56 protein-coding genes, 9 pseudogenes and 1 other annotated feature (1 of these 66 running past the window's edge) are annotated in these 56,066 nt (G+C 47.2%); of the genes and pseudogenes, 17 read left to right on the top strand and 48 right to left on the bottom strand.

Features of this window, described 5'->3' with window-relative positions; all coding sequences use genetic code 11:
- Both AC6I8M_RS22025 and AC6I8M_RS22020 read right to left on the bottom strand, forming a co-directional pair.
- A protein-coding gene (locus AC6I8M_RS22025) for a type IA DNA topoisomerase (RefSeq protein WP_498013902.1) crosses the window boundary here: on the bottom strand, positions 1-1,953 show its 5' portion. 204 nt of this gene lie to the left of the window's left edge; the window shows 1,953 of its 2,157 coding nt (coding positions 1-1,953); the start codon lies at positions 1,951-1,953; its stop codon lies off the left edge, out of view.
- A 4-nt stretch (positions 1,954-1,957) separates the two neighbouring features.
- Positions 1,958-2,269: a TrbM/KikA/MpfK family conjugal transfer protein gene (locus AC6I8M_RS22020; RefSeq protein ID WP_498013873.1), complete on the bottom strand. Its 312-nt coding sequence runs from the start codon at positions 2,267-2,269 to the stop codon at positions 1,958-1,960.
- A gap of 69 nt (positions 2,270-2,338) precedes the next feature.
- Here AC6I8M_RS22020 and AC6I8M_RS22015 point away from each other — a divergent pair, with 69 nt between their 5' ends.
- The gene (locus AC6I8M_RS22015) at positions 2,339-2,863 is read left to right on the top strand and encodes a lipocalin family protein (RefSeq protein WP_498013872.1); all 525 of its coding nucleotides are present in this window, start codon (positions 2,339-2,341) and stop codon (positions 2,861-2,863) included.
- A 26-nt stretch (positions 2,864-2,889) separates the two neighbouring features.
- Here AC6I8M_RS22015 and pilV (AC6I8M_RS22010) read toward each other — a convergent pair whose 3' ends face one another.
- The 6 genes and pseudogenes from pilV (AC6I8M_RS22010) to AC6I8M_RS21985 all read right to left on the bottom strand — a co-directional run bounded on the left by pilV (AC6I8M_RS22010) (position 2,890) and on the right by AC6I8M_RS21985 (position 7,049).
- Positions 2,890-3,678 (bottom strand): shufflon system plasmid conjugative transfer pilus tip adhesin PilV, encoded by a 789-nt coding sequence (gene pilV / locus AC6I8M_RS22010; protein ID WP_498013901.1) that lies wholly within the window; start codon positions 3,676-3,678, stop codon positions 2,890-2,892.
- A gap of 125 nt (positions 3,679-3,803) precedes the next feature.
- Positions 3,804-4,004: pseudogene (gene pilV / locus AC6I8M_RS22005) on the bottom strand (shufflon system plasmid conjugative transfer pilus tip adhesin PilV); the annotation flags it as partial.
- A gap of 83 nt (positions 4,005-4,087) precedes the next feature.
- Positions 4,088-4,768, bottom strand: a complete 681-nt coding sequence (locus tag AC6I8M_RS22000) for a prepilin peptidase (protein WP_498013871.1) — start codon at positions 4,766-4,768, stop codon at positions 4,088-4,090.
- Complete coding sequence (locus AC6I8M_RS21995; protein WP_498013870.1) at positions 4,765-5,235, bottom strand: lytic transglycosylase domain-containing protein; 471 nt, start codon at positions 5,233-5,235, stop codon at positions 4,765-4,767. Before AC6I8M_RS21995 ends, AC6I8M_RS22000 begins: the two co-directional genes overlap by 4 nt.
- A gap of 83 nt (positions 5,236-5,318) precedes the next feature.
- Positions 5,319-5,945 carry a type 4 pilus major pilin gene (locus AC6I8M_RS21990; protein WP_498013869.1) on the bottom strand — a complete coding sequence of 209 codons (627 nt, stop codon included), beginning with the start codon at positions 5,943-5,945 and terminating at the stop codon, positions 5,319-5,321.
- Positions 5,946-5,948: 3 nt separating this feature from the next.
- Complete coding sequence (locus AC6I8M_RS21985) at positions 5,949-7,049, bottom strand: type II secretion system F family protein (protein WP_498013868.1); 1,101 nt, start codon at positions 7,047-7,049, stop codon at positions 5,949-5,951.
- A 97-nt stretch (positions 7,050-7,146) separates the two neighbouring features.
- Here AC6I8M_RS21985 and AC6I8M_RS21980 point away from each other — a divergent pair, with 97 nt between their 5' ends.
- Positions 7,147-7,635: an Hsp20 family protein gene (locus AC6I8M_RS21980; protein ID WP_498013867.1), complete on the top strand. Its 489-nt coding sequence runs from the start codon at positions 7,147-7,149 to the stop codon at positions 7,633-7,635.
- A 67-nt stretch (positions 7,636-7,702) separates the two neighbouring features.
- On the opposite strand, the gene AC6I8M_RS21975 is transcribed toward AC6I8M_RS21980, so the two are convergent.
- The 26 genes and pseudogenes from AC6I8M_RS21975 to AC6I8M_RS21850 all read right to left on the bottom strand — a co-directional run.
- Positions 7,703-9,109, bottom strand: coding sequence for a hypothetical protein (locus tag AC6I8M_RS21975; protein WP_498013866.1), 1,407 nt, complete (start codon positions 9,107-9,109; stop codon positions 7,703-7,705).
- A 527-nt stretch (positions 9,110-9,636) separates the two neighbouring features.
- Positions 9,637-11,145: a GspE/PulE family protein gene (locus AC6I8M_RS21970; protein WP_498013865.1), complete on the bottom strand. Its 1,509-nt coding sequence runs from the start codon at positions 11,143-11,145 to the stop codon at positions 9,637-9,639.
- Positions 11,146-11,162: 17 nt separating this feature from the next.
- Positions 11,163-11,618 (bottom strand): type IV pilus biogenesis protein PilP, encoded by a 456-nt coding sequence (pilP, locus tag AC6I8M_RS21965; RefSeq protein WP_498013864.1) that lies wholly within the window; start codon positions 11,616-11,618, stop codon positions 11,163-11,165.
- Positions 11,605-12,900 (bottom strand): type 4b pilus protein PilO2, encoded by a 1,296-nt coding sequence (gene pilO2 / locus AC6I8M_RS21960; protein WP_498013863.1) that lies wholly within the window; start codon positions 12,898-12,900, stop codon positions 11,605-11,607. The genes pilP and pilO2 overlap by 14 nt, the downstream gene beginning before the upstream one ends.
- Positions 12,900-14,537 (bottom strand): PilN family type IVB pilus formation outer membrane protein, encoded by a 1,638-nt coding sequence (pilN, locus tag AC6I8M_RS21955; RefSeq protein WP_498013862.1) that lies wholly within the window; start codon positions 14,535-14,537, stop codon positions 12,900-12,902. The genes pilO2 and pilN overlap by 1 nt, the downstream gene beginning before the upstream one ends.
- A 509-nt stretch (positions 14,538-15,046) precedes the next feature.
- Positions 15,047-15,493: a type IV pilus biogenesis protein PilM gene (gene pilM, locus AC6I8M_RS21950; RefSeq protein WP_498013861.1), complete on the bottom strand. Its 447-nt coding sequence runs from the start codon at positions 15,491-15,493 to the stop codon at positions 15,047-15,049.
- Positions 15,493-16,446 (bottom strand): TcpQ domain-containing protein, encoded by a 954-nt coding sequence (locus AC6I8M_RS21945; protein WP_498013860.1) that lies wholly within the window; start codon positions 16,444-16,446, stop codon positions 15,493-15,495. The genes pilM and AC6I8M_RS21945 overlap by 1 nt, the downstream gene beginning before the upstream one ends.
- Before the next feature lie 42 nt (positions 16,447-16,488).
- Positions 16,489-18,342, bottom strand: a complete 1,854-nt coding sequence (locus AC6I8M_RS21940; protein WP_498013859.1) for a type IV secretory system conjugative DNA transfer family protein — start codon at positions 18,340-18,342, stop codon at positions 16,489-16,491.
- Positions 18,329-19,360 (bottom strand): P-type DNA transfer ATPase VirB11, encoded by a 1,032-nt coding sequence (gene virB11 / locus AC6I8M_RS21935; RefSeq protein ID WP_498013858.1) that lies wholly within the window; start codon positions 19,358-19,360, stop codon positions 18,329-18,331. Before virB11 ends, AC6I8M_RS21940 begins: the two co-directional genes overlap by 14 nt.
- Complete coding sequence (gene virB10, locus AC6I8M_RS21930; protein WP_498013857.1) at positions 19,357-20,730, bottom strand: VirB10/TraB/TrbI family type IV secretion system protein; 1,374 nt, start codon at positions 20,728-20,730, stop codon at positions 19,357-19,359. Before virB10 ends, virB11 begins: the two co-directional genes overlap by 4 nt.
- Positions 20,720-21,655 (bottom strand): P-type conjugative transfer protein VirB9, encoded by a 936-nt coding sequence (gene virB9 / locus AC6I8M_RS21925; protein WP_498013856.1) that lies wholly within the window; start codon positions 21,653-21,655, stop codon positions 20,720-20,722. The genes virB10 and virB9 overlap by 11 nt, the downstream gene beginning before the upstream one ends.
- 2 nt (positions 21,656-21,657) lie before the next feature.
- Positions 21,658-22,350, bottom strand: coding sequence for a VirB8 family type IV secretion system protein (locus AC6I8M_RS21920; RefSeq protein WP_498013855.1), 693 nt, complete (start codon positions 22,348-22,350; stop codon positions 21,658-21,660).
- Positions 22,351-22,538: 188 nt separating this feature from the next.
- Positions 22,539-23,729: a TrbL/VirB6 family protein gene (locus AC6I8M_RS21915; protein WP_498013854.1), complete on the bottom strand. Its 1,191-nt coding sequence runs from the start codon at positions 23,727-23,729 to the stop codon at positions 22,539-22,541.
- A gap of 61 nt (positions 23,730-23,790) precedes the next feature.
- Complete coding sequence (locus tag AC6I8M_RS21910; RefSeq protein ID WP_498013853.1) at positions 23,791-24,042, bottom strand: EexN family lipoprotein; 252 nt, start codon at positions 24,040-24,042, stop codon at positions 23,791-23,793.
- Complete coding sequence (locus AC6I8M_RS21905) at positions 24,039-24,788, bottom strand: TrbJ/VirB5 family protein (RefSeq protein WP_498013852.1); 750 nt, start codon at positions 24,786-24,788, stop codon at positions 24,039-24,041. Before AC6I8M_RS21905 ends, AC6I8M_RS21910 begins: the two co-directional genes overlap by 4 nt.
- A 10-nt stretch (positions 24,789-24,798) precedes the next feature.
- The gene (locus AC6I8M_RS21900) at positions 24,799-27,549 is read right to left on the bottom strand and encodes a VirB4 family type IV secretion/conjugal transfer ATPase (RefSeq protein ID WP_498013851.1); all 2,751 of its coding nucleotides are present in this window, start codon (positions 27,547-27,549) and stop codon (positions 24,799-24,801) included.
- A gap of 14 nt (positions 27,550-27,563) precedes the next feature.
- Positions 27,564-27,839, bottom strand: coding sequence for a TrbC/VirB2 family protein (locus AC6I8M_RS21895; protein WP_498013899.1), 276 nt, complete (start codon positions 27,837-27,839; stop codon positions 27,564-27,566).
- A gap of 20 nt (positions 27,840-27,859) precedes the next feature.
- Positions 27,860-28,453, bottom strand: a complete 594-nt coding sequence (locus tag AC6I8M_RS21890; RefSeq protein ID WP_498013898.1) for a lytic transglycosylase domain-containing protein — start codon at positions 28,451-28,453, stop codon at positions 27,860-27,862.
- 4 nt (positions 28,454-28,457) lie between these two features.
- Positions 28,458-28,688 carry a DUF3408 domain-containing protein gene (locus tag AC6I8M_RS21885; RefSeq protein WP_149591048.1) on the bottom strand — a complete coding sequence of 77 codons (231 nt, stop codon included), beginning with the start codon at positions 28,686-28,688 and terminating at the stop codon, positions 28,458-28,460.
- Between the two features lie 24 nt (positions 28,689-28,712).
- Positions 28,713-29,024 (bottom strand): hypothetical protein, encoded by a 312-nt coding sequence (locus tag AC6I8M_RS21880; RefSeq protein ID WP_498013897.1) that lies wholly within the window; start codon positions 29,022-29,024, stop codon positions 28,713-28,715.
- Between the two features lie 520 nt (positions 29,025-29,544).
- Entirely contained in the window at positions 29,545-29,811 is a 267-nt protein-coding gene (locus tag AC6I8M_RS21875) for a helix-turn-helix transcriptional regulator (protein ID WP_498013896.1), read from the bottom strand.
- Between the two features lie 60 nt (positions 29,812-29,871).
- Positions 29,872-30,492, bottom strand: coding sequence for a helix-turn-helix transcriptional regulator (locus AC6I8M_RS21870; RefSeq protein ID WP_498013895.1), 621 nt, complete (start codon positions 30,490-30,492; stop codon positions 29,872-29,874).
- 502 nt (positions 30,493-30,994) lie between these two features.
- The gene (locus AC6I8M_RS21865; protein WP_498013894.1) at positions 30,995-31,507 is read right to left on the bottom strand and encodes a DNA-3-methyladenine glycosylase; all 513 of its coding nucleotides are present in this window, start codon (positions 31,505-31,507) and stop codon (positions 30,995-30,997) included.
- A gap of 3 nt (positions 31,508-31,510) precedes the next feature.
- Positions 31,511-31,882, bottom strand: coding sequence for an Rpn/YhgA-type helix-turn-helix domain-containing protein (locus AC6I8M_RS21860; protein ID WP_498013893.1), 372 nt, complete (start codon positions 31,880-31,882; stop codon positions 31,511-31,513).
- A 196-nt stretch (positions 31,883-32,078) separates the two neighbouring features.
- Positions 32,079-32,639 (bottom strand): annotated as a pseudogene (locus AC6I8M_RS21855) (Rpn family recombination-promoting nuclease/putative transposase); the annotation flags it as partial.
- Positions 32,640-32,753: 114 nt separating this feature from the next.
- Positions 32,754-32,828: pseudogene (locus AC6I8M_RS21850) on the bottom strand (IS200/IS605 family transposase); the annotation flags it as partial.
- Between the two features lie 70 nt (positions 32,829-32,898).
- On the opposite strand from AC6I8M_RS21850, the pseudogene AC6I8M_RS21845 reads away from it, so the two are divergent.
- Positions 32,899-33,745, top strand: a pseudogene (locus tag AC6I8M_RS21845) (IS3 family transposase); the annotation flags it as partial.
- A gap of 38 nt (positions 33,746-33,783) precedes the next feature.
- On the opposite strand, the pseudogene AC6I8M_RS21840 reads toward AC6I8M_RS21845, so the two are convergent.
- A pseudogene (locus tag AC6I8M_RS21840) lies at positions 33,784-35,000 on the bottom strand (IS3 family transposase).
- Positions 34,606-34,722, bottom strand: a sequence feature (AL1L pseudoknot). Its footprint overlaps the pseudogene before it by 117 nt.
- 42 nt (positions 35,001-35,042) lie before the next feature.
- Between AC6I8M_RS21840 and AC6I8M_RS21835 the strand changes: the two are divergent.
- From AC6I8M_RS21835 to AC6I8M_RS21815, 5 genes are all read left to right on the top strand, one after another.
- Positions 35,043-35,609: a hypothetical protein gene (locus AC6I8M_RS21835; RefSeq protein WP_498013892.1), complete on the top strand. Its 567-nt coding sequence runs from the start codon at positions 35,043-35,045 to the stop codon at positions 35,607-35,609.
- Positions 35,610-35,761: 152 nt separating this feature from the next.
- Positions 35,762-36,394, top strand: a complete 633-nt coding sequence (locus AC6I8M_RS21830) for a helix-turn-helix transcriptional regulator (protein ID WP_498013891.1) — start codon at positions 35,762-35,764, stop codon at positions 36,392-36,394.
- Positions 36,395-36,493: 99 nt separating this feature from the next.
- Complete coding sequence (locus AC6I8M_RS21825) at positions 36,494-37,057, top strand: ProQ/FINO family protein (RefSeq protein WP_498013890.1); 564 nt, start codon at positions 36,494-36,496, stop codon at positions 37,055-37,057.
- Complete coding sequence (locus AC6I8M_RS21820; RefSeq protein ID WP_498013889.1) at positions 37,054-37,980, top strand: Rpn family recombination-promoting nuclease/putative transposase; 927 nt, start codon at positions 37,054-37,056, stop codon at positions 37,978-37,980. The genes AC6I8M_RS21825 and AC6I8M_RS21820 overlap by 4 nt, the downstream gene beginning before the upstream one ends.
- A gap of 210 nt (positions 37,981-38,190) precedes the next feature.
- Positions 38,191-39,402: an IS256 family transposase gene (locus AC6I8M_RS21815; RefSeq protein WP_498013888.1), complete on the top strand. Its 1,212-nt coding sequence runs from the start codon at positions 38,191-38,193 to the stop codon at positions 39,400-39,402.
- A gap of 13 nt (positions 39,403-39,415) precedes the next feature.
- On the opposite strand, the gene AC6I8M_RS21810 is transcribed toward AC6I8M_RS21815, so the two are convergent.
- Together AC6I8M_RS21810 and AC6I8M_RS21805 are read right to left on the bottom strand one after the other, a co-directional pair.
- The gene (locus AC6I8M_RS21810; protein WP_498013887.1) at positions 39,416-39,868 is read right to left on the bottom strand and encodes a DUF1640 domain-containing protein; all 453 of its coding nucleotides are present in this window, start codon (positions 39,866-39,868) and stop codon (positions 39,416-39,418) included.
- Between the two features lie 45 nt (positions 39,869-39,913).
- Positions 39,914-41,230, bottom strand: a complete 1,317-nt coding sequence (locus tag AC6I8M_RS21805) for a purine-cytosine permease family protein (RefSeq protein WP_498013886.1) — start codon at positions 41,228-41,230, stop codon at positions 39,914-39,916.
- A 101-nt stretch (positions 41,231-41,331) separates the two neighbouring features.
- Between AC6I8M_RS21805 and AC6I8M_RS21800 the strand changes: the two genes are divergently transcribed.
- The 6 genes and pseudogenes from AC6I8M_RS21800 (at position 41,332) to AC6I8M_RS21775 (ending at position 45,028) form a co-directional block, all read left to right on the top strand.
- A complete protein-coding gene (locus tag AC6I8M_RS21800; protein ID WP_498013885.1) occupies positions 41,332-42,042 on the top strand; it encodes a helix-turn-helix transcriptional regulator in 711 nt (236 codons plus the stop codon).
- Between the two features lie 580 nt (positions 42,043-42,622).
- Positions 42,623-42,781 (top strand): annotated as a pseudogene (locus tag AC6I8M_RS21795) (phage holin family protein); the annotation flags it as partial.
- Positions 42,778-42,927 (top strand): annotated as a pseudogene (locus AC6I8M_RS21790) (lysozyme); the annotation flags it as partial. The pseudogenes AC6I8M_RS21795 and AC6I8M_RS21790, both read left to right, overlap by 4 nt.
- A 71-nt stretch (positions 42,928-42,998) precedes the next feature.
- Positions 42,999-43,988 carry a recombinase family protein gene (locus AC6I8M_RS21785; RefSeq protein WP_498013884.1) on the top strand — a complete coding sequence of 330 codons (990 nt, stop codon included), beginning with the start codon at positions 42,999-43,001 and terminating at the stop codon, positions 43,986-43,988.
- Between the two features lie 152 nt (positions 43,989-44,140).
- On the top strand, positions 44,141-44,761 hold the full coding sequence (parA, locus tag AC6I8M_RS21780) for a ParA family partition ATPase (RefSeq protein ID WP_044715110.1): 621 nt from the start codon (positions 44,141-44,143) through the stop codon (positions 44,759-44,761).
- A gap of 39 nt (positions 44,762-44,800) precedes the next feature.
- Positions 44,801-45,028, top strand: coding sequence for a plasmid partition protein ParG (locus tag AC6I8M_RS21775; RefSeq protein ID WP_191919640.1), 228 nt, complete (start codon positions 44,801-44,803; stop codon positions 45,026-45,028).
- Positions 45,029-45,148: 120 nt separating this feature from the next.
- On the opposite strand, the gene AC6I8M_RS21770 is transcribed toward AC6I8M_RS21775, so the two are convergent.
- From AC6I8M_RS21770 to AC6I8M_RS21760, 3 genes and pseudogenes are all read right to left on the bottom strand, one after another.
- Positions 45,149-45,439 carry a type II toxin-antitoxin system RelE/ParE family toxin gene (locus AC6I8M_RS21770; protein ID WP_498013883.1) on the bottom strand — a complete coding sequence of 97 codons (291 nt, stop codon included), beginning with the start codon at positions 45,437-45,439 and terminating at the stop codon, positions 45,149-45,151.
- Positions 45,432-45,674, bottom strand: a complete 243-nt coding sequence (locus AC6I8M_RS21765; RefSeq protein ID WP_498013900.1) for a type II toxin-antitoxin system ParD family antitoxin — start codon at positions 45,672-45,674, stop codon at positions 45,432-45,434. The genes AC6I8M_RS21770 and AC6I8M_RS21765 overlap by 8 nt, the downstream gene beginning before the upstream one ends.
- Before the next feature lie 203 nt (positions 45,675-45,877).
- Positions 45,878-46,264: pseudogene (locus tag AC6I8M_RS21760) on the bottom strand (replication-associated protein RepA4).
- A gap of 327 nt (positions 46,265-46,591) precedes the next feature.
- On the opposite strand from AC6I8M_RS21760, the pseudogene AC6I8M_RS21755 reads away from it, so the two are divergent.
- Positions 46,592-47,804 (top strand): annotated as a pseudogene (locus AC6I8M_RS21755) (IS256 family transposase).
- Positions 47,805-47,926: 122 nt separating this feature from the next.
- Here AC6I8M_RS21755 and AC6I8M_RS21750 read toward each other — a convergent pair.
- The 6 genes from AC6I8M_RS21750 to AC6I8M_RS21725 all read right to left on the bottom strand — a co-directional run bounded on the left by AC6I8M_RS21750 (position 47,927) and on the right by AC6I8M_RS21725 (position 52,738).
- Positions 47,927-48,838: an Rpn family recombination-promoting nuclease/putative transposase gene (locus tag AC6I8M_RS21750; protein ID WP_498013882.1), complete on the bottom strand. Its 912-nt coding sequence runs from the start codon at positions 48,836-48,838 to the stop codon at positions 47,927-47,929.
- A 45-nt stretch (positions 48,839-48,883) separates the two neighbouring features.
- Positions 48,884-50,047 (bottom strand): MobP1 family relaxase, encoded by a 1,164-nt coding sequence (mobP1, locus tag AC6I8M_RS21745; RefSeq protein ID WP_498013881.1) that lies wholly within the window; start codon positions 50,045-50,047, stop codon positions 48,884-48,886.
- Positions 50,047-50,577 (bottom strand): hypothetical protein, encoded by a 531-nt coding sequence (locus AC6I8M_RS21740; protein WP_498013880.1) that lies wholly within the window; start codon positions 50,575-50,577, stop codon positions 50,047-50,049. Before AC6I8M_RS21740 ends, mobP1 begins: the two co-directional genes overlap by 1 nt.
- A 244-nt stretch (positions 50,578-50,821) precedes the next feature.
- Positions 50,822-51,349 (bottom strand): phospholipase D family nuclease, encoded by a 528-nt coding sequence (locus AC6I8M_RS21735; RefSeq protein ID WP_498013879.1) that lies wholly within the window; start codon positions 51,347-51,349, stop codon positions 50,822-50,824.
- On the bottom strand, positions 51,342-51,800 hold the full coding sequence (locus AC6I8M_RS21730; RefSeq protein ID WP_498013878.1) for a hypothetical protein: 459 nt from the start codon (positions 51,798-51,800) through the stop codon (positions 51,342-51,344). Before AC6I8M_RS21730 ends, AC6I8M_RS21735 begins: the two co-directional genes overlap by 8 nt.
- Positions 51,797-52,738, bottom strand: a complete 942-nt coding sequence (locus tag AC6I8M_RS21725) for a replication initiator protein A (protein ID WP_498013877.1) — start codon at positions 52,736-52,738, stop codon at positions 51,797-51,799. Before AC6I8M_RS21725 ends, AC6I8M_RS21730 begins: the two co-directional genes overlap by 4 nt.
- Positions 52,739-53,713: 975 nt before the next feature.
- On the opposite strand from AC6I8M_RS21725, the gene AC6I8M_RS21720 reads away from it, so the two are divergent.
- Complete coding sequence (locus AC6I8M_RS21720; protein ID WP_498013876.1) at positions 53,714-54,280, top strand: helix-turn-helix domain-containing protein; 567 nt, start codon at positions 53,714-53,716, stop codon at positions 54,278-54,280.
- Positions 54,281-54,540: 260 nt separating this feature from the next.
- Entirely contained in the window at positions 54,541-54,915 is a 375-nt protein-coding gene (locus AC6I8M_RS21715) for a DUF2726 domain-containing protein (RefSeq protein WP_498013875.1), read from the top strand.
- A gap of 18 nt (positions 54,916-54,933) precedes the next feature.
- Here the strand turns inward: AC6I8M_RS21715 and AC6I8M_RS21710 are convergent, their stop codons facing one another.
- Positions 54,934-55,197 carry a hypothetical protein gene (locus AC6I8M_RS21710; protein WP_290605499.1) on the bottom strand — a complete coding sequence of 88 codons (264 nt, stop codon included), beginning with the start codon at positions 55,195-55,197 and terminating at the stop codon, positions 54,934-54,936.
- Between the two features lie 3 nt (positions 55,198-55,200).
- Positions 55,201-55,833, bottom strand: a complete 633-nt coding sequence (locus AC6I8M_RS21705; RefSeq protein ID WP_290605497.1) for a division plane positioning ATPase MipZ — start codon at positions 55,831-55,833, stop codon at positions 55,201-55,203.
- Positions 55,834-56,066 lie beyond the last annotated feature (233 nt).

Below are 56,066 nucleotides of genomic sequence, written 5' to 3'. Positions count from 1 at the left end.
GGTACAGGCAAACTGTTTAGGTCGAACCACGATAGTTTTACCACAATGCGGGCAGGGGGTGGCTAATCTTTCACCCTGTCCGCTATTGGATTTTGTTTCGCCTTTTATTTCACCCACGCTGACTGTATTGACGTTCTGGCGCAAATCATCCATAAGCGTATTCACAAATTCATCAACCGTTTTACTGCCTTGCTCGATATCGCTTTGTTGTGCTGACCAGAGCGCGGTCATATCGGGCAATGTTGCTGACTCTGGCAGAGCGCGGAAAAATGCAACGCCGGTTTCAGTGGGAACAAGCTTCCCTTTTTCCTCACGAATAAACTGGCGGTCTTTCAGTTTTTCCAGCATATCCGAGCGTGTGGCGGGTGTACCGATACCGCCGTGCTCATCCTTTTTGTCTTTATCCTTTTCTTTCAGCAATTGTTTAATTTGTGCATCTTCAACGAAATCAGCTACCCGCACCAGTGCTGCCAGTAGCGTGGCTTCGGTAAATAGCGGCGGTGGCGTGGTTTTCTTTTCATTCACGGTCACCGCATCACAACTGCCGGTTTCCCCGGTGCGTAATGCCTGTAGTACATCAAACGCGCTGTCCAGCATATCCTCATCGCTGGCGTCTGACTCTTCACCTTTGAGAAAGGCGCTAAAACCGGCCTCGGTGGTTTTCCTTGCCCGTGCGCTAAAGGTTTCACTTTCAACCTCAACGACAACCGAGGCTTCCAGATAACGCTTGTTGGGCATGAACTGAACGAGATAATGTTGTGCGATTGCCAGATAAACCCGCCTTTCATGCTCACTGAGGGCGTTTAATTCCGGTACTTTGGCCGTGGGGATAATCGCGGTATGTGCTGTTACCTTGCCACTGTCAAACGCCTTGCTTTTACGGCTCCGATCAAGCGCCAGTCCGTTAAAATCACCAATGCCTTGCAGCGCCTCAAGCACCTGTGGCGCGTCGTTAAACTGCTCATCAGAAAGATAAGAGCAATCGGAGCGGTTATAGGTGATGGCTTTGTATTTTTCGCGTAGCTGCTGGGTGATTTCCAGCGTTCGCGCCGCCGTCATCTTGTGCTGACGGTTCATCGTCTGCTGTAATCTCACCAGATTGAACGGAAGCGGCGGGGCGGTTTCTTTCTCCTGCACGCCAGCGGCCTTTATATCGGCGTCCTTGCCGCGTAAACGTGCCGCCAGTGCATCAGCATAACTTTTGCTGGTAAGACGCTTCTTGTCGTCCTGCGGCGCATTTTCGTTGGCCTTCCAGTGGGCGGCGAATATCTGGCCGCTCACCGCAAAATCTCCAGTAAGCTGATAGTAAAAACTTGACGTATGCGACTGATTGGCGAGGTAGCGGCGCACTATCAGCCCGAGGATCGGCGTTTGTACTCTTCCTACGGACAAGACGCCCCGATAGCCCTTTTTGCGTCCTTCAATGGTATAAGCACGGGTCATGCTCATGCCGTAAATCAAATCGCCAGCGGCTCGTGCGAGTGCTTTGCGGTAAATGCCTTTGAACTGGTGATTATCTTTCAGTTGGGACAGTGCTTTTTTAACGGCGGCGTCGGTATTGTCATTAATCAGCAAACGCTTAACCGGCTTGTTGTTGCCGGTATATTCCAGCAACTCCTCAACCAGCAATTGCCCCTCGTCGTCCGGGTCGCCAGCGTGGACAATCACATCCGCGCGCTTAATGAGGTTAATCACCGTTTGGGTATGGGCTTCCTTTCCGGTAATCGGCTCATAGCGCAGCGGGTAAAGCTGCAACGGCAAATCCTCGGCTTTCCACTGTGCATAAGCGGGATTGTACGCCTCCGGCTCAATCGATTTCAGGAGATGGCCGTAGCACCATGTTACGACGTTATCGGTTGACTCAAGATAGCCGTCTTTTTTCTGGAAATTGCCCCCTAGCGCTTTGGCAATATCCTTCGCCACGGAGGGTTTTTCTGCGATATACAAATTCATTTTTTCATCCTTGCATTTTTCCAAATTGTTTCATGATGTCGCTGACAACGGACGGATCTGCCGTGGGACAACCGCCCAGAAAATCACGCCGTTTAACAAACGTTTTCCACGGGTCAAAACCGTGTCGGCCAAATTTACTTAATGAAAAGAACTTGCTCACTGCGCCGCTACATTCGCTTTGATTATTGCCCTGCAATTCCCCGTACATGCACAGCACCACGGTACACGGGTCTCCTGAGTCCACTTTTTCATCAGCAAGAAGAGGGAAACTGGCAGCAAGCAATAGCCATACTGCTGTGAAGGTTATTTTATTCATAATAGCTTTCCTGTTGGATTGTTTTTCATTACGCTCATTTATTGAGAATGTTCACAAGGTTGAATTGACATGAAATTATGGAGAAACATCTATTTATTGATATCTTCACTGCTCTCTCTGTCTTGTAGCGTATCTCCGCCACAAGGGGTACAGGCAGTAGAAAACTTTTCCCTCGATCGCTATCTAGGGACTTGGTACGAAATTGCCCGACTGGATAATCGCTTTGAGCGTGGACTCGAACACATTACCGCCACTTACGTCCGTAATCCCGATGGTAGCGTCAAAGTGATTAATCAAGGGTTTTCGCCCACTCAACAGCAATGGCGAAGAAGCATCGGTAAAGCGAAATTTGTTGATTCACCTAACCGAGCAGCGCTTAAAGTTTCATTTTTTTGGCCGTTTTATGGTGGCTATCATGTGATAGCGCTGGATCCAGAATATCGTTATGCACTGGTGGCAGGGCCGAGTCGAAATTATCTATGGCTGCTTTCACGCACGCCCAAGCTCGAGAACAAGGAAACAGCATCTTTGCTAAAAATCGCCAGAGCGCTAAATTTTCCAGTAGATAATTTGATATGGGTTAAGCAGGAATAACAATAATTTGGGTTTATATCAATTAATTAATGACAGCAGGTAATAACGTACGCCGACTCTTCGTGTTGATGACCTACAAATTTGAGGCCAGCAGCGTACCAACCAACGGGGCATCGATATTCTCTGAAGTCACGTCCACCCCAGTTCCCCATCTGTTTGCATTCGCGTTGTTGCAGCGATGCACCGGACGTCCATAGCCCATTCTGGCACGACAATAAAGCCCCTTCGGGGGTTCGGCCTACCAATCCGTTAGGGCTGCATCCCCAGCCGGGTTGTGCTGTTCCATCCAGTTGTAAAAATTCGCCGGTAGACAGGCGGCTATCGGCTCTGACCGTGCCGCCTTTGAGTTGACCGCCGGTATAAATGCCCTTGTTGTTGACTGAGCGTATCCAGTCGTTATCATCCATGTAGAAGCCGCCGCCGTGCGCTTCATTTAACCAGCCTTTTCCGTGCTGCGTTATCAGCCAGCCGCCTTGGGTTTTGATATTGCCGCCTGCGTTAATTTCTTCCGAATAATGCCCATTTTTCGCATTAACGGTATTGGCGTTATTGAGATTGTTGCCTCCCATATCAATGTCGGTGTGCATCCGATTTAACTCTGGCTTATGTTTTACCTTAAATCGGTAAAGCCTGTCGCTTTCCTGCAACACACTGCCGAGGATTTCCGACGATAATGCAATGGCAATATGCCCGTGGCGACAATCGAGGCCAAAATCACGCGGCTGGCTTGTCCATCCGCCATAAGCGCCGTTGGCGATATTCTTCTCATCCAGATACCCACCCATGCCGGTGATCTGGGCGGCAATTCGGCGCATGCCTTTCTCGGACAAGGTATCACCCTGTACGCTACAGGTGAGCGCCTGTAGCGTACAGGGTTTTTCAGACTATTTTTGACGACGCCGGTTACGTACTGCTGACCCAAGCCGTTTTTCTCGGCGAAGCCCTGTTGCAGATAACCGTTTTTAATCAGTAACGATGGGGTAATACGATAGGGCAGGGGGTTATTGAGTAATTCATCGGTATGGTCAGCAACATACTGCTTTGATGCTTCATTAAACTGGCTGGCATGACGCGCCGCGACGACCCACTCCTGTTCATCCAGATAGTCGCTGTATTTCTCTGCACCAAACAATGCCGCCATTGCCACAATCACCAATGCACCCATGATTTCCAGCGAGACAAACCCACGATGGATTTCTGGCTTTTTTTTCTCGATTGTTTTTTTCAAGATGTGACCTCCCAAAGATAACTTCCCATCTCCCCAACGTAGGCAATCGCCGCCACACCACACAGAAACGGCGCAAACGGTACCGAGCGATAATTGACGTTTTCCTGCCACTGGATCGGATGCCGTAATCTTCTTGCCAGCAAAAAAAGACCTCCTGAAACGGCGGCACCACTGATGATCCAAAGTACCGCCGGGGAGGAAAACCACATGCCCAATCCCGCCATCAGGTACACATCGCCCAAACCACACTGTGCGTAGCCGTCGCGCCGATAAGCAAGGGTTCGCAGTCCCAAAAGCACACCAAAGATAATTAACGCGGCGAGTAGGGCGGTCAATACGCTCTCCGGGGACAGCAGAAGACGAAAGACAGCGCCCGTCAACCCAAACGCCAGCGTAAAACAGCGCGGTAAGCAGCGACTGGCGGCATCCAGATAGATAAATAAGGCTAAAAACGCGAGGAAAACCAAAGAAAACAATCCCTGTAGCGGCGAGGGCGCTAGCATGGTCGATAAAAAGGTTAATCCGGTAAAAATCACATAAGTTACCGTAACCATCCTACCTATGGCTGACAGCGGGCGCTCCTGATGAAAATCCAGAAATCGCCTTGTGACAATGACCACGCAGCTTTGCACGATGACGGCGCAGAGTCCCATCAACACGAGACTGACCGTACTCACGGTTTCCTCCTGTCGCCGCTGACAACCGGCCAGTAGTGCGCATAAATCTGTTGGGCATAGCGCAGGCGTTTCTTTTCATTGCGGGGATGAAATCCCGCGTTATACGACCCCAGACAAGTCCAGTTGACGCCACATTCGCGCAGATGCTGCGCCAGTATCCACGCGCCGATCTTAACGTTAAGGCAGGGCTGATTGAGTAAATCCTTAGGGTTGCGAATGACCCCCATCTTCTGGAGTTTGGGAATATGCGTGGAATTGATCTGCATCAGGCCATAATCGGTGCTCAACACCCGACCCTGTTTATCCCGATTAATATTGACCTCTCTCGCAGAGAGGCTGCTTTCCTGCTGGGCGATGGCTTTAAGCAGTTTGGGGTCAATCTGGTATATTGCGCCCGCCTCATTAAAACAAAACGCCTTTGCCGCCGTGGTCATGCTCATGGCAAGCCAAAAGGGGATAATTTTCATGTTAGCGCTCCTTAAATGCAGAAAAGGCAACACCCGCCTTTCCTGCATCAAAAGGCTTTAAAAATTAAAAAAGAAGGGAGGAATTAATTGTTAGATTTGAATATGAGGGTATTCACGCCGACCGAGCCGTTATCCGCTTTACATTGTGCACCGGCTTTTTCCGCGGTAATGGCCCCAATATTGTTGGTACCGGAAATCGAGACCTCATGTATCATCGCGCTACCACTGAGTTTCGTCGCCATCACGCTACAGGCTTCTTGCGGGACGTTTTTGTAGGTAACAGAAAATCCCTTGTTATTGGCTGAGCCTTGTACCTTCTCCGGGGCAATAATGACTTCACCGCCCCAGCCGTTGGCAATCCTGGCCGCGCCCGTCGCCTTGTCACCGTTGATGGTCATATTACCGGGGACACCGCCAAACTGCACCAATGTACCCGTCATTTTTGCGCCATTGGTAAAGGGATATTCGCCCTGTGTTTTTAGCATGCCGCGTGATTGCGTCACTAATGCCTGTACGTTAGCAATTTCGTCGTTGATGGTGCTTTTGTTAAACATGCCGGACACTGCGCCAACCGCAAGTACAATAGCGACGGCAATAATGGCCAGTACCCCCATCATTTCTAGACTTAAAAAACCACGGTGAAGCGTTGACTTTTTTTTCATACTTTCCTCTTTGGTGTGTTGATTAAATGCCATTGAATTGTTTTTCATTGCTTACCCCATTTGATTGACCATGGTATTTAAATCGCGGCTGGCTAATAACAGCAGCAACATATAACCGAATACCAATAAGAAGCAGAGTGCGGTTAAATAAAGCGTTTTTTTCTTGACCTGTTTAATGGTGATAGCCAACCAACGGTCAGCATAACGCTCAAGGCTGTGTTCTGCCCCCGCACCTTCGGTTAACAGCATCATTTGATTGACACAATCCCGTGAGGGAAAGTGGTAGCCGGTACTTTTTAAGGCCAGTCCCAGATGTTCGCCTTGCCGCATATAATGGAGCGTTTCATTAATACGGCTTTCCAGCCACGGACTGGCGGTTTCGCCAAGCATATTGACCGCCTGCATGACCGGGATATTGACGCGAAGTAAGGCGGCGATATTCAGCAAAAAGTAAACGCCCTGCACAGCGCGATAGACTGACCACGGTGGTAGACTGTCGGCGATTTTTCGATTGACCCAATGACCCATAGACCATGCCATCAATCCGAGCAGGGCCAGCAGGCCAAACAGCAGTAACCACTCAAAGTTAACAATAAATTCAGAAAGACCGGTTAACAGGCTGAGTGGCCCCTCCCATTTCTCACGCGGCACCAGTCTTGCCAGCTTGGGGATAAACTTCTCACACACCATATGCATCATCAGCACTACAATCCCTAGTAGAAAACAGGGGTAGCCCAATGCGCCGAACAGGGCGGAGACCATCGTTTTTTTGCCCTCGACAATTTGGCTGGCACGACGCAAGGCATCGGAGAGCTTGCCCGAAAGGATGCCGGAGCCAATCAAGGTGGCTTCCTGAACCGGCACCCATTCGAGCAATACCTTTTCAAAAGCCCCTTGCCCCTCATCCAGCGCCGACAGACAGTCGGTTAGCAACACCGCATAGGGATGATGTTTGCGGCCAAAATCGGTGACAACGTTGCGCATATCGATAAAGGCTTGTTGCAACGATTTGTTGTTATCCAGCAAAAAGGCCAGCATGTCGTAGAAGGCGATGCGGTCTTTAGCAGAAAAGGTTTTTTGGTAAATACAGTGTGCCGTAGCGTCAATACGGGGTTTGACGGCAATAATGGCTGACGTTAATGAGGGAGACATTATTTTTCTCTTATGTTGAAGGGGGCTTGAAAACTCATCGAGCATCCCTATATGAATAATGTAAACGTCTTTTTAAGGTGAATTAAAGGAGGATGCTGTGGCCTATCGTTCTTTCTCTCTGATGCCGACATTGAGCAACAGTCTGCTTACCGACCGTTTTACCCAGATGGACAACCTATTTAGCCGTCTGACCGGCGAAAAGCCGTTGTCCGACACCCCGTCCTATAACCTGCTGCAAAAAGGCGAGCAGCATGAATTGACGGTAAGCGTGCCGGGCTATGCGCAGGATGAACTCGATATTTCGGTGCTCAATAATCAGCTTACGGTGCGTGGCAAGCCGAACGTTGAGCAAACCGATGAGGCAGAGGAAAAAGAAGGGATAAAATGGTTACATCAGGGCATCAGGAAAAATGAGTTTGCCTTAAGCTTTACGCTTGAGCATCGCATCGTTATCCAGCAGGCGAATCTGGCTAATGGACTTTTGACGTTGCACTTTACCTACGATATTCCAGAACAGGAAAAACCACAGCAGATTGCCATTGGCGTTCAAAATGAATCAGGCCGTGTGCTTGAACATGTGGCTTGAGTGGCATTAGTCACCTAAAGCAGCAGATAAAGACCTCTTCTTACAAAAGAGGTCTTTTTTTATTTGATTAATTACGGCGATTATTTTTTATAATCAAATAATCATCAATAGTGTTGTTTTGAATCCACAGCTGATAATCGTTGCTAAAAGTTTTAATAAAATAGTCCTCGATAAGTTTATAATCATAAGCATCATTTTTTCTTAAATCATCTATCATGCGCTTAAAGATATTTTCTTTTAAAAACTCATTTGAATTAATAAAAGCATGCACTCTTGCGGCATCCCTGCACGAATCAGGATTTCTAATGTCATGCGCTAATTGTTCTTTACCTACCTTGCGTCCACCATTCATTATACGCCCGCCAGGGACATATTCAGGTATTCCATTTTCCCACCACTCACCAGGCCATGAGGGAGTGTTACTGTCTTGTTTGATATTAACTCTGTTAATTATAAAATCCAAAAATCGACAATACTCGTATTTTATAGTGTCATAAAGATACTCATTCTCAATATAAGTCGCCATTTCCAATCTTTTTTCAAAGAAGACCCCCTTGCTAAATTCACATGTTTTTAATTCTTTTTTTTGTATTTTCCCTTTGTAAGGAAATTCGTCTCCTGAGGGATATAAGCTTATCAAAAAAGTATCGCTAATGTCCAAATTATCCATATTGAAATAATTCATAAATTTTTTATTAACATCAATTATTGTTAGCCTTATTTGATCAACAATAGCATTGTCAACAGGGTTCTGGGTTGCCACTATAATATATTGATTTGGAACGCCTGCCTCTATTCTATTTTTCAGTATTGGTTTATCTAAATCAACATCAATGTCATTATTAACGGCTGATGCAGATGGAGTAACAATCTCAGGCATTTTCTTAATAGTCACTGTCTTATGATAAATGTCAGTAGTGCTATGTTTATTAATGCCGTAAGTTTCTCTAAAAGCACTACTGTTGCTATAATCAAGCAAAGTTGTTGAAGACAGCACAGGCATTCCGGTTGAGGGGCGCACCCAAGTTCGTAAAGAAGGAGATATCGAATTATTCCCTAAACCCTGAATATCGTTATCACATCTTCTGAAATGATAGCCAAGCATTCCACTTATTCCACATAGAGCACCAACCGCAGAGACACCCAATAAGCAATACCCTATTTTTTTATATGCTGACATTTTTGCAACAGTAGATGTATCTCTCGCTCCTGATGATTCATTTACCGAGTTGTTTGCATGCATCAGCCCGTTTTCTTCATTATTCAGGATTTCCTGCAATTCCATATCGGTAGGTGGCGCAGGAAAACCAGATGACACAGCTGATGTACGACTTGTAAAACTTATGTTAGATGCTGAAGAAAGTTGGTCAGAAACATGGCGCAAGTCATGACGTTCAGCTATGGGCCGAGGAACCTCATTAGGGTCTTTATTAAAATTGAAAGGGAAATTTGCATAGATAGGTTCGTTAATCATGTGATATAGGGTCATTGTTTAATCCATAATAAATAAAAAATCAACCGGTCTCAAAAAAACGGGGGCTGGATAATAACAATGCATTACTTATTTGTTTAGAGTAATTACTCACATAATCTATACAAAAGACAAATCTTGTTATTGGTTGCTTAAATAACAGTCGTTGATATCATCTCGTTATGCACTCATTCTGTAAGCGCCCCGTGTAGGACGTCTTGCGTTATTGCCTGTTTTGTTGTAGTGAGTAAACCGACATCACACGCGAAACATGTTAATACATTGATTTTATTTATTTTATTAATTCACTGGATTTGATCGAGATGAAGTTAGTGAGTCTGACACCTGTGATAGTGTCCACTTAAATTTAAGTGGACACTATCATCGCAGTATTGTCGGTGATCTAACTGAAATCCCTTATAAATTGATGGGTTAGAAAGTATCGAAGTTATAGATATGCTGGCACCCATACAATATATTAATCAACTATTCAAGACGTCCTACATGGGGCGCTTACCTCATTCTCCATCTCACTCAGGCAACAACGTATAACTGTCCTCATCAATCGGGCAAATAAAATGCGCGGCCAGTGGGTCAACGTCTCCCGCATGGATGTAGTGCAGAACGTGCTGATTACGGGTAATGCCACCTAGTTTTCGATGCCAGTAGGTTTTCGCTGCCGCTTTACTTTTTGTCCGGTACAGTTCAAAAAATTGCGCATCCGGGGCGATCACTTCCGCCACCACAATGCGCCCGACAATCCCGTGATAACAGTGTTCGCAGCCTTCAAAATGGCGCATAAACACCTTTTCAGTCTGGCAGTACTGTTCAATTAGATCGCGATCATCCGCCTCAAGCTGCCCGGCTACCCGCTGATAAGGCACTTTGCAGTGCGAACATAAGCGCTGTACCAGGCGTTGGCTTATCAGTCCAATCAGTAACTGCGGATCGGCCAGCAGTTTCCCCGGTATCCCTTTTATTTCCAGCCTATCAATGATATTAAGTCCATCATTGGCGTGCAGTGTCGTCATCAGCAGATGCCCGGTCATCGCGGCTTCAATCGCGGTCAATGCAGATTCTCCATCGCGGATTTCGCCGTTTAAAATCGCATCCGGATCGCATCGCAAGGCATAGGCCATCGATAGCAGCCATGCGCGTTTGATTTCTTCGGTGTTTTTCTTATCAGCGATGATCGGCGTCTGGATTGCACCGTAAATACGACCTTCTGGCGGGTCTTCAATGGTTAACAGTCGCCGTATCGGTAATTTGTTGATATAGCCCCATAGCGCAAGATAGGCGGCGGAGGCGGTGCGTAGCGTGGTGGATTTCCCGGATCCGGTTGGCCCGGAGAAAATCATCATCCCTTCGGGACGGCGCAACAGGCGTTTCAGTACCCGGACTTGATCGGGCAGAAAGCCCAAGGATTCAAAATCCGGTACGGCATCGCCATCATCCTTAATCAGACGCATCACCACATACAGCCCACCGACAGCAGGCATATGCGCATAGCGGGCACCAAATATTCCCAGCGGTTTTAAAAATCGTTCAGCAATGCGGCCATCCTGATGAAGATTAGGGTAAAACTGTTTCTCTGTGACGTCACACATCGACAGAATAATGGTGGACGCCAGCGCCATCCCTTCGCCCTTGTCGATGCAGTCCAGACATTGCAGTTCACCGTGAACCCGCGCCTCAACATAGCAAAAATCCCCGCCATCACGCCCAACGGTAAAATGCACGTCAGACGCTGATAGTGCAATGGCCTTGCGGAAGTAGCTTAATACCCGTTGCTGGTTGACGCTGTGTGCCGGCGCATCACCTGATTGGGGGAGGGCGACATTGGCGATTTCATCCAGCGACAGGCTGGCCCAGCGGGTACGCCCCGGAAAGGCTTTCTGTACCCGGCTGACAAAATGCTGAACCTTGAAATCTTCGCGGTAATTGTCCGCGATAAAAATATCAATCATGCCGTCCTCGGCCTGCGTCACCCGCACAAAGCGGGCGATATCGGCATCGGGCTGCGGAAGGATATTTACCATAACGTTTTGCTCCGTTTTTAATAAAAGGCCAGTGTGCGTTTATCGTTGCCGTCAGCCACGCGGACTTCGCGGGCGCTAATCGCCTCAACCCAAAAACGGGTGCCGGGGATCTGCTCGCCCTGCCGCAGTTCTGCCCGCTTGCCATCGGAAAGCACCAGACGCGCCATAAGCTGCTTGCCACTGCCGTAAATTTCTTCTACTGACGGTAAGCCCCCGGCGCGAGGTAACATCGCCAGCTCCCGGCCATTGAGCGGTAAATTGGCTGTTCGGGCATCAATACCACTGTCTTCCAGTTCGCGTTGAATGCGGGCGCGGGCAGCTTTGGCTTCCAGCATGACGGTTTCGGCCTGTATCTGCTCCAGGCGTTGCAGGGTGTACTCTTCCATCACGGGCAGTTGAGGCGGCGGTGTTTCGGCATAGGCTGCCGCGCTTAATCCTGCCGCGATAAACAGGGCACATTTATGATTTTGCATATAATTTTCCTTCCATCCGGTAACTTAAGCGCCCCTGATTGAGCGTGATCGTGATGACGTGCAGGCGTAAACCCAGATCGTCCAGTTCATCAAACAGCAGGGTCGGCGGGATGGCGGTTTCCAGTGAAAAACTAAAACTGCGCCACGGCAAAATAAGCTCTTCGCCGTTAGCGCTGACCTGACGGTTATCCTCTTCCTGCAGGTTCATCGGCAGGCGCATCCGTTGCGCAAAGGTGGTTAACCGCTGTATCTGGCTATCGGCATAGGGCAGGGCGCGGGGATCCGGCGACGCGGTGAAGGTCACGGGCTGGCTAAAGCCGCCGGTATCGCCCTGACCGGGTAAATTGAAATACGGCGGCGTTTGCCCGGCGTAAACCTGCTTCACCCGGTAAGCAAAATCGCCCACGGTGGCCCCGGCGGGTTTGCTGTACGCCAGTCGTAGTGTGCCTTCCTGTGCGCACTGCGCTTCTTTAAAGCGCCAGCCTGCCAGCGACAGCGGGATGGTTTGCCAGCGTTCGGTACAGGCGTTAATAAACGGCATCAATCGCGGGGTGTCATGCCACGGCGGGCGCAGCGCCGGGGAGGTTTGCACCTGTTGCTGTGCCAGCCATGCCGCCCGTATCGCGGCCTGACGTAACGTTTCCTGTTGGGTTTGATATCCCTGCCAGCCAAAGTAACCGGCCAGCATCAGGCCGCACAGGGTGAACAGGCCTAAAAATCGCCGCTTGCGTGATGTTGCCTGAAAGCGGGTGCTGGCCGGAAAGCCAGACCCTGCCAGCAAACCGTCTAAATCAAAAGGCTGGCTATCGGCGATGTTCCAGTCTGCCGGGGCGAAAATCTGCCAGCCGCCTTCCGGCTCACGGTTAAACTGAAGAAAGTTTTTTTGCGCCTGCGCGATGGCGACCTTGTCGCCGACCACATCGTTAATCAGTACGCCGTCAATGGTGCTGACAAAGCCGTAATGCGCCTTGTCTATCGCGATAATGGCGTAGCCGCTGCCTTTAAGTTGTCGGGCGATGAGCAGTGCCAGCGCGTAACCATCCTTGCAGCCTTTGGGCAATGCCAGCTTTGCCCAATTGACCAGCCCCATCACCCACTGCGGATTTTTCTGGCTGTCCCGATAGCGATAGCTGACCACGCGATCTGCCCCTCGCCGTCGCGCTTCGCTTTTGACGTTTTTACCTGCCCGCAACGTCACGGGGAGCCAGTCTATTCCGGCCAGAAAAACGCGGCGACCTCGCACTATCGGCGTCGCGGTAAACAGCGGTGTTGTCGTCATCATTATCCCTCCTGCGACAGAACCGGGGTAATGAGCACAACCAGCATCCGATCACCGTCTTCTGCCTGCTGACCGCCGCCTAAGCCAAAGAACCACGGTTGACCGACGCCCTGCTTGCTTCCTTTACGGCTGGCCTGCTGAAAGCCGGATAACACCAGTGTCTGGCCGGTTTTCATTTTCACGCGCTGGGTGAAGGTTTTCAGTTGCGTATTGAGCAATTCGACCGAGCTTTCTCCGGAAGTAAAGGTACGGCGGGTAGGCGGTTCAGAGAGATTGATGGCGAATTGCAGTAACAGGTGTTGACCGTCCGGCATGATATTCGGCAGCAGATTGATATAAAACCCGGTGGTAATGGTGGCGGGCTGAATCGAGGTTGCCGTGCCGACATTCGCGGTGGATTGTGTTGTTACCTGTGCGACATAATCTTCCTGTTCGGCTACCTGCATGGCGACCGGCGAAAGATTGGTGGTGGTATTCGATTGCTGGGTAACGACACTCACTTTAGCTTGCTCGGCAAGGGCTTTCAGAAAGACTTTTGACCCCGCCAGACGCCCGTCTACCACCGAGAAGCCGCCATTCATGATATTGCCCGCCGCGCCGCCAAAGGCTTGACTGAGCGACAAACCTAAACGACCATTGTTAAAAACGGCGTTCCAGTCGAGTCCTAACTGGTCTTTTTGCCGTTTTTCGACGCTCAACACTTCAATATTGAGTACCACCTGCCGATCTAATGTCTGGTTGCGCTCGTCAACAAAGCGCTCAACCGTATCCAGCACCCGTGGCACATCGGTGACGGTCAGATTACCGGCAGACAGGAACATACGCCCCAGCCCCGGCGTCAGCATCGATTTCACCGCCCCCTGTAAATCAGCATACAGGGATGATTTTATGGTGGTTGAGGTGGATTGTGACGTGGTGGCATCACCACTGAGCGCATTGCCGCTCTGCCCGCCACTGTTACCGGCTTTGGAGGTGGTGCCGCTCACCACTCTGGATTGGTAATCGGTCTGTGAATCCATAAAATTCAGCGTAAATGACCGGGTTTCCAGCGCGTAGATAACTATCTGTCCGGATCCATAGCGCCACGACACGCCAAGGCGACTGGCAATGGTGTCGAGCAGCCCGGCCAGCGGGCCGTTCCAGTAAAGCCCGTTCAGATTCGCGCCGGTGTTAACCGCCGCAGGTGCAGAGGATGAGGCCATCCCGATAGAGGCCAGCGGCACCATGCCATTGACATCCGGCGGCGGGATATCGCCTTTTATCTGCTGGGTCTGGCCGCCAGAGACGCCGCCCAATAGCGTTAATGCGTCCGGCGTGACGGAAACGGGAATGCGGCACACGCGGGTAATACGCTCAGAGACGTCATGCAGGCTGAGTGAGCCTTGCCGGTTAATCGTAATGGTACAAGGGGGTGTAGCTTTTTTTATCGCTGCCCGGTCAATTATCGGCGTGGGATTCACCCACTGCCGGGAGGCTTCGCGTAATACTGGCGATGGCGAGGTCAATTTTTGCATCTGCTGCCTTGCCTTTGCGTCTGTCGCCTCATTGCTTTTCATGTTTTGATTAATGCGCTCAATACTGGTACAGCCAGACAATGCCAGCACCACCAGTAAAGGCGCAGCAGAAAAAATCGCTCGCATGAGATATCCTTTGATAAGTGGAATGCGTTACTTACGAGAAGAAAAATAATGGAGGAGATTTATAGCGCTTTATCTATTTTTTATATTTATAGTGTTTGTTGTTGGATGTAGTGTTTTATAAAAACAACAATACAGGAACCCCCAAACCCGATTATTGAAAAGAAAAAACAGATTTCCTCAGAATAAAAATACCCATCACACAACATCAGTGGGATGAGAATGACACCAACAATCACGAAAATGAGTGCACTCAACCAAAGTGAATCCGTCAATATGTATGAGAAAACAGTGTTGAGACCAATAAAAAAGAAATGAAATATTAAACCGCTCATTGTTCCCCCTAAATAGCTGCGCGGAATAGTGCTCCACTTTTGGTCAGCCCATGCAGTGCAAGGCACAGGGCTGTTTCCTTTGCCTGACCGTGCTACATCGGGCTTGAGAAGTGTTGCCCATACGCAACATGCCACCCATCAGTAAACGGTAGGTGTAGCGGTATTAAGCGCAGCTATTTAGTTAAGATAAACAATCGCTCCATCTGGGATACGTTCCGGTAAGACAACCTGCATATCACGCCCACTATTATCAAAAAGGCGGTGATTTTTGACGCTACCCAATAGCGCAGAATCGCGGGTTTGGGTTTTGAGCGCCGCCATTAATCCCGGTGAAAATGGCTGCCAGACAAAAACACTCTGGCTGGCAATCACATGCTGGATGGGTGAATGCGGCGTGATACCGATTTGCGCCGCTGTTAGCACAATCTCATTGGGATTCTTAGTTACATCAGGGTGGAGATAGAGATAATCATTAATCGCGTTGATATAGTGAACCGTCTCTATCGCCTGTTGTGTCGTGGTGGTTGTCATTTCGGTGCTATTGAGATTGTCCGCATGTTGATGCTGATAAAATCCAGCCAGCGATAACGACACCAGTAGAAAAGAAAGTATTAAATAGCCCATTATCCCCCCGGTGGTTTATCGGTGATGCTAATCAGGCATTGCGCACTATTGGTTTCAGCATAAAGCGGCTTTTTGGCAGATTGGTATAACTCCAAAACACTTCGCAATGCGGACTTAAAATCACCACTAAATTTTAACGGTGCGTCAATCTGATAATTGACTGGTGTTTGCCAGTATACCGTCCAGTTTTTTACTCCCGGAGCGACACAAGACGCCTTTATTGCCCATGCCATCACCCCATCCTTTAACGTTACCCCTTTTTCTATCTGCCACGTTTGCACGGGTTTTGGTTTCGGCGTTACTTTCATCGCCGTAAGCGGTTTATCTGTAAGAAACGTCGTTGTCTTTGGTGGTGCAATCATGGGTTGAGAGTGAACGAGTGGTTTATTTTCCTGAGCAGTAGACACGTTATTTTTAACACTGATAATCTGCGGTGGTTGAGTCACCACCAATGGTTTACTTATCACAGGTTGATGATCTTTTACGGGCTTATTAGCGGGTAACATTATTTCAGGCTGTTTCTTTGCCGGAAGAGGATGAATATCAACCGTTTTATCCATGCGATAGAAATAAATATCGGTTTCACTGCATCCGATACATCCCTGCTTGACCTGATAGTCAATGACCCCAGTTGCGCCATGCGTTCTTAGCCAGCGTTTGGCGTTAAAATACCCTTCTGATGTTTTACTTAATACCACAATCTGATTGGCATGAGTGACAGCAAAGTAATCATCGGGAAGATAGTGTCCTTTTTCTCCATAAAAATCATAAATCGCTTTTGCCCAGTGACCCATGATGACGGGTGAGGGTATGACCACATTATTTTCTTTCCAGTCCGGCATTCCACTATTGATTTCAACCGCAGAGTCTGACCAGTTTACCGGCGGAGGGGGTGGCGGTGAAGAACAACCGGCCAGAAAAAAACCAGCCACGGTTATCAGTTTTGTTTTCATGGGGTATTTCCAGATACATTGATAATATTTCGGATGAGGTAATTAAAAAAGCTCTGCTTCAAGCTCCCCCAATGACAGCATCTCTTCTTTGGGGGGATATTTAAGCCCTTTTTTAACCATTGATGACCCCTTGTTCAGGCTGGCAACACGCTCTCTCAGCTTCGGTGACACGGCGCACAGTCTGTCCATAAAGTAGGGGTCATTAAAATACAGTGCCTTTTCGCATTTAATGGGGTTCTCGCCTTTTAGCAGAATAAACTCTTCGTGAAATTCCAGCGTCCCCAATTCTTGTGGTAACACCAGCGCGCGTTGTGCTTCGCTCTCGGATTCGCCTTGTGATACGCTGCCTTTGTTACGGTTCCGGCTCTTTCCGGTTGATTTCGTGGTGGTGTAACCTAATTGCGCGGAAAATTTGTCAGCATCTTCTTTTTCACTGACCGCATAAATCACACGGCAAGGATGACCGGACAGCAATGTTTTTGCCCCCATATCACTGTAAATCTCAATCAATTGAGAAATATTCTGGTAGATAGTCAGTAATTTGAGTTTAAATCCGGCAATAAACCCGGAGGCTTTCTTGATATAGTGCATGGCACCCACTGCCGGGAACTCGTCGAGCAGAAAAAGTACGTCATATTTATTGTCTGTTTCAAAATCGGGGTTTTCACGCATACTGACGTCAATCGCAAAGTTGAAAAACAGATTTAAAAAATCATCAGCAATCTTTAAATCGTCGGCATTAATCCCTAAGTAAATGGTCATGCGCTCCTTGCGCAATAACCGTAAATCAAAATCGTTGTGGTCAGTGGCTTTGCGAAAGAGCGGTAAGGTGAACAGGTTTAATTTTTTAAGAAAAGTGCCTTCGGTGCTGGAGCGTGGTTCGTCGCCCAAATCGTTATATTCCTTTATTTTATTAAGCGCATCCCTCAGTAGGTATTGCTCACGTTCAGTTCCGTTATTGGCTACCTTTTCGCGGATACTGGGACACTCGCTTTCGTCGCCGTTTGCCAACAATGCTTCACGGTTCACGGCATAGTACAGGTCAAGCACCGTGCCTATTGAAAAAAACGGTTTAACATCATATTCCTCTAAATATTCCTGACCGTGATTGATTAACGTATACAACAACTGCGTATAGCCGATAAAGACGCGCCCGGCGGCGCTGTTAAAGTGCGCTTCCGTCCCGGTTAACCCTGATGCATTCCACAGGGTTTCCGCCAGATTAAGCAGATAGCCAGAGCCTTTTTCATGGGATAAGTCAATATAAAAAAGCGGGTTAAAGCCGTGTGTTTTTCTGGAAAACGGGTCAAGCAAATAGACCTTTTGCCCCATGATAAGCTGCCGGAATTTACTGGTGATTTTGTAACATTCCTGCTTGGGGTCGAGCACAATTACCGAAAACAGCCACGCCAGCAGATTAGGGATAACCATGGCCGCCCCTTTCCCGGCGCGAGTCCCTGCCCCCATTGAGATAAAATCAGGCGCGATATAGCGAAGGAGCTTACCCTTGTAACGTCCGATAATGACGCCGCCTTTGCTTTCATCGCCCCATGTCACCGCTTTGGAGCGGCGAATATCGGCATCGCTGGCAAATTTTGCGTCACCGTAAAGCGAGGGCTTTTGCATCGCCGTTTTGATAATCAGCGCGCCCGCTATCACCACGGAGGCGAGAAAACCATACAGCAGCGACAGCACAGCATTCCAGCGAATATCATCACGGATATTGCTATCAAACAGGATGCGCCCCAGCATCGAAAACTGGTAAGTATGCAAAAAGCGGCGCAGTCCCACGCCGTTCATGGGATAAACTAGCACACTCGCTATCCCAACCGTCAGCAGGCAGACCAGCAGACCAATAAAACCGCATTGCCCGGGCGTGAGTTTACATTTCTCCACGGCTTAATTCCTTAAAATAGCTATCACGATGCAGCGGCTTGAAATAGAGGTGCGTCAGCCGCCGCCAGTTACCCCGCGCCGTCATGCAGGCGATCACATCGATGTTGTTAAGCACCTTGCGCAGCATCACGTTATAAGGCAGGTTGCGGCACTCCGGGTTCTGGTAACAGCGTTCGATAATGCCATCGATCACCGCTTCCGGCGTTGGCGCATGGAGGCTGGTGACACCGCCTTCATGCCCGGAACTTTGCGCTTTCATAAAATCCCATGTTTCCGGGCCGCGTACCTCTGTAAGCAGGATGCGATCAGGATTCATGCGAAAATTGGCGCGTAGCAGGCTGGCAGGGGTGACAATGGCCCCTTCTTGGGCTTCGGCGTTATAAAACAGGTGAACATGGTTACGATGTGAATAGAATTTCACCTCCGGGTTATCTTCAATGGAGATAAGCCGTAAATGCGACGGGATATAATCGAGCAGCGTTTTCTCATAGGTGGTTTTTCCTGATCCGGTTCCGCCACCAAACACGGTTGTTTTGCCGTATTCCATCGCCCTTTCCATAAATTCGGGAAAGGCGCTGTCCTTAAACAGCCGTATCAAAACGTCATCGTGACTCTCTGTTTTTTCCTGTCCGGTCAGTTGGTCGTAAAAACCGCTCTCGATCCAGGACTGGTGAGGAATTTGCAGGTAAGACGGTTTACGGATGGTGATCGACACGGTGCCGCGCTCACAGGCCGGGGGGATCACAATCTGGCACCGCTCGCCACTTTCCAGCGTGGCGGATAATATCGGTTTCAGATCATCAATGTGGTCGTCATTGTGATTTGCCAGCACCGCGGCGAAGGTCATGCATTCCTCATAGCTGATCGTCGCGTCATGCTCCTGCCATTCCCCATTGACCTTGGTAAAAATCTGGTTCGGTCGGTTGACCGCCAGTTCGGTTAACCCCTCTGTTGCCAGTAATGCGCCAAAGAGACTGTCGCGGTAATACATCAGCGTCGGATTCTGAGTGTCATTCATCCGTTTTTTCTCCTCTTGAGTTCAAGCTGATAGATAGCCGAGAAATCAATATCCTGACCGGTGATAAGCGTGATAATGTCGCCCTGATTCTTGTACAGGGTAGGCGGAATATTCACACTGTTTTCAAACGCGGTTCTGGCGATTTCAGCCAGCGATTGACGGCTGTTTTCGGTGTAATCCGTATTGCGATCTTTCTTCCCGGCCTGATCCGCCGCCGCAGCGGTAATGTCGGGGATCATGCCCAGCATCAACGCTCCACCAAAGCGATCAACCCAGTGCTCATCAATCCAGCCATCTGAACCGGATTCACCCAGCTCTCCCGCGCCCTGTGAACCCCTCATGGGAATATCCAGATAAGGGGGCTGGCGGGTGCGCAGTTTGGTAATACGGATAAAAACACGCCCTTGCCCATGCCTGAGCGTTCCCGCGTTATAGACTCCGTAGGCGGTGGTGCCCTTGTCTATCAGGCGGGTATGGCCGCTGGCGCTGTAGATATCTCGGGTGATGGTACAGCGGATTTTTCCCGCCAAATCAGAAACAAAGCGATAATCCAGTGCACAGGGGATCGGCATATTTTCCGGCAGGTATAAATCCGGATCGTAAGGAATGCGCGTGACCTGATTAAGCCCCTCTGATGCATTGGCATTTTCAGGCTTTGCCGCGTCTTTGGCGTCAACACTGGCGGGCGTCTTATCACCCTGTTTTTCCTGCGCCCTCGTTTGGCTATGACTTTGCGTGGACAAGGCTTCCTCTGCGGTTTCCAGCGCAAGATAGCGTCTGAATACCGGCTCAGAAAAGGACGGCTCAGCGCTAAGTCTGTTTACAGGCGTGACCTGTCGGCTTTGTCCGCCACTGTCTGCGGGCTTCTCTGTCTGAGTTTGCGCTTGTGTCTGCTTTTCCTTATGAAACGGATCAACCTTCTTCCCTAAATCCCGCCGCTGGTTACTGACACCTTCGGATTTCTCCGCACTGACGGGCGGCGGCTCGGTATGGATTGTTCGGGTGGTCTCCCACAGATGAAATCCCACCATCCCGATTAACGCGACAACCACGGCAGCCCCACCAATCGCCAATAGCAGTTTATTTTTTTGCCGTTTTTGTGTTTTTGCCACCTCGACGGCCGTTGATGCCCCACTTTTCTTTGCAGAATGTCCCTTCTCGTTAGCAACAGCGGTGATCCGCGCTTTCACCTCTTTTTCCATGTCGCTTACGGTTTTAACCTGTGGCTTTTCGGGTGCTGTCCCGTCCTCTTCTGGTTTGGCGTCTACTGCATCGTTGGCTGTTTCTGCGGGTGACGTTTCCGCTTCCCCGGCAAGGTACTTTCGCGCTTCCCGCTCGATGTCGTCCGTCATTTTTTCTTCATGATTCATTGTTCCGTCTCCACGCGCTGAACGTGGGGGAAATGGTATTTCCATCGGGCACAGTGACTTTACCCACGCCATGATTTTCAATCCCCACGACCTTATGCCCTGCCCGTAGCACAAAGCGCGGATTAATCTGATGAATAACCAATACTTTATAGTTGCCCTTCTGTTGCACACTGGCATTAACGATATGCTCTTTCTCACCATAGGCGACAAACGCGGCGGGAAAGGTTTTGATGGGGGAAAAACCGAGATAGGTAAAGCGTCCATCGTCATAGGCAAAATCGGGGGCGATATCCCGACTGTCTTTTGCTACCCGCATGTAATAATCCCAATTACGCGGCGCTTGGGCGGCATTAAATGCCTGCGCGATGGATTGCTTCATCTGCGCCTTTTCCCATTCACGTTGCCTCGCCTGCTGCGTTTTCCGCGTCTGCACCTGCTCTTCCTGCGGATAGCGGTAATCAATGACGTAAGCCAGTTGCGACAGCGGTTGCCCCTTGTCGATAAGGCGAAGCTCAAGACTGTAGAAATGTTTGGTGGTGGTGACAAAAAGATTGGTACGCCAGTCTTTATCCTGCGGCTCAAAAACCCGTTCGCTTTCCACCTCTTCATCGCCATCCTCACCGGATTTAATCGTCCTGATGGGCTGCTTGACGGGTGCTACGCGGATATAGACGCGATTACCTTCCTTTGTCACATTCCAGCCTTTGGTAAAGCCGGTTTGTGTGCTGATCACGTCTTCCTCTTCGGAGAAAACCAGTGTGGAAACGTAACCTTCGGCAGCATGAACAACCGTGGTATCCCGTGGATGGTAAGCCACCTGTTGCATCCGGCTATCAAAGCGGCTCCCCTGCGGAGTGGCGGCAGCCTGCACACCGCCAGAAACCAGCCACAGTCCGGCAAGGAAAAGCAATGCCCCTGTTTTCATGGCTATTCCCCTTGCTCTTTTTCACGCTGATAACTGGTGACGACAAATCCCAGCGGATTATTGGCGCGTTGCGCATCAGTCATGGTCTGCTGTGGCTCGAATCGCCACGTCATGCGTACCGTCCAGTATTCCGGTTGCACATTACCGCTACGGACATCGCGGATATCCTTGCGAAAGCGAAAGGTGGAGAGTAAATCGGGATTATCAGGATTGCTGGAAGCAGAAATGAAATTAGTAATAAAGATGATTTCGGCGGTATATTCTGCGTCCTTAAACACCTTGTCGGGTGCAGACGAGCTATTCCACCAGTCAAGGTAGGCTTTGTTGACCCCCTCATTACCGTAGCGCTGTACCGTGTCGTAATCATGTTGCAGACGAAAATAATCATAGCCTTCCCGCAAACGTACATATTGCTGGGTAAAATACCGTGCCAGTGCGCTATTTTCAGACAGTTCACCTTTTTCTACGGTGGTGACTTTCTCTACCGTTCCCGCCAGCTTGTCCGCGACATAAAGCTCGGTATTGGTCTGCTTTAACGGCAACAGAATAATAATGGCAATAAGAGAAAGCAGCCCAAAGGCGGTGCCAACACCGGCGATAATAAAGGCGATGGTTTTATCGCGTTTATCACGTTGCCGCCATTTTAATTCAAATCCTTGCGCGGTTTTTAAATACGCTGCTTTTTTAGTGAACATTATTGACTCCCAATCCGTTATTGACCGGCTCAAGCTGGCCGGAAATGGGGGACAATGCATTATGTTGCCCCGCGCAGCCGGACAACATGCACAGCAAAAGCACTACGCCTGTTATTTTCATGCGCATTATTCCTTGATAAATAAGATGAGGGATTGACTATGCCATTGTCGGCAGATAACGCGGGGGATTAATCTTTCAGTTTTGGATTGGTTTTAACCGTAGGCGCTTGTGACCATTGAACACCATGTGTCGCCTTAGGACGCTCTGGCGTAATATCTTTAGGTTTAGGCATTTCGCTGCCACTTGCCATTGCCCAGCCCTCAGCGCGAACCTTTTGCAATGTCGTTTTTGCCTTGCTGATGCCGTATTGTGTTCCTCGCCCGGCAAGATGACCGATTCGACCGCCCTCCCGCTGGCTTTTGTCTACGCCTTTAACGCCTTCAACAAATCCCTTGCCCTGATGCCAGCCTTCCTTACCAGCCGCTTTACTGCCACCAATCAGCCCTCTGATGCCTTTAGCAGCACCAAATAACCCGATGGCACCCGCAGCAGTGGCAGCCCCTTCCAGTGCGCCTTGTACGCCAACACCGGCTAATTGATGTGCGATTTTTGAGGAAAGATAAATAACCACGCCACATACCGCCCCGGTCAGTCCGGCCATAGCACCCATCGTCACTAAATTTTTATCAGTGGCTTCTACAGCAATCCTACTCAAGACCTTATCTAGGAACGTTATGCCCGAGGATAAAGCTAATGATGCGAACATGACCGTAAATACTGATGATAAAATAGCTTGCATCCAGTTATTAAATGTTGTTCGTAAAAAACCAAACAGCATACAAAAAATAAATACTGGAGCGGTCACTGCTAGCAATAGTAGAGTGATTTCAGCGCTAAGAAAGACAATGGTTACCGATAGCAAAGCAAAATAAATACCAGCCCACGCAAAGAATGTACCTATCATTCCGTCAGTCTTCACATACGTTGAAGTGTCTAACTCCATTAGCTTTGCGCTAATCTGCTGCCCTTTAATCCATAATTGATCTAGCCATGCCCACACGTTATCTTTTCCAGATAGTCCATTCTTCAAGCCATCAATCGCCTGAATGGAAAGATCCAAATACCCTCCTATATTCATCATAAACATTATAATTAAGCTAGCCCTAGCTAAATCCCAGATTATGCTTTCAATAGGACGCTGTAATTTTCCAGCAAAAACGAGATAACCGCACCATAGAACATAAAGAGAAATACTAACACCAAAAATAGAATATATGGTGTTGGAATACTCCATTGATTTCCCTGCTGTTACGTTATTCAATGTCTGCATTATATATGCATCCATTGTTTGGAATAAATCCGTTTTTGAATCAGACATTATTTAAACCCCATAACTGCGCTCTATTTTTTATAGAGCGCTTAATAACGGAATGTATTTATTATTTATTTGGAACTTCATTTAGCAAATCACCAAACTTAGGTAAAGGTGCATGAGCCTGCTCATAGCGAAAAACGGCTTCCCGGGCATTGTGGCAATTATCGGTATCAGCACCACTCTTTTTGCATTCACTGTCTTTTTCTTTTGCCTGTTCGATATGCTCTGACCACCACACCGTGGACTTCGTTTCTTCACCACATCCTGTCATTAGAAATGACAAAAACAAGGTAGATATTGCGGCTACTATTTTCATGGTACTAAGTCTCCAAATTTCGGGAACGGGGCATCATATTGTTGCTGACGAAACGCTTTCTCACGCTTCGCTGCCAAGAGTTTATCACGTTGTTCCGCCGCTTTAATGTTCATTTCCCATGCACTGGTCAATGAATTTAGCTGAACACTCTTGGCCTGTATTGCATTCGCCAAGTCCTGCGATTCCTTGCTGTCTTTGGCGTTGGCTATCCGATTAGACAGTTTGCCAATATCTTTCAGCGCATTATTGACCTTTTTTTGTACCTCTGCTGTCTGCTCAATCATATAGCCCTTGTTTGCGGTTTCCTGCTTGCAGACGTTAAGATAATTTTTCGCGCCTTCGGTAATGGTTTTAGTCTTAAGGTCACAGACATCAAATACTTTGTACTTCTCATACAAGCCATTAAGTGCTCCACTCGGGGGATTATCTGATGTTAACAGGTCATTGAGGCTGATGCCCTGTTTCTGCAACGTTTTGATTTCACTTTGTAAACTTTTACCCTGTTCAAGTAGCCCCTGAATATCACGAAGCCCTGTCGCAGTAGCCAGTTGATCTTTGTAGGCGTTCATCTGCGCCTTGTAGTGCTCAACGGTTTCCATCCATTGCTTGGCTTCCTTCGCCCACTGTTGCGCGTTTTCAATCTTTGCTGTGAAATCAAAAACGGGTATACCTTCGGCATAGTTCGGAGATGAAGCCGTTAATAGCACTGCCGCGATCCCCCATGCCAACGTCTTGTGGATTCTCATTATTTATTCCTTAAGCAACTAATTTTAGATAGGCATCAACCCATTCATCCGGGCGCATACCGTCTTGAAACAGGCTATCAAATACTTCCAGATCGTCTTTATCCGTGCTCAATAATTTGGTGGTCACACCTAATCCCGATAAGTCCAGTGTCACCAACGCCGCAAAGTCATTCAAATCACCTTTATACAACGACGATTTAACGATAAGAAACTGGCGCGACAAGGGATCAAGATTTTTAATGATATTGAAATACCGCTCCGGTACTTTTAGCTGGTTCACGTACTGCTCATAATCGGCTTTAGGATTAGCCAGATAGATATGGGTTGTGCATTGTTCCCGCATAGCACCAGAGACGCTGCTTTTCAGAATTTCCTCAGGGGATTGTGTCGCGGGAATGATAATGCCGTTAAGCTTTCTCATGGTTTTTAGCCGGTTATAGACGAAATCTGCAAAAGCGGGATTGCCGATCCACTGCCAAAACTCGTCCATAAAAATCACCAGTCGGCGGCCATCAAGTAAACTGGTCACGCGATAAAGCAGGTAAAAGGCAATTGCCGGGCAAACATCCGGGTTATCCAGAAACTCGGTACCATCGATACCAAAATTGTCATACTGACTCAAATCGAAGGTGTCATTATCGTTATCAAAGACCCACGCCAGATCGCCTCCTTGCGCCCAGCGCGCCAGCCGGATTTTTACACCATTTTCCCGAGCCTCCCGGTTATCGGGTTCACTGATATGGTTAATCAATGCCGTCACCCCAAAACGACGCCCGTCACGCGGTAACGCCATAACGCGCTCCACGCCGGTATTAAGGCGTAACTCTTCGCGGGTGGTCAACGTGTTACCGTTAAGCGTACAGATGATTTTCATCAGTTGCTTGACAAAAATGACATTGCGCTTAGTCGTATTCAGCATAAACGGTGCAAATCCAGTCATTTCACCACTCTTTATGCTAAAATATTGACCGCCTAATGCGCGTATCCCCGGCTCTGTCGCCCTATCCTTATCGAAAAATACTGTTGTTAACTGTTTGACTGGACTATTAATGGGGAACAGAGCGGTGTTTCGCCATTTCTGCATCATCACCATCATAAACATCAACAATACTGTCTTTCCCGATCCGGCCTGCCCTAAAACATCCGTATGCCCTAATGTTTTCTTGCCGAGTTCATTCACGCCCATTAACGTATTGTGCAGATTCAGATCGTACTTGCCGCCCGCTGGCGTTTTAAGCTGTACCAGTGGCTCACCCCACGGAACACCTTTACGCTTACCAGCGAAAAAATTATGAAAGGACTCAAAATCCACGAAGTTCTGACTACTCATCAAGGCCAGTCGTGGGCGTAAATGGTACACGCCCGGGAGTTGCGCAAGATAGGCGGCCCCCAGAGACAACATGGAAAGCGAGACAATCATCCCCAAGTCTTCCAGAATCGTCATGACCTTATTGGTGTTGGCGGTCAGTTCATCCAGCGAGTCAGCATAAATCACTAGCGAGTAATGGTATTTGCCAAACGCAATCACCCCTGAACCATGTAAATCTTTGGCAACTTCCAAATCCAGTAATTGCGAGGCGGCTTCATCACCGGCACTTTTCAGTTTCCTGATTTTATCCTTGATAGCGGCCTGTGCTTCCTGTTTTCCCAAGGCCGTAAACGACGTGGTCATGACATAATTCATACGTAGATAAGCCAGTGAATCCAATAACCCGATCTCACTATTTTCGCAAAAATCCTTGATTTCAAGCGACCTGAAAAAGCGTTTTCCACGCGGCGTATTAACCTGCCCGGAATCCTGCGCCAGAAACACATCAACGCCGCCAAGCACCTCATACAACGGCGTAGCCGATAAGCGGACTCTTTGCCAGTGACCGGAAAGCAGATATTGATAAAAGCTCAACTGTGAAGAATAAACCCCCTTTTCATTTTCAAATATCCCCAGCGGTTGTGCATGAAAGCGCGCCAACGATGCGCTGATTTTACTCACAACCTCGCGCATTTCGGGTAATGTTTCCGCGATAGCTTTCTGCTTGTCGTGGATATTTCGCATTTTGTGTTGCATCTTCTGTTCTTTACCAAAAGGCGCATAGCACACGGTAAAGAACAGTCTATTTTGGTAGAGTCGAGATTTTTTTATTCCTTCATAGTATTTTTTGCTGATTTCATCAGCAAAAGGATTGCCACTCCGGGTATCCAGATGATCATAAAATGTTTCACGGATACGGTGAGTATAGAAAGTCACCGGCTTACCCTCCCATGCGCGGATCATGGTATTTAACTGACTATTGATAATCGCTAAATCATTGTCATCCTCGCATTCAAACGGCACCCCGATAACTTCCCATGTCGCCAGTTCGTCATTCTCACGGGTTTTCACAATATGCGTATCAATATGTGAAGAATAAGGAATAAGGTTTTCTAGCGGCAGGCGTTGATTGAGCTTCATACAGTCTGCTATCTCCTTGATATCCACGGCATCATACTGACTGGCTGAAAATACCGTAGTGCCATAAAAGCGGTTAATGACGTAAATTCCCAACGTTCGCATTTTCAACCGCATCAAATGAAAAATGGCCTCATCCTCTTGGGTCATCAACTTCATGATGTACCATGCAGCAAAGGCCACGATAAGAAAAAACCAGCTAATATTAGCGCTCAGGCTGATTAATGCGCCCTCGACAACCACAAAAGGGACGATGGGAACGCCAATCCCCGGCAACACGGGCTGTCGCGTCAATGCCTTATAGATGGTTGACATTCCGCCTCCTTATATCAGGCCAGCCATTTGCCGATTTCCGCCGCTGATGCAATCAGCGAAGCCCCTAGAATTACACCCCAGCAATCGCGGATAGTTTCCCCCCGAAACAGCACCCGAAAGCCGATAATCAAGGCGGCCAGCGCCACCACAATCCCGACAAGAGAATGCGCTTCGTCAAACACTTTTTGCAGCAATGTTTTTGTTTTCACCAGTCCATTAGCCTCAGCGGACAAAGAAAACAACAAGGCGGCCATCAGATAGGCGTATTTATTTTTCAATACTGATAACATAATTATCCTCTATTTGATTTTTAATCAGCAACAAACTCACCACGCAGCAAATGACGTGGGTAACGGGTAATGTTTCGTTTGGACAGCGACGGAGCCGCTGCGGTTAATGTTCTGCGATTGTCGGTGATATCCTGCTTAACGCTAGGAACAACGTATTGTGGCGTTTTTTTATACCCTATTCTTTCAACATAACTGGTATGATTAAACGTCTCTTCTTTTTTCTGACCCGTTGAGAAATTACCGGTGTAATAGCAACTGAGCGCTCTTTTCAAAGAGCCGCCGCGCTGATAGCAATCGGTCATGATTTTTTCAAAAATGGCAAGATTAGTGCAGGGGTCGAAGAGTTGTTCATCATTAACATGGTAGGTTTTAAAATTGGTACTGGTGATTTGCATCAGGCCCAGCGAGTAACGTTTTCCTTGTGTTTTTAATTGATTAACATGGGAAAGTGCCTGGTTTTTTCTCTCAGGAAACAGTCCTTTTTTTACGCCTACAATGCCGATGGCATAAGGATTTAAACCGGATTCCACTCTGGCAACCGCCAAGGCCGTATCAGGATGGACAGAAGGCGCGCACTGCATGGCTAAAGCAAGAAACGCCGTGGTGGATAACATGAATTTACCTCCTTTTTTTATCAGGCTGTGTTCTTTCCTCCTCTGTGCCTAAAATGCGCTTTAAGTTATCTTTTGCTTCATCACCATGTCTTTCAACCACATAGTGAATAAATTCAGAAATCGTCACAGGACGCCCAATATAATGACCGATATCGAGCACGATTTTATCGAGACGGTCACGTAGTACCGCGCCCACATAAATATTTTTCCCCGGACGCGAAAGTTGTTTAAACATTATCATTATCCTTGATAAAGATGACTAGCGGCCTCGGCGCTTCACCGCATAGAGGTAAGTATTGGGTAGGCAACAGTTGGTAAAGCTGGCTTCTTCACTGTTATTCGTTATGTCTAATCCTTTTTTTAACGTATAAAGAAAATCGAACAGCGTATCGTCGTTATCCCGTTTCTGATCTAATGTTTTCCTCCATATTGAATCAATAATCTCTTCGGTTGAACGGGTCTCATGCCCCCGTAGAATACTGAGTCTTAATAGCCGTATCTCATCGTATTTTTTGCACTGTTCACGATAGCGCATTTGGCGACGCTCACGGCAGCGTTGACGAGCGTTCATTAATTTATCCCCCTAAAAGAAGATTTATGGTAAATACACCAGAAAATACTTACTACAAATCCACCTGTTGGTGATTTGTGTACACCTGTGTCGGCATACATCCAGCCAGAAAGCGTTATAAGCTCCGCCTTGAGCGTAAAAATCAAGGCTACCGGCGATCAACCCGTTATTCCGTCGCTAATTTTTTAGCGGCGAAATGACGAATCATGCAGCATGACTACATCGTTTTCCGCCATACTGCGGATCGCCGATACCGATTTGTTAAAGAGCAGGCGCAACTATTCAGATAACAGGCACCTCTACCAAAACTGGATGTTTTCAGAATCAGTGTCACCCGGAAAACGTGGGCGAGGGAAAATGATGCCTTAAAATTTTTGGCCGTTGAATAGGGATAATCACCATTTTAACGGGTAAATTTAATCATTTAAAATCAAACACTTATAATGAAATACCACTATAAATAAAGTTAAAATCCCCACTTTTTGATGTGAGGATTAATAAATAAAACCTTTGTAAACAATTAGTTATTTTCTTTTGTCTCGATTAAATAATCCTCAATCGCAAAATTGAAAAATGCTCTTAATGCAGAGTATGTTTTTAATTCATGCTTTTGCATTGCGTTATTAAAATGATTGTCTACAGTCCTAACGCTAATGTTTAGGCATAAGGCTATCTCACTGTTAGTAAGTCCAGAACGAGACATTGACAATATCTGAATTTCTCTTTTTGATAATTTAGGAAATATTCCTGAATACTTCTTAAAATTATTAATGCGGAATGGATTCATTATTTCCGTCTCCTGTCGAGTTAGCGTAACCGTCAGAGCACATCACTCTGACGACGAGTCTTAAACGCTAATGACCTGACTACCCGAAGGCATAAAATTAGGAGGAAGATAACGATTTATTCCTTTTTCTCGGCAAAATAGTCTAAGCTGATTTGCATGATGTACATCAGCTTTGCTATAGATATTACTTAAATGTACTTCTGCTGTTTTAACTGCAATATCTAACCACTTGGCAATCTCCTTGCAGCTTAATCGCTGTAAAGAAAGGAACAAAACATCCCATTCTCTATCCGTAAAAATCTCTTTAGGTTGAGATAACATAACCGGATAAGGTGACTCACCTTCAATATACTCAAGCAGCGATAAAAACAGGAATGGCTGCGCATAAAAAAATGTCCCTTGATAAACGTTCTTTTCATCGAAGCGCGGAAAAAAATCAAAACGCAACGGTTGAGGCGGTTTTTTGTAACCACCGGGTAACGTACTCAGCAGCGATAACGGCAATCTTTTATTGCAAACGACCTCCTCGTGCACATGAAAAACGTCCAGCACCTGAGAAGATTCCACCGTCATCCCCAGAATATCGGTCATCGCGGCATTGGTATAAACCTCAGATTCAGCGTCAGTAAAGCCACAGGGGATCGTGAGACTTTGGCAAAATTGCGTGATTGAGCCGTTCATGCGACACCCCCTACCTTTAGAAGGGATGCACGTTGGCGAGGCGTTAAATGACGTGAAATGCGCGCAAATTTAGCGAGTATCGCCGGTCTTGCGCTACAGACACGCTTACAGAAGATGGGATGCAGATTTTTAGAACGAGTTTTAAGGGGGGTAGTAGCCATGATAGCAACCTCCAAGGAATAGCTGGTTTTTTGCTACCACGGAGTTCTGACACTCATGGGTGGTAGCCCAGACGGGGGTCAGAAACCGGCTTCCTTGGATACCAGCCACCCTTACGGGTGCCCCGCCTGAGCCACCATTGTTTTATAAACGGTACGCTTAAGCGTTTTTGCGATATAAAAAAAGACGCATGGCGCGTCGTCTATCGCCAAGGAAAGCAGCAGGTTCTGACACCCGGTTAACCGTTGAGGATTAACACCTTCAATTATAGCGACGGAACGGAAAATCGGCAAGGATATCTTAATGGGGGTGGGTATATATTAATTGTCATACTTAACGGTTTTTACATTGACTCAAAACGCCACAATTTATCGATGCCAACTTTTATGCCTATTCTTGGTGTAGCAATATATTCTGGCTGACTGTTGGAATCGTAAACACAAAAATTATGCGATTGTGTTAAATCAATCTGGTTATTATTTTTCGTGATAGTTAATTGTTTGCACAGTTTACCCGGCCCATCCAAAGAAAGACGCATCGGTTTCTCTAATTCTATGCCACGAATTAAAACAGCCGCCGGAAAACCTTCACGTTCGGTCACAATATTCAGACAATGGTACATGCCGTAAATAAGATAAACATAGGAAAACCCGGCAGCACCAAACATGACTGCTGTCCGTGGCGTGGAGCCTCGCGCGGCATGACAGGCAGGATCATCCTGCCCTATATAGGCTTCCACTTCGTTGATAACACCATAATAGTTAGCAAATTTTAAAACTTTTCCCAGCAAATCCTTTGCTACACAAAGCGTATCACGCTCATAAAATGATCGAGGTAAAATAGTATTACTCAACATCGATTAATCCATCAGCGCATTAATCTCAGCATCAGACAGCCCCGTTGACATTTTGACAATCGCCCGCTCAACTCCGTTGGCTAAAAGTTGGCGCGCAATGGTCAAAGCAGACTCTTTCCTACCTTTTTCTATGCCTTTTTCTATGCCTTTTTCTATGCCCCGCTGTTCACCAAGATGAATGCCTTTTTCTATACCTTGTTTCTCGCCTTCTTGCCGTAGCTGCTCTGCAATGGTCATCACTACCTCCCGATAATCAGTTGCTTTCTCCGCAATCTGATGCAAAAATTGCTTTGCATCAGAAGTATTTCCTCGTTCTACAATATAACAGATTAATCCTCGAAATAGCTCAGGCTGCAATACCCACTGATTGAGCAAACCTGCTATCTCATGACTTAACTCTAAATAGCTGCGCTTAATACCGCTACACCTACCGTTTACTGATGGGTGGCATGTTGCGTATGGGCAACACTTCTCAAGCCCGATGTAGCACGGTCAGGCAAAGGAAACAGCCCTGTGCCTTGCACTGCATGGGCTGACCAAAAGTGGAGCACTATTCCGCGCAGCTATTTAGCATATCTCGGGTTCGGATATGCTTCATCACTAGCTCCATCAGGGCAACATGTCGATGTGTGACAATCTCCTCGTCCGGGATGGCCGTCACGTCAACCAGCGGAAACGCCTGCGTATAGACAGACTTTGCCAGTTCCGGATCAGCAAAACAATCCAGCCAATGGGTACTGTAGGGATACGGCGAAGTATTACCTTGATAAAACAGCAGCGGTATCACTACCGGCAAGGTGTCATTGCCCTGCTCAAGATGCCGTTGCATGGCGGCAACCGCATACCTTAAGAGCCTGAATGACATCAGCTTTTCAGGTCTGCTCTGATGTTCGATGACGCAATAGACGTAACTATCATGACCCGCGGTGGTCTTCATCGAATAGAGCATATCCGAGCACTGGCTACGCAGGTCTGGCTCAATAAAGCTGCCGGACTCCATCGCCAGCGTACTAAAATCACACAATTGGCGAAGTTTTTCCGGTAAATGAATTTGCAGAAAATCCCTTGCGATGGTGATATCACCAAGGAATTTCTTAAACAATGCGTCGTGATGGGAAAGTGTCTTTTTCATCAATGCAGTATACCCGTGAAGGATAAGCCTCGCCATTCATTAACTCCAAAGGGTACTCCCACCGACATGAGGTGGGAGGGGAATTTGGACGGGCTTTGCAAGCCCGTAGAATCATCAGCCACGCTGATGCTGAATGTACTGCTTCACCACTTCCAGCGGCGCACCTCCGCATGAGCCAGCAAAATATGTAGTGGCACACTGATACTGGCCACCTGATCGGAGGTGATATTCTCACCTCACCAACACGATAGGTGACCTCATGGGTAAACATTTTACGGCGGAATTTAAGCTCGAAGCCGCAAAGCTGGTTGTCGACCACGGCTACACATACGTTAAGGCGGCGGAGGCGGTTAATGTCAGCCATTCTGCTATTACTCGCTGGGTCAATAAGCTTCGCCTTGAACGACAGGGAAAAACGCCAGCGGGACTTCCTCTTACCCCTGAGCAGCTCGAGCTGCGTGAGATGAAGAAGAAAGTCCAACGCCTTGAAATGGAGAACGAAATTCTAAAAAAGGCTACGGCGCTCTTAATGTCGGACTCACTCAATGGTTCACGATAGTCGACAGGCTGAGAGCGCGATACCCGGTCACGGCGTTGTGCCAGACTTTTGAGGTACATCGCAGCAGCTATAGGCACTGGCAGGCTTCCGCTAATGAACCCGATGGTGAGCGCGTGGTTAATCGCAGCCGCGTCATGGAAGCCTGGAACGCCAGCGGCGGCTTGCCGGCGCTCGAAGCATCGCGACCATCGTCACCAGCAGCTCTGGCGTTAAAATGGGGCGCTGGCTGGCCGGTAAGCTGATGAAAGAGCTGGGTATCGCCAGCTGCCAGCTACCGGCTCACAAATACAAACGCGGCGGCAATGAACACGCTGAAATACCGAACCATCTCAACCGCCAGTTCGCGGTTACCACGCCGGATCAAGTCTGGTGCGGAGATGTGACCTACATCTGGACGGGCAAATGCTGGGCTTACCTTGCGGTGGTGCTGGATCTGTTCGCCCGCAAACCCGTGGGATGGGCCATGTCGACGTCGCCGGACTCGGCACTCACGGTCAAAGCGTTGCAGATGGCCCGGGAACTCCGGGGGCAGCCAACAGGAGTCATGAATAACCCCGAGTTTATTAGAGAGTAATTTTGGCAATACTACGCCGCTTCCTCTGATGCTAATTGCGAAGCGTAATAGTTCATTTCGGCTTCAGTAGGAGGGATGTAACCCAGCCGCCCGAGCAACCTTCTGTTGTTGTACCAGTCCACCCAGTCCAGCGTGGCCAACTCCACTTCCGTCCGGTTTTTCCAGCTCCCGCGGTCGATCACCTCCGTTTTGTACACCCCGTTGATACTCTCTGCCATCGCATTATCGTAGGAGTCGCCGGTAGTGCCGACTGACGCCAGGATTTCAGCATCCTTCAGGCGCTTTGAATACGCTAATGAAACATATTGTGAGCCTCGGTCTGAGTGATGGTTCACCCCTTTCCCGGGGCGACGCGCCCAAAGCGCCTGCTCCAGCGCATCCAGCACCAGAGATGTCTCCATCGACGTTGAGACCCGCCAGCCGACAATAACGCCGGCGAACACATCGACGATAAAGGCCACATAAACGAAGCCCTGCGCCGTGCTGACGTAGGTGAAGTCCGCCACCCAAAGCTGATTGGGCCGCTCCGCCATGAAGCGCCGGTTCACCAGGTCATCCGGCGTAGCCGCATCTTTATCGCTGCACGTGGTTTTAACGCCTTTACCGCGGCGGATACCGACCAGTCCCATCGCCCGCATCAGGCGCTCTACCGTGCATCGCGCGACTTTGACGCCTTCGCGCCGAAGCTGGAGCCAGACTTTCTTCACACCATAAAGCCGTTTATTTTCGTCGTAGACGCGTTCAATCTCCCGGCCAAGCTCTTCATCACGGCGCTGGCGGACGCTACGTAATTCCGGGTTCTGCTGTCGCTTTCGCTGCCAGTAATACGTTGCTGGGGCAATATGCAGTTCCTGACATACCGGCTCGACCCCATGCTGTTCCATCAGCGGCACCGTTAACGACGCTATTTCTTGCAGTGGCGGTCAAGCTCCGCCTGGGCAAAATATGCTGACGCCTGTCGTAGAATATCGTTGCTGCGGCGAAGCTCACGGTTCTCGCGCTCCAGCTCCTTAAGCCGCTGACGTTCATCCGCGCTGAGGCTGTTTTTCACCGTCAGCCACTGTTCATGTTGTTTGATCCACAGACGCAGCATCTCGGGTATGCAGCCAATTTTTGGTGCAATGGACTGGATCGCTTTCCATTGCGAAGCATGCTCATGCTGAGTTTCCAGCACCAGATTAACTGCCCGTTCACGGACTTCCGGAGAGTAACGTTTGGTCGTTGTCATAGAGACCTCCACTTTTAAAGTATAGCCTCTAATTTATCCGGGGTGATTCATCTTCTTGTCAAAGGCGATGTCGACCTGTCCGGCAGCGATATTGCCACATTGCCGGATAACCTGACCATCATCGGGTCATTGATAGCGCGCGAGTGCGCCAGATTATCGGCACTGCCGGCCGGGCTCGATATCATGAACAGTCTCGACCTGCGTAATACGCCGATAACCTCGTTGCCGGCCGATATTGGCGTCGGGCTGGACATCATGCTGGAGAATACCGGTCTGCTATCCCTGCCAGCCAATCTGGCGGTGGACGGTGCCCTAGACCTTGAAGGTACGCCCATCGCCGCACTCCCCGCCACACTGAGTGTCGGCGGCTACTTTAATCTCCGTAATACCGCCGTGACCGAACTGCCGGAAGACTGGTACATCGACGGGCCGCTGCTGCTCGATGTGGAAAAAATATCGAGTCCGCTGGCGTGGCGGCGGGTCCCTCTTGCCTCACTGACGCCGGATGCCCCCATCCTGCAGGATTATTTTTTGTCCGCAGAGCCGGGCGAGTCGGTCTCTGGCAAGTTGGCAGTGGACGCGCAGGGTGTGGAGGTCTTTGCCGTCTAGGTGTGCGGGGAAATCCGGGTGTTCGCTGGGCGGCATGTGGCGTCCGCTGCCGGGTTTGACCATCCTGGTGTCTCTGCCCTGCTCCAGCAGGCGGCCCATGAGTGCGTGGTAGTGCTGTCAGCGCGTTTGAATGCCGGACGGGAGGGTCACCTATGACCCTCTCACTCAACGCGCTCTGGCGACGCAGCCTGGCCCCCTGCGCCTTCACCGATGCCGCAGGCACCCTGTTTGCCAATGCCCCCATGCAGCGACTGCTGGGATGCGACGAACGGGCATGCGGCAATGATTCCCCCCTGGTGACGCTGTTCTTGGCGCAGGAGGCCCAGGCCCGGCAGCAACGTCAATCGCTTTGGGTGTTTAACAGCCAACCCTATGGCGCCCACGGCATCACCCAGCCCTGGCTGTTCTGCTTTCTTCCCGACGTGGATGATGACGGCGTGTGTCACGGCAGCTTTTGCCACGCGCGGCCGTTTCCGTTCCTGTCGCTGCCGGACTATCTCGAAGGTAAGAGTCCTCGCCCGGTGGAGGACTGGCCCGTCGACGACAGGTTTACCGACAGGGAGCGGGGCATCATTTTTTTATCGCTGCAGCGCCTGAGCAGCAAGCGCATTGGGCAGCGGCTCCAGATATCGCATCGCACGGTAGAAAACCGGTTGCAGGTTATCTATCACAAGCTAGGTATCCACAATGTCCGACAACTGGATGACTATTGTCGCCAGGAGGGTCTTATGCACGCCATTCCCCCGCAATGGCGACCCCGCGTCAGTCATATCATTAACCCATAGTGCCCGGTACGTGGTCGCCGCTGGCGGCCGCGTATTCGCGGTGAGGCAGACCTGCTGGTATGATACCCATAAGCACCATCAAGCAAGAGAACAAAACTGATGACCGACCCCAAGCGGCCCCTGCTCAGTATTAGGCGCAAGCCGAAAATCTATGTGAACCCGAAGCATGCCGATAAACCCGCGCCGCCGCCAAAACCGGTGAAGCAGCCCAAGGTAAAGGCACCAAAGTCGGTCAAGGAGCCAAAGCCAAAACAGCCGCCGCCCAAACCCCTGAGCCGGGAAGAGCGCATCGCGAGGAACCGGGCGAAAAAATTACGCCAGGGTCAGGATGCCATCGCCAGTCTGGTGGCACATTGGCCGCAACTCTTCAGCCTCGAACAACCTAAGCCGCTCAAAATTGGCATTGCGGCAGATATTTATAAGGATATCAAGGCACGTGAACTCGAATTAACCCGCGCCAAGGCCAGCGCGGCGCTGATGTTCTATACGCAAACGCCAGCCTATCAGCAAGCGGTCCATGCCGGCGGCAGTCGGTTTGACCTTGGCGGGCAGCCCTGTGGTGAGATTACCGAGGAGCAGCAGGCCCATGCCCTGAAGCAGCTGGAAAAATGGCGAACAGAAGCAGAGTCCGCGGCACCATCGGGCGCAGAGCCAACGCCATGAGCAAGAAATTTACCCCGACGCCCCATGATGCGTTGTTCAGGCAGTTTCTTCACGACAAGGCCACTGCACAGGATTTTTTTGATATCTGGCTGCCTGATGATATCAAGGCGCTGTGTGACTGGGAGACCCTGAAGCCTGAGTCCGGCTCCTTTATCGATTCGGACATGAAGCCTTACCAGAGTGATATCCTCTACTCTGTGAACGCCAACGGGGTTGATGGCTATGTCTACTGTTTGATAGAGCACCAGTCGACCCCCGACAAGCTGATGGCCTGGCGGTTAATGCGCTATTGCATGGTGGCGATGCAGCGGCATCTGGAAGCCGGGCATGATAAACTGCCCCTGGTTTTTCCGGTACTGTTCTACTGCGGCGAAAAAAGTCCGCATCCGTACAGCACTAACTGGCTGGACTGCTTTGAGCGGCCCGATATCGCAGCGAAGATTTACAGTCAGCCGTTTCGATTGGCGGATGTGACGACACTCGATGATGACGCCATCATGCAGCACCGGCGTATGGCGCTGCTAGAGCTCATCCAGAAGCACATTCGCCGCCGGGATATGACGGAGTTGCTGGACAGTATTGTTAAACTGCTGTCGTACAATTATTATACGGATACGCAGGTTGTCACGATGATGAACTATCTGGTTCAGGAGGGGAATGCCGCCTCACCGCGAACGTTCATTACCGAGATAGCCAGACGGGCGGAGAAACACGAGGAGGCACTTATGACCATTGCCGAAGCTCTGAAGCAGGAAGGCTATCAGATTGGCCGTGAGGAAGGCATTCAGCAAGGTATGCAGCAAGGCGAGCATACTGCTGCGATGAAAATTGCACGGCAGCTTGTCAGTAACGGTGTTGACCGTGTCATTGTTAAAATATCTACCGGCCTTTCTGATCATGAATTGGATAATTTAATACAGTAAGCCAGGTAATTCACTTTAAGCTTCCTGTGAACTTTGCTCCTTTTTTGAAAAGGTGAAGGAGCAAAGTAGCTGAAAATAAAACAGATCAACCAGGTTAGGCATTAATTCAATTCAGATACGATTTCCTGCGACCAACTGTTTTCCATTAGCGAGGCTGTAAAATAATCTGTGTAAATGGCATTTTTAGCAAAACCTTTAAAGGACTACATAATGCCTATCAGCAACAATCTTATTGACCAATTGCTCCAGGATTGCCACTCCCCTCAGGACCTGTTGGGGGAATCAGGATTACTCAAGGAACTGACCAAACGACTGGCTGAACGAGTTCTTGAAGCCGGGATGGATATACATCTTGGGTATGCCAAGCACGATCCTGCTGGGAATAACTCTGGCAACTCCCGCAACGGCAAGACATCCAAGAATGTGCGTAGCCAAAACGGGGAGCTTGAGCTTCAGATCCCACGCGACCGTAATAGTACCTTTGAGCCTGCATTGATCGCCAAGAACGAGAAGCAACTTAACGGCTTTGATAGCCGTATTATTTCATTATATTCTAGAGGGTTAACAACCCGCGACATCCAGTCACACTTCAAGGATGTCTATGGCTTTGATGTTTCTGCTGGCTTCATCTCTCAGGTGACCAATGCCGTGATGGATGAAGTTAAGCGCTGGCAGCAACGTCCGCTGGATGCTCTCTATCCCATTGTTTATTTGGACTGTATTGTCGTTAAAAGCCAGGACTGCGGTGCCGTAGCCAATAAGTCTGTTTACTTGGCGCTTGGCGTCAACACTCAGGGAGAAAAAGAACTGCTGGGGCTATGGATAGCCAAAACTGAGGGCGCTAAGTTCTGGTTATCCGTGATGACAGAACTGAGGAACCGTGGGCTACAGGACATCTTCATCGCTTGCTGCGACGGTCTGAAGGGCTTTCCTGACGCAATTGAAGCTGTTTATCCGCACACCCGGGTTCAGCTCTGCATCGTGCATCAAGTGCGGAATTCGCTGCGCTATGTCGGCTGGAAAGAACGCAAGGCCGTGGCTGCTGACCTTCGCACCATCTATAGTTCTGCAACGGCAGAGGCGGCAGAATGCGCGTTGGATGCCTTCGCGGCCAAATGGGATCAGCAGTTCCCCACGATAAGTCAGTCCTGGAAAAACAATTGGGAGCGGCTTATCGTCATTTTTGACTTTCCACCGGAGATCCGTAAGGTTATTTACACTACCAACGCGATAGAGTCGTTAAATGCTTCATTGCGCAAGATAACGAAAACCCGGCGGATATTTCCAACAGATGACTCGGTACTTAAACTGCTCTATCTGGCGTTGCATAATATTTCCGCCAAATGGACCATGCCACTCAGAGACTGGAAACCTGCTATGAGCCAATTCATGTTGATGTATGGAGAACGAATCTCCAGTTAAGCGATGGAGCCATTTACACAAAAAAATTTACAGACCCACCAATCACAGCGACCATGATGCTGGCCATTTTGATTACAAGCTTGTTAGTGAGGCTTTCGACGTCCTTGCGCAGTAACACCATATCTGCCGCGGCCTCTTTGCGGGCATCGGCGATGTCAAAGGCCAAATCCTTGCGGACTTCGGCGATTTTTGCGTCGGTCTTCTCGAACTGGGTCGCTGTGTCCTTGCGGGCTTCCGCGATTTCGGAGGACAGGTCTTTGCGCACCTCAGCTATCTGGGCATCGACCTTATCGAATCTAGCCCAGATATCCTTCTTCGCATCCTCAAGGTCACGCCGGGTCGCCACATCCGCCACTTCATGAGACTTGCGAACGGCAATAGAAATTGCCCGCGCCTGGTCTTTCGGCAAACCGGCGTTCTCCAGCGTCTCGACGAACTCTTGCGTATCAAATGCGACTTGGCCCATGGCAACCCTCCCGTTTCGGGTCAGTGTGCCTGATTTGACTGACTATCACCAAAATCGTGCTGAATCAAAGTCTTTACTTCGATGATTTTTGACTCCCGTGCAAATAATCCAGTACAATAAACTAGCAGTAAATAGTGAATTAAGAGACGGTATTCCCCCTTCAATGGTAAAGCCGACGGCACTCCCGAGGAGCCATGCCGCTATCGCAGGCCAGCCTATTTGGGGCGTGGATGCCGTATCTGGCAAGGTTCCGTGACGGCGAGTGAAATCCAGTAAATCTCTGTGAGTTCGTAAAATGTAGTAGTCAACCAGCATTATGCCTGCAATGGGTGGAAACAGGACGCCAAGAGCAACAAGAAAATCAGTGAAATGTTCTAGAATTCCCAGTACGGACAAAGCTGTTCCTGAAAGTCCTAGGACAATGGTTAAATTGGCATAGCGCCATTTTTTACCTGTTAAAATCTCAAGTGAATTACTCAATCCAAGAGAGGATGAATACAAATTCACATCATTAACTTTCACTGCGGACAAAATCACAGAAATTAAGCCAATCCAACCCGCACTCTGTGTCATGATGGTGACAACGTCAGCAGTATTGAGTGCATGAGCGATTAATATTGATATACCATTGATGATGAACTCGCCAACAATCACTGAGGACGTTATCATCCAAAAAACATCTCTATTGTTTCGACAGTAACGACTTAAATCAGGCGTTATTAATGCCCCAATAATTATCACACCAGATATGATAGTGGTTCCTTCTCCTAGCGTAAGGGGTGGTCCTCCTGGCGGAGATACAGCAAGACGGTAGATATCATGGTCTCGCAAAAGTAAATAGACAATCCAACCGATGACTACAAAAAAGAAGGGAACAGACAGTTTTGCTGTCCAGCTTAACGCTTTAAATCCCAAAGCCACTAAAACGGTGAGTGTTACACCAGAAATAGCTGCAATCCAACCAAAACTGATTTTATGATCAAAAGCTTGTAAAAAACCTTCAGCAAGAACAGCATTCTGGACACCAAACCAGCCAAGCAAACTCACTAGGATGACCACTCCTATCATTGCTGCGCCTATGCGACCAAAACCACACCAACGCGCCAATAAGCTGGTTGACAACCCCTCACGCATTCCCGCTATCCCAAGCCCAAGGCTTACAACCTCTAGCACAAGACTCCCTAAGCAGGTAGCCAACATGGCCTGCCAGAATGTCATGCTGTGCCCCAATGTTGCACCCAACATAAACTGAGATAGTGCTGTCGCCATCCCCATGCGGACTAACGTGACATTAAGTAGGCTAACACGTGTTTCTTTAGGCACGCGAGTGAACGCGTAGGTATCATCAGAATGCCTGCTCATTTTTTATCTTTCCTTGATTGTATGGTGCTCTTCATTGTTTTACATTGGATCCTAGCTAGGAGTAAAGGGATGTTAATTAAATAGTAATCATGGAGAATATTATGTGTGTTAATGAATTAAATTCAAGTTCACATTCCTCATCATGTAATTCTTTAATATCATTCATGGAGCATTGTCATGATCATTGGTTTATAAAAAATGACGAATCAAAATATATTTACATGAATAACTCAGCATTAAATTATTTTAATTATCCAGAAAAGTTTAATGTAGAGGGTCGGCTAGATAAAGAAATGCCTCTGGAGTCTAGTCAAGAACTCTGGCCCGACCTTGTTGCCCATGACCAAAAAGTTATTGAAAATGATAAATGTATTTCCGCAATTGAAATTCATTACTATGGTCCAGGAAACATCGATACACCCGTCCCACACTTATGCAGTAAATCACCACTTCACGATGATGATCATAATGTGATTGGTGTTGTTTGCCGGGGCTCTGCGTTAGATGCCCCAGCACTACTTTATTACATGAATCGATTTGATAGAAAAGTCATTGAAATTGATGCTCCTAACAACATCTTCACCAAAAGAGAACTGGAAATCGCTTTTTGGGCACAACAAAAATTAACATCCAAAGAGATTGCGAAAAGACTAGATATTTCACCCCGCACTATAGAAAATCGTCTACAGACCATGTATCAAAAGATAGGTGTGCATAAAATGACTCAGCTTATAGATTATTGTTATGCGACGGGTCTGGATAAATATATCCCTTCTGATTTCATTCGGAAGGGGGTTCAGTTATTAGCTTGAGTTTTGAAAGGGTTTGAATTGCCCACATTGTTCTAGCTACCTCCTCGGGTAGCTCTACTACACATCCAATTTTTGGGGCCGGTAGTGATTTATTTGCGTTTTCCAGATCGTGTTGTAGAACTGCTTGCACTCTTTTACGCACTAACGCGGGGTCACGAGACATTGTGACCTGTGACTTTAACTTTTCTTTGTCTACTTTATCCCAATTGCTCATGGTGGAACCCTTTCAGTGACCGATTAGGTCTCACCACCCAGTATCTGGTGGTGAGCTGAACAGGGTTATCACAACCGTACCAAAGCGAACGGCGAGCCTTACGGCTCCCCCATCCAGCCCACCATTGACATGATGCGCGGTTTAATGCCGGTATAATACGAGATAAGTATATTATACCGGGCTTTGGTATGCGGGGTGATAATCCCGACCCCTGATTTTTCAAGGGCGCTATGACTCTATATTACATTAATGTTTTTCGTCAATAGGTTAGGTCTATCCCAACAAAGGTACGTGAGGTCTCACGGGATGTAATTTAGGGTTCAGCGCTGTCATAGCGCCCTTTTATGAGCTGATTACACAACCGGCTACGCCTATAGCTGGAGCTTTGTCACGTGCCTGTTGGGCATGTTTTCGCTCAGTGAATGGGTATTGATTACCGGTATCGCCTGTACGCTGGCGACCTTCCTGCTGAACTGGGTTTACCGGCATAAGGAATACCAATTCAGGACAAAACGCGACCAATGAATCCCGAGCTGCGTAACCGATTGATAAAAGCCACAGCAGGCGGTGCTATCGCATTAGCGACGGTGCTCATCCAATGGCACGAGGGCGTACGCCACACCCCGTACCGGGATTCAGGCGGCGTGTTGTCGGTCTGTTATGGGCATACCTTCCTCGTACTGCTGCAAGCTGGTACTGTTTAAATAATCACGACACACTTAAACAGAACCGGTTCCTCCAAATGACCCAAACAGTACCGACCAGCTTTGTTCGCGCCTATCTTCGTGCCTCCACGTCCGAACAGGATGCATCACGAGCACTTAGCTCTATCGACACTTTTGCCACTGAGCGCGGGCTGTCCATCTGTAACTATTATATTGAAAATGAGTCAGGTTCACGGCTGGAGCGTCCTGAGCTTTTCCGATTACTGAAAGACTGTCGGCAGTGTGACATTTTACTCATTGAAGATGTTGACCGCCTTTCACGTCTGGCCGGGAATGACTGGATCACGCTCAAAAAATTGATTGCCAGAAAAGACATAAGAGTCGTGGCCGTTAATGTTCCCACTACCTGGCTACATTTATCTCCGGGGCTGACCGATTTTGATAACCGGATGTTTTCGGCCATCAATGACATGCTGCTCGATATGCTGGCCGCAGTGGCTAGGCGCGACTATGAGCAGCGGCGAGAACGCCAGAAACAGGGGATCGCCAAAGCAAAAGCGGAGGGCAAATACCAGGGAAGAAAGGTTAACCAACATCGCTATGATGCCATTAACCGGCTGCTGGCCAGCGGCAGCTCCTGGAGCCAGGTTCAGAAGACCATCAATTGCAGTCGTGGCACCATTAGCCGGGCGATTAAACAGTGTCCCCCAGTTACAGCCCTCCCCTCTCTTTCCGGGCAATCTGAGAGTGCTACCGCATTTTCCGTGACAGCCACACTGTGGGTGCCGGTGCAGAACGGCAGCAAATTTACCCGTGGGAAGAAAAAGGTCAGAGAAGATATTGCCTGGCTGGTTGAGTGCGACTATGACGGAAAGGTGTTGGACAACAATGAGTACAGCCTGATTTTTACGTATAGCAATGAGGCCGATTTGAAAGAGCAGATTGACGAACTTTTCGACGAGATATACCGCACCGCTGAGTTACGTAACTGCGTGATAGATGATATGACGCTAACCAATGATGCAACTAATCAGGGCTGGAATGAATACGATGGAGGTTGGCAATAATCTATTGAGAGAAGCCTAAACCAAAATTCCCGCCATTTCCAACACTCAAAAACACTCATATACTCACTTACACATATAAAGCACATTTACTCATTTGTGTTTTTTGTGTATAATTAAACTCAAATAAGTAAACACACAAATGAGGTTTAGACATGAAAATTATCGCGTTCCTCAACCCTAAAGGTGGCTCCGGTAAAACGACTGCAACAATAAACGTCAGTAGCTGCCTTGCCAGTTCGGGTAAGAAAATTGCAGTTGTGGATACAGACCCACAAATGAGCCTGACTAACTGGAACAAAGCAGAGAAAGCAGCATTCGATGTTTACACCGCAGCATCGGAGAAAGATGTTTACCAGGTAAGAAAGGATCTGGCTGAATATGACTTTGTGATTATTGATGGAGCCGGTTCTCTGTCAGTTATTACCTCCGCAGCGGTGATGGTCAGCGACCTGATTATCATCCCGGTAACACCCAGCCCTCTAGATTTTTCCGCTGCCGGTTCCGTAGTCACCGTGCTGGAAGCCCAGGCTTATAATCGTCCGGTAGAAGCTCGATTCCTCATCACACGGAAAATCGAACAAGCCACCATGCTTAATGTCCTGAAAGATAGCATTGCTCAGACGGGTATTAAGCCGTTTAAAACTGCGATCACACAACGCCAAAGTTACGTTAAATCCGTCATGGAGGGTGAGAGCGTTTTCGATACCAACGATGGAGCAGCAAAGGGCGAGATAGCCATTCTGACGCGAGAAATACTTGAATCATTTGAGTAAAAACTCATATACTCATTTCGGCATATTAAGAGGTTATGTATGGCACTAACTAAACAACATACATCAAAAACAATGAGTTTCGGTGAGCATCGGGATCTTGAAAAAGTCGTCAATAGCACACCCACGGGAAAGCAAAAGAGAGTCAACGTTAACTTTGATGAAGAAATACATATCCGCTTCAAAGCTGCGTGTGCAAAAAAAGGCACATCTATTACTGATGTGATAAAGGACTTGGTCGATAATTGGCTGAAAGAAAATGACAGCTAAAAACTCAAATGTGTAAAAACACATTAACTCAAACACACACTTGTCCTTACCGAGAACACTGGTCTGGTGCATAAATTTTCTGCCAGATCGGTGTTGGCCAAGCAAAGCGCGGCAGCGTGTTTAAATTTTCAGTAAATGGCGTTTATGGTTCATCTGTTGGTGCAAAATACGCGCAATCAGAATATCTGTATCACGAACCGTATAAAAAATGGCATGTCGCTGAAATTCAATGCGCATCACACCAGGAACGGCATGGTAGTCACGTCCCATATCTGGCATTCCGGCCAGTGTCTCGAAAAATGCCTCAAGTACATCTGTATAATGGTCTGCCTGAGTTTCACCAAATTTCAAGAGCGTATAATCATAAATCCCGGCGAAGTCTTCTGCCGCCCGTTCGGTGAGTTTATACACGATGTCTCAGTTTTCTTTGTGCTGCAATATCCCGCAGGGATAATGAGCTGTCACCGCTTTCCAGCCCAGCAATAACAGCCTGGCGAATAACTTCATCGTTTGTTTCTTGTTGCTCCAGCAATCGCAGCGCAGAGCGCATAACTTCACTCGCAGAGCCGTAACGGCCACTGTCTATTAATCGACTAATAAACGAATCGAGTTGTTCGCCAATCGTAACGCTTGTTGTTCTGGCCATAACGCCCCCTGTGTTAACTATCAACACAATGATAAGAATACTTACTCCTAGTGTCAACGAAAGGGCTGCACGCAGGAGTCCCTGATGAAAACTGGCGAGCAGTGCGCAGCCAGTTATTTGAATGCCGCAAAGCGGCATGGAGGTGCCAGCCGATACTGAATATAGCTCTACTGGTGAATGGCACCGTGACCCGGCGCAGCCGGTTACAGTTCTGATAGGTTCTGCCAATCCATTCCTTCACCCTGCCAGACACAAACCCGCTAAAAGCGATACAGAAGCTTCTGTGCGCTGTCGGAGTGGTCACGACAAGGCGTAGCCGCAGTCGGGGCGTATCTCCGTGTTAGCGGGCCGAGAGGGCCGCTTACGGGCGTGTTAATCCAGACCTTCCAGCGATACTTCTCAAAGCGATTTAGTTCTAGTTACAACATTCATCATTAAAAGCGACGCTGTTCCGGCCTCTGGCCGGGGCGGGGCCGCTTTTCAGTGGTAGGTGTGGTGATGAGGTTACAGATATGCACATTCTGGGTTTGCGGGAACAGATTCTGAATGCTGTAACTAAAATCAGATGTCTTACAGTGCCTGTCGCGCAGCGACGGGAGGTAACTTTGTTTTTGTCGAACCGGCGCGGACGTAAGTCCGCTGCAAGGGCGGGCATTCTCTGAGGCTGCCCACAGGGCAGACGATGAACAGGTTATCTATTTATATGAAAAAGATAAAAGGTATTTAAAAGAAGTACTGAGCAGGTTTTTAAAGGAAACCACGCACTTTGAAATCAGTACGGCTGGCGCTCTGCAAGCATAACGGCTGTAACCTTATGAAAAAGTCCCTTGCAGTTATGTGTGGGTAACTGAATTCAGGAGGTTGTAAAATAATCTGTGTAAATGGCATTTTTAGCAAAACCTTTAAAGGACTACAAAATGCCTATCAGCAACGATCTTATTGACCAATTGCTCCAGGATTGCCACTCCCCTCAGGACCTGTTGGGGGAATCAGGATTACTCAAGGAACTGACCAAACGACTGGCTGAACGAGTTCTTGAAGCCGGGATGGATATACATCTTGGGTATGCCAAGCACGATCCTGCTGGGAATAACTCTGGCAACTCCCGCAACGGCAAGACATCCAAGAATGTGCGTAGCCAAAACGGGGAGCTTGAGCTTCAGATCCCACGCGACCGTAATAGTACCTTTGAGCCTGCATTGATCGCCAAGAACGAGAAGCAACTTAACGGCTTTGATAGCCGTATTATTTCATTATATTCTAGAGGGTTATCAACCCGCGACATCCAGTCACACTTCAAGGATGTCTATGGCGTTGATGTTTCTGCTGGCTTCATCTCTCAGGTGACCAATGCCGTGATGGATGAAGTTAAGCGCTGGCAGCAACGTCCGCTGGATGCTCTCTATCCCATTGTTTATTTGGACTGTATTGTCGTTAAAAGCCAGGACTGCGGTGCCGTAGCCAATAAGTCTGTTTACTTGGCGCTTGGCGTCAACACTCAGGGAGAAAAAGAACTGCTGGGCTATGGATAGCCAAAACTGAGGGCGCTAAGTTCTGGTTATCGGTGATGACAGAACTGAGGAACCGTGGGCTACAGGACATATTCATCGCTTGCTGCGACGGTCTGAAGGGCTTTCCTGACGCAATTGAAGCTGTTTATCCGCACACCCGGGTTCAGCTCTGCATCGTGCATCAAGTGCGGAATTCGCTGCGCTATGTCGGCTGGAAAGAACGCAAGGCCGTGGCTGCTGACCTTCGCGCACCATCTATAGTTCTGCAACGGCAGAGGCGGCAGAATGCGCGTTGGATGCCTTCGCGGCCAAATGGGATCAGCAGTTCCCCACGATAAGTCAGTCCTGGAAAAACAATTGGGAGCGGCTTATCGTCATTTTTGACTTTCCACCGGAGATCCGTAAGGTTATTTACACTACCAACGCGATAGAGTCGTTAAATGCTTCATTGCGCAAGATAACGAAAACCCGGCGGATATTTCCAACAGATGACTCGGTACTTAAACTGCTCTATCTGGCGTTGCATAATATTTCCGCCAAATGGACCATGCCACTCAGAGACTGGAAACCTGCTATGAGCCAATTCATGTTGATGTATGGAGAACGAATCTCCAGTTAAGCGATGGAGCCATTTACACAAAAAAATTTACAGACCCAAATTTTTCCCAACAAATCCTTTGCCACACAAAGCGTATCACGCTCATAAAATGAGCGAGGTAAAATAATATTACTAAACATCGATTAATCCATCAGTGCATTAATCTCAGCATCAGACAGCCCAGTAGACATTTTGACAATCGCCCGCTCAACACCGTTGGCTAAAAGCTGGCGCGCTATAGTTATGGCGGATTCCTGCCTACCTTTTTCTATGCCCCGCTGTTCACCAAGTTTCTCGCCCTCTTGACGTAGCTGCTCTGCAATGGTCATCACTACCTCCCGATAATCAGTCGCTTTTTCCGCAATCTGATGCAAAAATTGCTTTGCATCAGAAGTATTTCCTCGTTCTACAATATAACATATTAATCCTCGAAATAGCTCAGGCTGCAATACCCACTGATTGAGCAAGGACGCTATCTCCTGACTTAATTCTAGCATATCGCGGGTGCGGATATGCTTCATCACCAGCTCCATCAGGGCAACATGTCGATGTGTGACAATCTCCTCGTCAGGGATGGCTGTCACGTCAACCAGCGGGAAAGCCTGCGTATAGACAGACTTTGCCAGTTCCGGATCAGCAAAACAATCCAACAGATGGGTACTGTAGGGATACGGCGAAGTATTACCTTGATAAAACAGCAGCGGTATCACTACCGGCAAGGTGTCATTGCCCTGCTCAAGATGCCGTTGCATGGCGGCAACCGCATACCTTAAGAGCCTGAATGCCATCAGCTTTTCAGGTCTGCTCTGATGTTCGATGACGCAATAGACGTAACTATCATGACCCGCAGTAGTCTTCATCGAATAAAGCATATCCGAGCACTGGCTACGCAGGTCTGCCTCAATAAAGCTGCCGGACTCCATCGCCAGCGTACCAAAGTCACACAATTGGCGAAGTTTTTCCGGTAAATGAATTTGCAGAAAATCCCTTGCGATGGTGATATCACCAAGGAATTTCTTAAACAGACTATCGTGGTGGGAAAGTGTCTTTTTCATCAATGCAGTATACCCGTGAAGGATAAGCCTCGCTATCCTCTCGAATCAAAACTTGATGCCGCCAATTTTTATCCCCTTCTTAAGCTGTTCTTTTAGGGCTAACATCGCTGCCTTCGACTGCTTAAATACCATCATGCTACGCTTGTGTTTCATTAACTGCTCAGGTGAGTCGAGCTTGATTTCTTTCGGAAACGGTTTTGTTTTTATCCCCATCTGCCCCTGATTTTCAATGCGCCAGTTGTTTCTATGGGTCTCCGTCCAGCCAACCTGTTTTCCCTGACGATCCAGTTTAGGCACTTTAACCGCCGTGGCACCCTCTTTTTTAAAGCTGATCACACTGCCGGGCTTAATCTGCTCACGTTCGATTTCCTCCGCCAGATTCACCCCCCAATAGGTTACTTCTGTTTTATTTTTTAATGTGCGTAACGTGATATAGTTTTGGTCACCATTTTTAGGATTAAATCGATAGCTGGCACGTCCAAATTTTACCACCTCATACAAACCACGTTGCCGGTCATGTTCTCGCTTCAATTCACTCTTAAGGCCAAACTGATACTTATGGGTACAGGTCACGTTGTATCCCATTTTTTGTAATTGCTCCGCAAACTTTTCCCGCAACTCACGTAAATCCTGTTTTCGGATGTTGATCCGTTTGCCGTAATTATCCGGTATGCGTAGTAATACATGGACATGATGACTATCGGTATCTTTGTGGTAAGCCATGACAAAGCGATTATCCGGATATTTTTCTTTTAACGTGGTTTCCACCGATTTAAACGCATCGGCTTCACTGACACCGGCAACAGTGGGCGCAGAAAAAACCATATTGTGAACCAGCTTCGGCGCACTTTCATCCTTGTATACCAGTTTATCTTCCCTGTCTGTCATAAACTCATAAGATTGCTTACGCTCTTCTCTTTCCTTAATAAAATACTCTTTACCCCCACTATCACGCAGCGTCAACTCCCCTTCACGGGCAATATAGTTAATTTCGTTTTTTACCCCGCGTGGTGTGCGACCGCTTCCGGTGATACGCACCAAAACCTCACGACTGTTCCCATTTTTAAAAGCCCGATCTCTGACACCTCGTGAATAATTTTTTCCACCATGACGGGCTTTATGGGCTTCAGGAAACCGTCTGATTTTTTCACGCCGTTGTTCAGCAACCCGTCTAATCCGATCTTCTTTTTTAACCTTAACGCCCATCATCACCCCCGTTTGACTGGCAAAATGTTTGCGCGGGCATCCGCCAAATAGTTAACCTTTCCTTTCACATCCTCAATCAGGGCGTTTAATTTTTTGATATCCTCCCACATGTTTTTATCGTTAACGGGCAATAGTTGCCTTTGCGCTATTAGATAGTAAATGTTCTGACCAATACGCACAATTTCATTACGTGTTTTACGTAATTCTCTGATTTCGTTTTCAAGCATAACCGGTTCACGGCTTAATGTTTGATTGAGGCGAAATCGAATTTCTTTTGATAATGTCCAGCCGTGTTTTTTCGCGCTCGTTCTTATTTTTTCGTGTACTTCATCTGTCACATGGAACTGTAATTTATTAATTAAGTAATCTCTATCTAGTTCACTTTTTTCTTTATTGAGTTTTTTATCCTTAGATAAAATAGTTAAAGCAATATCTTTTAAAAATTCATTAGCACTACGACACCCATTTTCACTGCTTATCGTTTTTAATTCTTGATATTGCTCATCAGTTACTCTGAATCTTAACATTTTCATCGCTTCATATCAGCCTTTTAAAAAATGGTGTATTTTTGACGTAAAAATGACACAAAAACCTGTAATTTGATGTAATTATGGCGTACAAAAGACGTATAATTAATCTTTTTGTTGTGAAAGTGACGTATTTTTGATGTTTAGCCATTTTTACCCCCAAGAACCCCGTGTAGCGGCGGGCGTACCAGCGAAAAATGGCACATTTTGAGTAGGTACGCCTATCCTGCATCGTGTATTAATATGTGGTTTATGTGTCTATCGCTTCGCTCCATAATCGGTTAAACTCTCGTGTGTATTTTTCGGCAATATCTGGCCGGTTACGCAGGTAAATCACATTTTCCGCGCTACGGGATGCGGCACTCTGCGTATAGTTAAACGACCCCGTTTCAACTGAACGACCATCAACAATCATAAACTTGTTGTGCATAATTGCATACTTGTCATTGAGTCTTACCGGTACGCGGTGATTCGCCAGATAGGTCACGGCGGTATACTTTCCACCATTCGATTTCTTATCGGCAACAACACGAACATTAACACCTCGATTTTGTGCGTCAACGAAGGCTAAGGCAATGGGCTTGCTGGTAAATGAATAAGCGGCAATATCAATCGATGTTTTCGCCTCTTCAATTGCCAACAGGATTATTTGCTGTGCCGTCCTCCCCGGTGAAAAACCGACTTCCACATCCTGAATGCGCGTGCTGGCCGAAAGCGGAGACGTGAAGGTCAGAAGGAATAAAAAAATCGCAACGGTTACTTTTACGGGTTTACTCATCGTTAGCAGCACCTTGATAGTGAGAGTCGCTATTCTCTTCTTCTCTGACCCAAACCGCAAGGAGTCGATGAAAAGGCATCGCATAGTGAAGCATTGTCGTTATCGCCTCACCTGCACAAGCCATCACCCAAAGCCCCACAAAAAATGGAATAGTATAGTTATCGGGTGCTGTAAAATGCTTATCAAGATGATAATACATGATAATGCAACCAAACCCGCCAATCACAAAAATAAATCCCTTAAACGCATGTAAAAAGGCAAAGAATGTGACTGTGGCGATATGCATCATATTCGCAAGTGTGATACGCAAAGCAAACCACAACCAGCGAATGCCGGTCATGATAGTTCGCCCCACCTTACCTAATTTTCTCTTACGCTTTACCGTATTGATGGATTTTTTCACCACCTGACGTTCTGCACCCTGTGGAAACTGATAAATATTATTTTTCATTTTCCACCTCGCTTGGATACCAGTGAATTTTTTAACTTATAAATCTCACGCTTCCCTTTTTCCCGTTTTTGCTCTTTCTCTTCCTGCTCCGGCGTCAGATTACGGTTATTAAAAATCACCATATCCGCTTTAGCATCGTAACGAATACTGTAATCGGGCAAGTCATTCGCTTTAGCCAGTTGCTTAATGTTATGTCTGAACATTTTCAATAATGCAGTACTTCCCGTTTTTAAATGCAGCTTTTCAAGAGCTATCGTAAACTCCCCCTGATTACCACAATGCTTACGGGCTATCTCATAAAGTCGCCTGTCTATTGCTTTTCGTATACGGAAGTAATCGGGACTAATTTTTAGCATTTTCTTTTTATGCAAAGCCTGATAGAGCCAGTCCGGTAAGGTGACTTCTATCATACCAATATCAAGATTACCTTTCTTTTCTTCAAGAATCCGCCAACTGTCAATAAGGCCAAAGCCGATAGTTTCTTGCTTTTCTTCTGAATAAAAAATGTTTGTCTCTATCATTGTCCCTTTTAATCTTGATAACGTCTTTCTTAACTCATCATAAGATCTCCCACTTTTATTTCTATTGGTTGTTACAAAAAAATCATAAGGCGTAAAGAAAACAGTTCTACTAATTTCTTTATGGTTATTTATTGCCTCCTGTAACTTAGATATAATATAAATCCAGACATCTTTATCAAAGATAGTAGCTAATCCATCTGCTGTTGGTTTAACAACAACTGTTACATTACCATTTGTGTATTTTCTAATCTTTGTATCACCGCCTTTCAAGGCAAAAAAAGGATGCTCCATGCTTGCCATTTCATCCCTAAAACTTGAAAGCTCCACTTCATCAGCAATGAAAAATTCCAGTTCATGTTTACGAGGTCTTAATGTTTTCAAGTTGTTTATTCTCAATTTATAGTTATGATCATGCATACCTCAATCCTATCTAGCTTAGGGTTGTTGGTTAGAGTCAGTGCAGAGTGCCCTCTCTGTACTGACTCGCTCGTTTTCGTGATTTAAAAACCACTAAAAACAACGTGATTTAAAAACTACGAGGACTTTATATCGTGATTTAAAAACCAAGTCAAGATTTAGGGCACTTTATAGACAAAAATTGACTTGGAAACTGTGGATAAGGGCTAAATCATTCGTGATTTAAAAACCAAGATATCGTGATTTAAAAACCAAATATCGTGATTTAAAAACCAAATATCGTGATTTAAAAACCAAAGGGTCGTAAAACTCATTACATTTCATATACCTACATCCAAAAAAATCCCTTTAACTTATTTAACTTATACATAACTAATCTTTTAACCGGGTTTCACCCCCTTCAGGCTGTGGATAACTTCAACTTCTCGAAACCCCGCTAGATGCAGATTTTTCCCCTTCCTGATAAAACCCTGGGTGCCAATCTCACGCATCGGTGTGAACGTGCTTCAATCAGCATTGGGTGATATTCCGCTTCCTCGCTTTGGCTGTTCGTTCCTCGTCGCTTCACTCCTGCGGTACGCCTCAGCCAAAGACTGCGGCGAGCGGTGGGAGTTACAAGAACTTATTCTTTTTCGATTTTAAAGCCCCCAGAAAGCCTTTAGCGGCGTTTTCCCGGTTTCAGATGCCCCGTCAGGCATGGAAGGCGCGAAAATCGCTCACAGAGGCTTACAGGAGCTTCTACACGCCGATAGCATGAGCAAAGCGAACTACAAAGCCAAAAGAGACCACGAAACCGCGCTTGCACCCCCTGCCCAGCGTTTTTCAGGCGTGACGAGCTGTGCGAGTCATGCCATTGAGAGTTATCAGCGACGTAATTGTTAAATGGTCGAAGACAAAAGAGAGTCAAAGCGATATGGTGTTTAAATTTATTTAACGTTTGTTTTCACATAATCACAATATGAAAGGTTATTTATAATGATAAAAGAAAAAGAATTACCTACCTTATACGATAGAGTCGGAATAGGAAGTAAAAATTATTGTGTGACCTGTAAAAAAAAAGAAGATGGCTATGATTTACTTCTTGAAAAGAAAATTAAAATAAAATCTAGACGTAAAGTGGCTGGTCCAAATAAGTCTACAACAAGAAAGGTTGTGTTCAGTATTAATATCAGAATAAGTGATTTTGAAAAAATAAGTTATGATGTATTACTTTCTTCTTTGCTTTGTGAAGAAAAGAATATTTTTAAAAATATAATAAATAAAATAGCAAGGAAAATAGATGATACCTCACCCAGCGCAGAAGAAATAAAATCTTTGCGTGTAAAAACTGGATTAACTCAGAAAGAGATAGCTATGCTATTCGGAATATCATTGAATTATTGGCAACGTAAAGAGTTGCCTAAAAGTAGTATTCAGCATAGAAAGATCACCAATAGCGAGTATATGTTATTACAATTACTCGCTGGAGAACACCCTGAATTCACCCTAAAGAAGCGACAAGAAATAGCACTTCAAAAACAGAGCACAGAACCACCATCATAAAAACACACGATGCAGGATAGGCGTACCTACTCAAAATGGTACCATTTTGGTAGCTACGCCAGCCGCTACACGGGGTTCTTTGGGGGAAGAAAATGAATAAATTTTTGACAGAAAAAGAGCGATTACAGAATATTTTGATAGAAGTTGATACATTATCTGGCGTAAACTAATTTATTGGTATTAATGCCCGTTTAAAGTCAGTAAAATGTCAGTATCCGATACATGAAAAATGTGTGTATTATTGAGTATAAATCATCATTATGAATATTAAAGAACGTAACCTGTTAAGTGAATATGAATCTGAAATCTATTGTAACCTTAACCGCTTAATGCCAGAAGGTGTTGTTGTTTTTGTTAAAGTAAAACTGTCGGAATTTTTAACACCTATCGCTGAATATGGAACAGAACTATTCTACCATGACTTCTTGGAGTTGAATAACTTAACAGCCCCTTTTATATTGTTTGACGTAAAGAATAAAAAAGTATGCAAGGTAATCACCTTGCACCATGAATCTAAAAAAAAGACAACAGGTGAATTAAGAAAGATCCTTGAAATCTGCCAAATTCCTTTGATAGAAGTTGGCAGTATTGCCGGGTTGTATACCTGTGATATTTTTGAAACAAAGAAAGATTAAGTTATTTTAAAATTAAAACTATCTATCTCTTATTGCATCGAAAAGCAGTCGGTTCTGTTCGTTAATGTCGAGTTCTTTGAAAGCCGCCAAAAGCGCCTTTAGTATAATAGTTTTACTTACGTTGTTATCGGTAGCTAAGGCAGTGAATTGCTCATCAACGTTTAAAGGTAAATACAGAGTGATTCGCTTACCTTTAACTGTAGTCGGTTTTTTATTCGCTTCCCTAATAAAGTTTGCAGGACTTTGTGAGGATGTTATGGATTCTTTTTTTGGAAGAGCCATTATTTATACTCCTATCTCTTGTAAAACAAGCTCAATTTGAGCCTTAGCTTTTCCGGTATCTTTCATTTCATGAACGCCTTTACCTTCATTCATGGCATTATCGAAAGCGGTGGCTTGTGTTACAAAGGATTGAAGTGGTTGAATCCAGTCTTTATCCGCCGTAAGGTAGTCATATAATTCCAACCTATCTTTATGATTGGGTTTGCAACGGTACAATAAAATCCACGGATTCAGCTTTGGGTTTAGTTGTTGTGCCTTTTTGATGATCCCATTGACCTTAGTCAGGCTGTTTACTTCTGTTGGTGATGATGGTCTTACGGGGCTAATTAATACATCAGCGCATTGTAGAGCGCTACGTAATTCAGGACTATCATATCCTGCTGTATCGACGATCACCACGTCACAACGTTTTTCAACTGATCTAATCTCGCTTTCAACCTTGCCAAAACATTCAATCAGAGGAAACAGTGGCAAGTTGTTTTTTTGTCGTTCCTCGTACCAGTCGGAAATACTGTTGTTATTGTCAGTTTTAACGAGCGTTACCGCCTTACCCTGTTTTATCAGGCAAACAGCAAAATTTGCTGCAAGTGTGGTTTTCCCTGTACCGCCCTTGTCTCCACCTATAACCAGAATCATACCTCCTCCGTTGATTTATATATCGTCAGTAAATACTAAACAAATACCTTGTGGTATGCAATAAGTATTTATCAATTATGTATTAAAATGTAAATAACATATGCATACTTTGTGATTATTAATTTGTATTTAATTGGTGATTACTTGGTATGCAATTTGTATGTATTTATTAAATACAGTTTAGTATTCACATAGTGAATACTAGGTGAGTGCTCATTTGTATGGGGTTGGTA

It is taken from the genome of Type-A symbiont of Plautia stali (assembly GCF_059731155.1).
Note: the sequence above shows the minus strand (reverse complement) of the source record. Positions and strands in the feature narration are given on the sequence as shown.

What these genes read in the sequence shown, in the direction of transcription:
- pilN (WP_498013862.1), bottom strand. Translation starts at nt 14,537, where the DNA reads ATGCGAGCGATTTTTTCTGCTGCGCCTTTACTGGTGGTGCTGGCATTG.
- pilV (WP_498013901.1), bottom strand. Translation starts at nt 3,678, where the DNA reads ATGCGCCGAATTGCCGCCCAGATCACCGGCATGGGTGGGTATCTGGAT.
- AC6I8M_RS21775 (WP_191919640.1), top strand. Translation starts at nt 44,801, where the DNA reads ATGGCACTAACTAAACAACATACATCAAAAACAATGAGTTTCGGTGAG.
- AC6I8M_RS21705 (WP_290605497.1), bottom strand. Translation starts at nt 55,833, where the DNA reads ATGATTCTGGTTATAGGTGGAGACAAGGGCGGTACAGGGAAAACCACA.
- AC6I8M_RS21910 (WP_498013853.1), bottom strand. Translation starts at nt 24,042, where the DNA reads ATGAAAATAGTAGCCGCAATATCTACCTTGTTTTTGTCATTTCTAATG.
- AC6I8M_RS22015 (WP_498013872.1), top strand. Translation starts at nt 2,339, where the DNA reads ATGAAATTATGGAGAAACATCTATTTATTGATATCTTCACTGCTCTCT.
- AC6I8M_RS21800 (WP_498013885.1), top strand. Translation starts at nt 41,332, where the DNA reads ATGTGTGTTAATGAATTAAATTCAAGTTCACATTCCTCATCATGTAAT.
- virB9 (WP_498013856.1), bottom strand. Translation starts at nt 21,655, where the DNA reads ATGAAAACAGGGGCATTGCTTTTCCTTGCCGGACTGTGGCTGGTTTCT.
- AC6I8M_RS21895 (WP_498013899.1), bottom strand. Translation starts at nt 27,839, where the DNA reads ATGTTATCAGTATTGAAAAATAAATACGCCTATCTGATGGCCGCCTTG.
- AC6I8M_RS21985 (WP_498013868.1), bottom strand. Translation starts at nt 7,049, where the DNA reads ATGTCTCCCTCATTAACGTCAGCCATTATTGCCGTCAAACCCCGTATT.
- pilM (WP_498013861.1), bottom strand. Translation starts at nt 15,493, where the DNA reads ATGGGCTATTTAATACTTTCTTTTCTACTGGTGTCGTTATCGCTGGCT.
- AC6I8M_RS21820 (WP_498013889.1), top strand. Translation starts at nt 37,054, where the DNA reads ATGAGCAAGAAATTTACCCCGACGCCCCATGATGCGTTGTTCAGGCAG.
- parA (WP_044715110.1), top strand. Translation starts at nt 44,141, where the DNA reads ATGAAAATTATCGCGTTCCTCAACCCTAAAGGTGGCTCCGGTAAAACG.
- AC6I8M_RS21815 (WP_498013888.1), top strand. Translation starts at nt 38,191, where the DNA reads ATGCCTATCAGCAACAATCTTATTGACCAATTGCTCCAGGATTGCCAC.
- AC6I8M_RS21730 (WP_498013878.1), bottom strand. Translation starts at nt 51,800, where the DNA reads ATGAAAAATAATATTTATCAGTTTCCACAGGGTGCAGAACGTCAGGTG.
- AC6I8M_RS21975 (WP_498013866.1), bottom strand. Translation starts at nt 9,109, where the DNA reads ATGATTAACGAACCTATCTATGCAAATTTCCCTTTCAATTTTAATAAA.
- virB10 (WP_498013857.1), bottom strand. Translation starts at nt 20,730, where the DNA reads ATGAATCATGAAGAAAAAATGACGGACGACATCGAGCGGGAAGCGCGA.
- AC6I8M_RS21885 (WP_149591048.1), bottom strand. Translation starts at nt 28,688, where the DNA reads ATGTTTAAACAACTTTCGCGTCCGGGGAAAAATATTTATGTGGGCGCG.
- virB11 (WP_498013858.1), bottom strand. Translation starts at nt 19,360, where the DNA reads ATGAATGACACTCAGAATCCGACGCTGATGTATTACCGCGACAGTCTC.
- AC6I8M_RS21890 (WP_498013898.1), bottom strand. Translation starts at nt 28,453, where the DNA reads ATGTTATCCACCACGGCGTTTCTTGCTTTAGCCATGCAGTGCGCGCCT.
- AC6I8M_RS21725 (WP_498013877.1), bottom strand. Translation starts at nt 52,738, where the DNA reads ATGCATGATCATAACTATAAATTGAGAATAAACAACTTGAAAACATTA.
- AC6I8M_RS21720 (WP_498013876.1), top strand. Translation starts at nt 53,714, where the DNA reads ATGATAAAAGAAAAAGAATTACCTACCTTATACGATAGAGTCGGAATA.
- AC6I8M_RS21970 (WP_498013865.1), bottom strand. Translation starts at nt 11,145, where the DNA reads ATGGTAAATATCCTTCCGCAGCCCGATGCCGATATCGCCCGCTTTGTG.
- AC6I8M_RS21915 (WP_498013854.1), bottom strand. Translation starts at nt 23,729, where the DNA reads ATGTCTGATTCAAAAACGGATTTATTCCAAACAATGGATGCATATATA.
- AC6I8M_RS21945 (WP_498013860.1), bottom strand. Translation starts at nt 16,446, where the DNA reads ATGAAAACAAAACTGATAACCGTGGCTGGTTTTTTTCTGGCCGGTTGT.
- AC6I8M_RS21900 (WP_498013851.1), bottom strand. Translation starts at nt 27,549, where the DNA reads ATGTCAACCATCTATAAGGCATTGACGCGACAGCCCGTGTTGCCGGGG.
- AC6I8M_RS21750 (WP_498013882.1), bottom strand. Translation starts at nt 48,838, where the DNA reads ATGAAAAAGACACTTTCCCACCACGATAGTCTGTTTAAGAAATTCCTT.
- AC6I8M_RS21865 (WP_498013894.1), bottom strand. Translation starts at nt 31,507, where the DNA reads ATGTTGAGTAATACTATTTTACCTCGATCATTTTATGAGCGTGATACG.
- AC6I8M_RS22020 (WP_498013873.1), bottom strand. Translation starts at nt 2,269, where the DNA reads ATGAATAAAATAACCTTCACAGCAGTATGGCTATTGCTTGCTGCCAGT.
- AC6I8M_RS21740 (WP_498013880.1), bottom strand. Translation starts at nt 50,577, where the DNA reads ATGAAAATGTTAAGATTCAGAGTAACTGATGAGCAATATCAAGAATTA.
- AC6I8M_RS21710 (WP_290605499.1), bottom strand. Translation starts at nt 55,197, where the DNA reads ATGGCTCTTCCAAAAAAAGAATCCATAACATCCTCACAAAGTCCTGCA.
- AC6I8M_RS21990 (WP_498013869.1), bottom strand. Translation starts at nt 5,945, where the DNA reads ATGAAAAACAATTCAATGGCATTTAATCAACACACCAAAGAGGAAAGT.
- AC6I8M_RS21825 (WP_498013890.1), top strand. Translation starts at nt 36,494, where the DNA reads ATGACCGACCCCAAGCGGCCCCTGCTCAGTATTAGGCGCAAGCCGAAA.
- AC6I8M_RS21875 (WP_498013896.1), bottom strand. Translation starts at nt 29,811, where the DNA reads ATGAATCCATTCCGCATTAATAATTTTAAGAAGTATTCAGGAATATTT.
- AC6I8M_RS21995 (WP_498013870.1), bottom strand. Translation starts at nt 5,235, where the DNA reads ATGAAAATTATCCCCTTTTGGCTTGCCATGAGCATGACCACGGCGGCA.
- AC6I8M_RS21735 (WP_498013879.1), bottom strand. Translation starts at nt 51,349, where the DNA reads ATGAGTAAACCCGTAAAAGTAACCGTTGCGATTTTTTTATTCCTTCTG.
- AC6I8M_RS21785 (WP_498013884.1), top strand. Translation starts at nt 42,999, where the DNA reads ATGACCCAAACAGTACCGACCAGCTTTGTTCGCGCCTATCTTCGTGCC.
- AC6I8M_RS21920 (WP_498013855.1), bottom strand. Translation starts at nt 22,350, where the DNA reads ATGTTCACTAAAAAAGCAGCGTATTTAAAAACCGCGCAAGGATTTGAA.
- AC6I8M_RS21715 (WP_498013875.1), top strand. Translation starts at nt 54,541, where the DNA reads ATGAATATTAAAGAACGTAACCTGTTAAGTGAATATGAATCTGAAATC.
- AC6I8M_RS21765 (WP_498013900.1), bottom strand. Translation starts at nt 45,674, where the DNA reads ATGGCCAGAACAACAAGCGTTACGATTGGCGAACAACTCGATTCGTTT.
- mobP1 (WP_498013881.1), bottom strand. Translation starts at nt 50,047, where the DNA reads ATGATGGGCGTTAAGGTTAAAAAAGAAGATCGGATTAGACGGGTTGCT.
- pilP (WP_498013864.1), bottom strand. Translation starts at nt 11,618, where the DNA reads ATGCAAAATCATAAATGTGCCCTGTTTATCGCGGCAGGATTAAGCGCG.
- AC6I8M_RS21810 (WP_498013887.1), bottom strand. Translation starts at nt 39,868, where the DNA reads ATGGGCCAAGTCGCATTTGATACGCAAGAGTTCGTCGAGACGCTGGAG.
- AC6I8M_RS21830 (WP_498013891.1), top strand. Translation starts at nt 35,762, where the DNA reads ATGACCCTCTCACTCAACGCGCTCTGGCGACGCAGCCTGGCCCCCTGC.
- AC6I8M_RS21880 (WP_498013897.1), bottom strand. Translation starts at nt 29,024, where the DNA reads ATGAACGCTCGTCAACGCTGCCGTGAGCGTCGCCAAATGCGCTATCGT.
- AC6I8M_RS21870 (WP_498013895.1), bottom strand. Translation starts at nt 30,492, where the DNA reads ATGAACGGCTCAATCACGCAATTTTGCCAAAGTCTCACGATCCCCTGT.
- AC6I8M_RS21905 (WP_498013852.1), bottom strand. Translation starts at nt 24,788, where the DNA reads ATGAGAATCCACAAGACGTTGGCATGGGGGATCGCGGCAGTGCTATTA.
- AC6I8M_RS21805 (WP_498013886.1), bottom strand. Translation starts at nt 41,230, where the DNA reads ATGAGCAGGCATTCTGATGATACCTACGCGTTCACTCGCGTGCCTAAA.
- pilO2 (WP_498013863.1), bottom strand. Translation starts at nt 12,900, where the DNA reads ATGATGACGACAACACCGCTGTTTACCGCGACGCCGATAGTGCGAGGT.